Annotated in this window: 33 protein-coding genes and 2 pseudogenes; 12 read left to right on the top strand and 23 right to left on the bottom strand. The window is 70.3% G+C overall.

The genetic code is table 11. The annotated features are described in order from the left end of the window. The first annotated feature begins 85 nt into the window (after positions 1 to 85). Positions 86 to 370, top strand: coding sequence for a chorismate mutase (locus FGD71_RS29450; protein ID WP_119103580.1), 285 nt, complete (start codon positions 86 to 88; stop codon positions 368 to 370). Between the two features lie 598 nt (positions 371 to 968). Here FGD71_RS29450 and FGD71_RS29445 read toward each other — a convergent pair. Then, a complete protein-coding gene (locus tag FGD71_RS29445) occupies positions 969 to 1,784 on the bottom strand; it encodes a hypothetical protein (RefSeq protein WP_240436832.1) in 816 nt (271 codons plus the stop codon). Positions 1,785 to 2,077: 293 nt separating this feature from the next. Here FGD71_RS29445 and FGD71_RS29440 point away from each other — a divergent pair, with 293 nt between their 5' ends. Beyond that, the gene (locus FGD71_RS29440) at positions 2,078 to 3,097 is read left to right on the top strand and encodes an LAETG motif-containing sortase-dependent surface protein (RefSeq protein WP_119103578.1); all 1,020 of its coding nucleotides are present in this window, start codon (positions 2,078 to 2,080) and stop codon (positions 3,095 to 3,097) included. 117 nt (positions 3,098 to 3,214) lie between these two features. On the opposite strand, the gene FGD71_RS29435 is transcribed toward FGD71_RS29440, so the two are convergent. The 8 genes and pseudogenes from FGD71_RS29435 to FGD71_RS29400 all read right to left on the bottom strand — a co-directional run bounded on the left by FGD71_RS29435 (position 3,215) and on the right by FGD71_RS29400 (position 18,673). Further along, a complete protein-coding gene (locus tag FGD71_RS29435) occupies positions 3,215 to 4,993 on the bottom strand; it encodes a GMC family oxidoreductase N-terminal domain-containing protein (protein WP_119103577.1) in 1,779 nt (592 codons plus the stop codon). Between the two features lie 99 nt (positions 4,994 to 5,092). Continuing rightward, entirely contained in the window at positions 5,093 to 6,718 is a 1,626-nt protein-coding gene (locus FGD71_RS29430) for a succinic semialdehyde dehydrogenase (RefSeq protein ID WP_119103576.1), read from the bottom strand. Positions 6,719 to 6,832: 114 nt separating this feature from the next. Next, complete coding sequence (locus FGD71_RS29425) at positions 6,833 to 8,275, bottom strand: diacylglycerol/lipid kinase family protein (RefSeq protein WP_240436831.1); 1,443 nt, start codon at positions 8,273 to 8,275, stop codon at positions 6,833 to 6,835. Beyond that, positions 8,272 to 9,963 (bottom strand): serine/threonine-protein kinase, encoded by a 1,692-nt coding sequence (locus FGD71_RS29420; protein ID WP_119103575.1) that lies wholly within the window; start codon positions 9,961 to 9,963, stop codon positions 8,272 to 8,274. Before FGD71_RS29420 ends, FGD71_RS29425 begins: the two co-directional genes overlap by 4 nt. Positions 9,964 to 10,100: 137 nt before the next feature. After that, positions 10,101 to 11,399, bottom strand: a pseudogene (locus tag FGD71_RS29415) (serine/threonine-protein kinase); the annotation flags it as partial. Between the two features lie 115 nt (positions 11,400 to 11,514). After that, positions 11,515 to 13,257, bottom strand: coding sequence for a serine/threonine-protein kinase (locus FGD71_RS29410; protein ID WP_119103573.1), 1,743 nt, complete (start codon positions 13,255 to 13,257; stop codon positions 11,515 to 11,517). A gap of 282 nt (positions 13,258 to 13,539) precedes the next feature. Beyond that, the gene (locus FGD71_RS29405; RefSeq protein WP_119103572.1) at positions 13,540 to 16,284 is read right to left on the bottom strand and encodes a protein kinase; all 2,745 of its coding nucleotides are present in this window, start codon (positions 16,282 to 16,284) and stop codon (positions 13,540 to 13,542) included. A gap of 184 nt (positions 16,285 to 16,468) precedes the next feature. Next, the gene (locus tag FGD71_RS29400; protein WP_119103571.1) at positions 16,469 to 18,673 is read right to left on the bottom strand and encodes a serine/threonine-protein kinase; all 2,205 of its coding nucleotides are present in this window, start codon (positions 18,671 to 18,673) and stop codon (positions 16,469 to 16,471) included. A 220-nt stretch (positions 18,674 to 18,893) separates the two neighbouring features. On the opposite strand from FGD71_RS29400, the gene FGD71_RS29395 reads away from it, so the two are divergent. After that, entirely contained in the window at positions 18,894 to 20,150 is a 1,257-nt protein-coding gene (locus tag FGD71_RS29395; protein ID WP_240436830.1) for a serine hydrolase domain-containing protein, read from the top strand. A 106-nt stretch (positions 20,151 to 20,256) separates the two neighbouring features. Here FGD71_RS29395 and FGD71_RS29390 read toward each other — a convergent pair whose 3' ends face one another. Further along, the gene (locus tag FGD71_RS29390) at positions 20,257 to 21,963 is read right to left on the bottom strand and encodes a glycerol-3-phosphate dehydrogenase/oxidase (RefSeq protein WP_119103570.1); all 1,707 of its coding nucleotides are present in this window, start codon (positions 21,961 to 21,963) and stop codon (positions 20,257 to 20,259) included. A gap of 270 nt (positions 21,964 to 22,233) precedes the next feature. Here FGD71_RS29390 and FGD71_RS49190 point away from each other — a divergent pair. Both FGD71_RS49190 and FGD71_RS49185 read left to right on the top strand, forming a co-directional pair. Next, positions 22,234 to 22,741: pseudogene (locus FGD71_RS49190) on the top strand (nucleotide sugar dehydrogenase); the annotation flags it as partial. Position 22,742: 1 nt separating this feature from the next. Next, the coding region (locus FGD71_RS49185; protein ID WP_280528336.1) for a nucleotide sugar dehydrogenase at positions 22,743 to 23,486 on the top strand (744 nt) is incomplete at its 5' end. A gap of 693 nt (positions 23,487 to 24,179) precedes the next feature. Here FGD71_RS49185 and FGD71_RS29380 read toward each other — a convergent pair. From FGD71_RS29380 to FGD71_RS29365, 4 genes are all read right to left on the bottom strand, one after another. Continuing rightward, complete coding sequence (locus tag FGD71_RS29380; RefSeq protein WP_119103569.1) at positions 24,180 to 25,304, bottom strand: GuaB3 family IMP dehydrogenase-related protein; 1,125 nt, start codon at positions 25,302 to 25,304, stop codon at positions 24,180 to 24,182. A 135-nt stretch (positions 25,305 to 25,439) separates the two neighbouring features. Then, positions 25,440 to 26,945: an IMP dehydrogenase gene (gene guaB / locus FGD71_RS29375; RefSeq protein WP_119103568.1), complete on the bottom strand. Its 1,506-nt coding sequence runs from the start codon at positions 26,943 to 26,945 to the stop codon at positions 25,440 to 25,442. A gap of 204 nt (positions 26,946 to 27,149) precedes the next feature. After that, positions 27,150 to 27,725 carry a sigma-70 family RNA polymerase sigma factor gene (locus FGD71_RS29370; RefSeq protein ID WP_060901477.1) on the bottom strand — a complete coding sequence of 192 codons (576 nt, stop codon included), beginning with the start codon at positions 27,723 to 27,725 and terminating at the stop codon, positions 27,150 to 27,152. Positions 27,726 to 27,999: 274 nt separating this feature from the next. Further along, positions 28,000 to 28,611, bottom strand: a complete 612-nt coding sequence (locus tag FGD71_RS29365) for a response regulator transcription factor (RefSeq protein WP_003948568.1) — start codon at positions 28,609 to 28,611, stop codon at positions 28,000 to 28,002. Between the two features lie 389 nt (positions 28,612 to 29,000). Here FGD71_RS29365 and FGD71_RS29360 point away from each other — a divergent pair, with 389 nt between their 5' ends. Then, entirely contained in the window at positions 29,001 to 29,330 is a 330-nt protein-coding gene (locus FGD71_RS29360) for a WhiB family transcriptional regulator (protein WP_119103567.1), read from the top strand. Between the two features lie 38 nt (positions 29,331 to 29,368). Here FGD71_RS29360 and FGD71_RS29355 read toward each other — a convergent pair whose 3' ends face one another. Next, a complete protein-coding gene (locus FGD71_RS29355) occupies positions 29,369 to 30,265 on the bottom strand; it encodes a LysR family transcriptional regulator (protein WP_119103566.1) in 897 nt (298 codons plus the stop codon). A gap of 80 nt (positions 30,266 to 30,345) precedes the next feature. Here FGD71_RS29355 and FGD71_RS29350 point away from each other — a divergent pair, with 80 nt between their 5' ends. The 3 genes from FGD71_RS29350 (at position 30,346) to FGD71_RS29340 (ending at position 32,807) form a co-directional block, all read left to right on the top strand. Beyond that, on the top strand, positions 30,346 to 31,011 hold the full coding sequence (locus tag FGD71_RS29350; protein ID WP_119103565.1) for an MOSC domain-containing protein: 666 nt from the start codon (positions 30,346 to 30,348) through the stop codon (positions 31,009 to 31,011). Positions 31,012 to 31,156: 145 nt separating this feature from the next. Beyond that, complete coding sequence (locus FGD71_RS29345; protein WP_119103564.1) at positions 31,157 to 31,930, top strand: SDR family NAD(P)-dependent oxidoreductase; 774 nt, start codon at positions 31,157 to 31,159, stop codon at positions 31,928 to 31,930. 169 nt (positions 31,931 to 32,099) lie between these two features. Beyond that, the gene (locus FGD71_RS29340; protein WP_119103583.1) at positions 32,100 to 32,807 is read left to right on the top strand and encodes an ester cyclase; all 708 of its coding nucleotides are present in this window, start codon (positions 32,100 to 32,102) and stop codon (positions 32,805 to 32,807) included. An 88-nt stretch (positions 32,808 to 32,895) separates the two neighbouring features. On the opposite strand, the gene groL is transcribed toward FGD71_RS29340, so the two are convergent. The 3 genes from groL to FGD71_RS29325 all read right to left on the bottom strand — a co-directional run bounded on the left by groL (position 32,896) and on the right by FGD71_RS29325 (position 36,088). Continuing rightward, positions 32,896 to 34,521, bottom strand: coding sequence for a chaperonin GroEL (groL, locus tag FGD71_RS29335; RefSeq protein ID WP_119103563.1), 1,626 nt, complete (start codon positions 34,519 to 34,521; stop codon positions 32,896 to 32,898). A 151-nt stretch (positions 34,522 to 34,672) separates the two neighbouring features. After that, positions 34,673 to 34,981, bottom strand: a complete 309-nt coding sequence (groES, locus tag FGD71_RS29330; RefSeq protein ID WP_119103562.1) for a co-chaperone GroES — start codon at positions 34,979 to 34,981, stop codon at positions 34,673 to 34,675. A gap of 279 nt (positions 34,982 to 35,260) precedes the next feature. After that, positions 35,261 to 36,088, bottom strand: coding sequence for a polysaccharide deacetylase family protein (locus tag FGD71_RS29325; RefSeq protein ID WP_181359304.1), 828 nt, complete (start codon positions 36,086 to 36,088; stop codon positions 35,261 to 35,263). Positions 36,089 to 36,271: 183 nt separating this feature from the next. Here FGD71_RS29325 and FGD71_RS29320 point away from each other — a divergent pair, with 183 nt between their 5' ends. Then, the gene (locus FGD71_RS29320; protein WP_240436829.1) at positions 36,272 to 37,453 is read left to right on the top strand and encodes a class I SAM-dependent methyltransferase; all 1,182 of its coding nucleotides are present in this window, start codon (positions 36,272 to 36,274) and stop codon (positions 37,451 to 37,453) included. Positions 37,454 to 37,492: 39 nt separating this feature from the next. Here FGD71_RS29320 and FGD71_RS29315 read toward each other — a convergent pair whose 3' ends face one another. From FGD71_RS29315 to FGD71_RS29305, 3 genes are all read right to left on the bottom strand, one after another. Continuing rightward, positions 37,493 to 38,677 carry a dipeptidase gene (locus FGD71_RS29315; protein WP_181359303.1) on the bottom strand — a complete coding sequence of 395 codons (1,185 nt, stop codon included), beginning with the start codon at positions 38,675 to 38,677 and terminating at the stop codon, positions 37,493 to 37,495. A gap of 77 nt (positions 38,678 to 38,754) precedes the next feature. Continuing rightward, complete coding sequence (purE, locus tag FGD71_RS29310) at positions 38,755 to 39,309, bottom strand: 5-(carboxyamino)imidazole ribonucleotide mutase (protein ID WP_119103560.1); 555 nt, start codon at positions 39,307 to 39,309, stop codon at positions 38,755 to 38,757. Continuing rightward, a complete protein-coding gene (locus FGD71_RS29305) occupies positions 39,306 to 40,445 on the bottom strand; it encodes a 5-(carboxyamino)imidazole ribonucleotide synthase (protein WP_119103559.1) in 1,140 nt (379 codons plus the stop codon). Before FGD71_RS29305 ends, purE begins: the two co-directional genes overlap by 4 nt. A 194-nt stretch (positions 40,446 to 40,639) precedes the next feature. On the opposite strand from FGD71_RS29305, the gene FGD71_RS29300 reads away from it, so the two are divergent. Beyond that, the gene (locus FGD71_RS29300; protein ID WP_119103558.1) at positions 40,640 to 41,191 is read left to right on the top strand and encodes a GtrA family protein; all 552 of its coding nucleotides are present in this window, start codon (positions 40,640 to 40,642) and stop codon (positions 41,189 to 41,191) included. Positions 41,192 to 41,275: 84 nt separating this feature from the next. On the opposite strand, the gene FGD71_RS29295 is transcribed toward FGD71_RS29300, so the two are convergent. Both FGD71_RS29295 and FGD71_RS29290 read right to left on the bottom strand, forming a co-directional pair. Further along, positions 41,276 to 42,550 (bottom strand): ATP-binding protein, encoded by a 1,275-nt coding sequence (locus tag FGD71_RS29295; RefSeq protein ID WP_119103557.1) that lies wholly within the window; start codon positions 42,548 to 42,550, stop codon positions 41,276 to 41,278. A 164-nt stretch (positions 42,551 to 42,714) separates the two neighbouring features. Further along, positions 42,715 to 43,392: a response regulator transcription factor gene (locus FGD71_RS29290; protein WP_119103556.1), complete on the bottom strand. Its 678-nt coding sequence runs from the start codon at positions 43,390 to 43,392 to the stop codon at positions 42,715 to 42,717. Between the two features lie 298 nt (positions 43,393 to 43,690). Here FGD71_RS29290 and FGD71_RS29285 point away from each other — a divergent pair, with 298 nt between their 5' ends. Next, a complete protein-coding gene (locus tag FGD71_RS29285) occupies positions 43,691 to 45,187 on the top strand; it encodes an oligopeptide:H+ symporter (RefSeq protein WP_119103555.1) in 1,497 nt (498 codons plus the stop codon). Positions 45,188 to 45,249 lie beyond the last annotated feature (62 nt).

Raw genomic sequence — 45,249 nt, 5'->3', positions numbered from 1 at the left:
GGCCGACAAGGCCCGGGGCGCCTGGCGTATCCGGACCTCGCCGCCCCGGGGCAGCCCTTCCGAAACCCGAAGAGGAGCCCCACCCATGGCTGACGTACTCGACAAGACCGGCGCCCGTACCGACGAGGCCGCCGATGTGATCACCGGCGCCCGTGAGCGCATCGACGCGCTCGACGACCGGATCATCGGTCTCGTACAGGAACGCATGGCCGTCTCGGCCGTGGTCCAGGACGCACGGATCGCCTCCGGCGGCCGACGGGTGAACCTCTCGCGCGAGATGGAGATCCTCGGCCACTACAGGGGGGCGCTGGGCAAGCCGGGCACGTCGCTGGCGATGACGCTGCTGGAGCTGTGCCGGGGCCGCATCTGAGTCCGGCGCACGCACGTACCCATGCCCCTCACTCGTACGGCGCGTGACCGCTCGCGACGGGCTTCGTTGGTCCCGATGTCCGTGCCAGCCAGGGGCGGCCCTGAAGAACCACGCGTGGCTCCGCTGGAGCGAGATGAGGCGTGCGGACGTGCGCCGTGGGACCTCGCTCCGGCAGAAGTGACCGGACGGCAGGGGACAGCAGCCCGGTCACGCAAAAGAAGGTCGGCTCCGGGGACGCCCGGAGCCGACCTGCGGAAACTGTGCAAGGGCGGTCGAAACGGTTGCGGAGGCCGCGGCCCATCAAGCACGATGCGTAGAGCAGCCAAATCGAACAGCACCCGGTCCCGAACACAGACATCCGCATTGCATCGTCTCACTGCCAATGGTCTACACCACGCACGCTCCCCACGTGCGCCGGGGCGGAGACCAGCGGGCGTCTGAACCATCCGCACATGGGAACCACCGCACCACCGGGACCACTGAAGCCAGCGGCGCTACCCCCCGGCGCCGCTCCCCGGCACCGACGCTGCCCTGACGTCGGTGCTGACCACGAAGGGCCCCGCGGATCCGTCCCGCGGGGCCCTTCGCTCACCTGGACTCACCGCTTCTCCAGTTCCTCCAGTTTCTCCATCTGCGCTTCGATGATCGCGGACGGGATCTTGACCTTGTCCGGGTCCGACACGGCCATCGTGCTGAAGGACACCACGGTCGTCCCGCTCCGTACGACGGTGAAGGCCGCCGGCGCCTTCAGCCCCTCGATCGACGTCATCAGCCGGTACGCGACGGCGTCGTCGCCGAGGTCCGGGTCGGCCAGCGACTTGACCCCGGTGTACTGGTAGTCGGTGTGCTTGTACGCGGTGCACTTCTTCGCCGCCGTACGCAGCTCGGAGAGCACCTTGTCGGCATCGCCCTTCGCATACGACAGCAGCGCGAGCGAGGTCGTCGAGGCGTCTTGCGCGTCGTCCGCGGCGAACGTGCTGCCGACGGACGCCTCCGAGGCCGGGTTCGTCGTATAGAGGAACATGTCCGCTATCGACTGGCACGCGGCCGGGCTCGCGGGAACGGAGTCCTTCACGATGTCCGCCGCGGGCATCTCCGCGACCTGGAAGCCCTTGACGTCACCCGTCGCGAGTGCGGCCTTCTTCAACTGAGCCTTGGTCAGGGGCTCATCCTGATCCCGCCCCTGATCCCGCTCCTGCTCCGGATCCCGCTCCGGGTTCTGCGCGGTCTCCTCCGTGGACTCCCCAGTGGGTTCCTCCGCGGGCTCCTTCGCGTCGTCGGCCGCCCGCGTGGCCCCCTTCGACGGCTTCTTCTCGGCGTCGCTGTCATCCTCGCCACCCCCGCCACCAGCCCCGCCGCCTCCCCCGCACGCGACGGTGAATCCCAGGGCGACCACGGCCGATGCGACCGCCATGATCCGCGACATCCTTGCCTTCACGTTCCCACCTTCGTGACCTTCGTTTTCCACGAGCCGTACCCGGCCGTCCGGACCAGATGCGTCAAAGCCTGCCCGGTCGGGCGCGCGCCGCTCGACGCTCTCGATGTGACGCACGGCACATGAGGATTCTGTGAACGCGCCTACAACCATTCACCACCGCCCCGTGTCTCACTTGCGGAACCCACGGCCACACCCGCGGCCCCCACACGCGGCGGTCTCCACTAACTCGTACCGCCACGCCGCGGTACGCCGGACTTTCTGAGGTCTTGATGAAGCTTCGCCGTGCCATGGCCGCAGCGGCCGCGACGGCCGTCATAGCACCACTCGCACTGCTTTCGGCTCCGGCCGCTTTCGCGACGGACCCGACTCCGACCGATTCCGCGACCGCGACGCCCTCCGACGAGGCCACGGCGTCCGCATCCGCGACGGAGAGCACGACGTCCGCCCCGACGACGGCTGCCCCCACCAGCGAGATCCCCTCGTCCACGGCGTCCCCGTCCGCGTCCGCATCCGCGACCGAGAGCGCGACCGGTTCGCCCACGGCCAGCACGACGCCCGAGCCGAGCGAGGACCCGGGCTCCCCGGACGTCCCGTTCTGCGAGGACCTGGACGAGAACTTCGGCGACGCCAAGGTCTCCGCGGACATCAAGGGTCTGCCCGGCAAGATCGTCGCGGGCGACGGCTTCCACTCCTTCAAGCTGGTCGTGACCAACGACTCGAAGGCCGACATCACCGGCGTCGCCTTCTACGCCGAGATCGAGAACTACGAGCTCGACGAGGCGAAGTTCCTGAGCCCGTACGTCAACCTGCAGTTCAAGAACCCCGAGTCGGGCAAGTGGGAGCGCATCGGCGACGAGGCCTGGGCCGGTGACTACTTCTTCTTCGTCGAGAAGCTGAAGGCGAAGGCCAGCGAGAAGGTCGACCTGCGCGTCAGCATCGACGCCAAGGCCCCCGCCGGCGACGCCTACTCCTTCGGCTCGGGCGCCTACCTGGACAACATCAAGGGCCAGGACTGCATCGCCGAGGGCTGGGCCCAGTACGACTTCGAGGTCCTGAAGGCCGGCTCCACGAACCCGAACCCGGGCGAGGCCGAGCCGAGCGACAAGGGCACCAAGGACTCCGTGAAGAAGCCGCAGGGCAGCGTCTCCGACCTGCCGACGGGCAACCTCGCCGAGACCGGCTCCAGCTCCGCCCTGCCGATGGTCGGCCTCGTCGGCGGTGTCGCCCTCGTCGCCGGTGCGGGCGCCGTGTTCGCCGTGCGCCGCCGCAAGGCCGGCAGCGACGCGTAAGGCTCGCTGCTGACGCGTAAGGCGTAACGCTTTTGAAGGACCTGCGCTCGGAGGGGGGCGCAGGTCCTTCGTCTTTCCCGGAGTTCGGGTGGCGCGGCTGCGGGTAACGTGCCGGAGCTACTTCTTCGGCGGCACCGCCGGCATCCCCAGGAACGGCAGCTTCAGCGCGCCGAAGGCGTCCGCGGGGACGGCGGGTGACCGGGGCTCGACCGGCTTCAGTCGCTCGTACGCGGCCCCCGGCGCCGGACGCGGGTCCGCCTCGCCCTTGTTGGGCCAGTACGACATGGCGCGCTCGGCCTGGGCGGTGATGGTCAGGGACGGGTTGACGCCCAGGTTCGCGGAGACCGCGGCGCCGTCGACGACCGAGATGCCCGGATGCCCGAACAGCCGGTGGTACGGGTCGATGACGCCCTCGTCGGAGGACGCGCCGATCGGGCAGCCGCCCAGGAAGTGTGCCGTCAGCGGCGTGCCCATCAGTTCGCCCACGTTGCTGCCCGCGAAGCCGTTGATCTCCGCGGCGATCGCCGAAGCGGTCTCCGAAGCCGCCCTGATCTGCTTGGGGTTGGGCGCGCCGTGCCCCTGCCGGGCTGTCAGCAGGCCTTTGCCGGCGCCCTTCGGCTTCAGATACGTCGTCAGGGAGTTGTCAAGCGACTGCATGACGAGGCCGATGATGGTGCGCTCCGACCAGCGGCGGTTGGAGAGGGAGCGGCCCACCAGCAGCGGGTGCCGTGCCGCATGGGCCAGCCAGCCGAGGACCCTCGACGACCGCTCCGCGTACGGGACCTGGACGATGGACAGGCCGCCCATCGAGTTCGAGCCCCTGCCGTATCGGACCGGCTCGACATGGGTGTTCTCGTCGGGGTGGATCGAGGACGTGATCGCGACCCCGCGGGTGAAGTCGACCTTCGCCTCACCGGTGGCCTTGCGATAGCGCCGGTTGTCGGTCTGCGCGCCGACCAGGGCCTCGGAGTTGGTGCGGGTCAGCTCGCCCAGCCTGCCGGAGACGTACGGCAGTTGGCCGCCCGCCTTCATGCGGTGCAGCAGGGTCTGCGTGCCGTAGGTACCGGCCGCGAGGACGACCCGGCGGGCCTTGAAGATCCGCCCCTCACCCTTGCGCTTCTTGTCGGTCGGGAGGGTGGCGACGGCGTACCCGCCCTGCGAGTCGTCCGTGAGCGAGACGACCGTCGTCATCGGATGGACCACCGCGCCCGCCTTCTCGGCGAGGTACAGGTAGTTCTCGACGAGGGAGTTCTTCGCGCCGTGCCGGCAGCCGGTCATGCACTCGCCGCACTCGGTGCAGGCCTTGCGGGCCGGGCCGGCGCCGCCGAAGTACGGGTCGGCGACCTGCTGTCCGGGACCGGCCTTCGCGGTGCCGTCGGCGTCTTCGCCGTCACCGAAGAAGACTCCGACCGGCGCCAGGTGGAACGTGTCGCCCACGCCCATCCGTTCGGCGGCCGCCTTGAGGTGGACGTCGGACGGCGTCATCGTGGGGTTGAGCCGTACGCCGAGCATCCGCCGCGCCTGGTCGTAGTACGGCTTCAGCTCCTCCTGCCAGTCGGTGATGTCCTTCCACTGCGGGTCCTCGAAGAAGGGCTTCGGCGGCACGTAGAGGGTGTTGGCGTAGATGAGCGAACCGCCCCCGACACCCGCGCCCGCCAGCACCATGACGTTGCCCAGGAGATGGATGCGCTGGATGCCGTACATGCCGAGTCTCGGCGCCCACAAGTAGTTCTTGAGGTCCCAGGAGTTCTTCGGGAGGCTCTCGTGGGTGAAGCGACGGCCCGCTTCCAGGACGCCGACCTTGTAGCCCTTCTCCGTGAGGCGCAGGGCGGTCACCGAGCCGCCGAAGCCCGATCCGACGACGATGACGTCGTAGTCGTAAGCGTCCTGTGGCACCTGCTGTCTCCCCTTTGAGTGTGCGGTGCGGGCCGTCTGTGGCCGGTCGCGTCCACGCGACGGAGCCGCATATGTCACGGCCCCGCGCCCCTGAGTCGGCTAACGGAACCGGAATGCCTTCATGAGCCGGAGACTGCGGCTCATGAACTGCGCGTACTTCTCGTCGTCCATGCCGAGCGACGGCGCCATCGGCAGCAGCCGCTGCTGGGCGACGGTCTGCGCCTCGGTGTACTTGAGGATGCCCTCGGAGCCGTGGCGCCGGCCGAGGCCGGAGTCCTTCATGCCGCCCATCGGCGACTGGACGCTGCCGTACGCGGGCGCGTAGCCCTCGTTGATGTTGACCGTTCCGGTACGCAGCCGGGCGGCGACCTTGGCGCCGCGGCGGCCGTCCTTCGTCCAGACCGACGCGTTGAGGCCGTACGGCGTGGAGTTGGCGAGCTCCACCGCCTCGTCCTCATCCTTGAAGCGGTAGAGGGAGACGACGGGGCCGAAGGTCTCCTCGTTGCAGACGGCCATCGGCGCCTCGACGCCGTCGAGGATGGTGGGCTCGAAGAAGTACGGGCCGATGTCCGGGCGCGCGACGCCGCCCGCGACCAGGGTCGCCCCCTTGGCGACGGCCTCCTCTACGTGCCGGGTCACCGTCTCCAGCTGGCGCTCGCCGACCAGCGAGCCCATCTCCGCGCCGTAGGCGAGGGACTTGCCCAGCCGCATCGCCTTGGTGCGCGTCGCGAAACGCTCCACGAAGGCGTCGGCGACCGACTCGTGGACGTACAACCGCTCGATGGAGATGCACAGTTGACCGGCGGACGAGAAGCAGGCGCGGACCGCGCCGGCCGCCGCCTTGTCGAGGTCGGCGTCCTCCAGCACGAGCATGGCGTTCTTGCCGCCGAGTTCGAGGGAGACGCCGACCAGGCGGGCCGCCGCGCTCTGGGCGACCTCGCGGCCCGTACGGGTGGAGCCGGTGAAGGAGACGTAGTCGGCGTGCTTGACGACCTCCGGGCCGACGACCGGGCCCTCGCCGAGGACGACCTGGAAGACGTCGGCGGGCAGGCCCGCCTCGATGAGCAGGTCACGGGCCCAGAGGGCGGTGAGGCAGGTCTCGGTGTCGGGCTTCATGACGACGGCGTTGCCCGCGACGAAGGCGGGGAGCGCGTCGCCGACGGAGAGTTCCAGCGGGTAGTTCCAGGGGGCTATCTGGCCGACGACACCGCGTGGATGACGCAGTTCGGTGACCTTGGTGAGCGTCGGGACGGCGCCCGTGTGCCGCTTCGGGCGGAGGTACGAGGGGGCCTTGCGGCCGTAGTGCCGGGCCGCCACCGCGACGGCCTGGACCTCCTCGTGCGCGTGCAGGCGGGCCTTGCCCGTCTCCAGCTGGATCAGGTCCAGTACCTCGGCCTGGCGGGCGAGCACCAGGTCATGGAAGCGCAGGAGGACGGCGGCGCGCTGCCGTACGGGGGTCTGTGCCCAGACGTACTGGGCGGCGCGGGCCCGCTCGTAGGCCTGCTCGACGTCTTCCGGAGTGGACTCGGGCAGGTCGGCCAGCTTCTCGCCGGTGAAGGGCGTGTGGTTGGCGGTGCGACCCGAACCGGCCACGCCACGCGTGAGCTGGGCGATCAGCTCCGGTGTGACCACGTCGGCGGCCGTGCGGGCGCCTTCGGGGGCGGGGGCGAGGGGGTTCGTGCCGGTCTTTTCCGGGGTCTGCTCCGGGGCCTGCGAGTCCGTCATGAGGCGCAGGGTATGCCGGGACGAGGCGTTTGGGTACCCGCCGGTAACAGCTTTCACGGACTGCACACACCGCGCCAGCGATCGCTGGCAACGAACGTCCTGATCAGGGCGTTGTCAGAGACGGGTCCCGCCCCTGGGGAAGGTCCGGTTCTTGGGAAGGGCCGTACGTCCCACCGCCGCCGCGAGCTTGCGCAGTCGGCGCCAGTCCAGGGGCGGCTTGGTCTCCGGAACGCCGGGGCGGTTGTGCGGGACGCGCACACGCAGGGCCCCTGGCTCGATACGGCAGCGTACCGGCGTGGGGAGGACGAGGGCCTCGCCGTCGACACCGACCTCGACCTCGGGGCGGTCGGCGTCGACGACCACCTCGCGGGCCGTGAGCACCGTGAGTCCGGTGGCATGCCGCCCCAGCAGCAGCCCGGCGGCCTCGGCGGCGCTCCCGACCTTGACGCCGAGAACCCCCAGCACTCCGGACCCCAGCCGCTCGCGGTAGCCGAGCCCCGCCGGATCGTCCATGCGATAGGGGTTGTTGCTCACGAGCAGGGCTTGGGGCGCGTCGATGACGGCGTCCCCGGCATCCGGGGCCTTGCCGGCATCCGCGACCTTGCCGGCATCCATGGGCTCACCGGTCTCTGCGATCCGGGCGGTCAGCCGCGGCCCGCGCTGATGCGTGAGCAGTTCGGGCAGCAGCTCCAGCGTCGTACGCACCTTGTCGTTGCGGTACGCGGGGCTCTGCACGACCGCCGCGTACGCCCCGAACGAGGCGTTGTTGACGAAGGGATACGTGTCGGCGAAGCCGAGGTCTACGCGGAGTTCGACCCCGTCGTCGGTGAGCGCGTCGAGGCAGGCGGCCGGGTCGTCCCGGTCGAGCCCGAGGTCCATGGCGAAGTGGTTCCGGGTCCCGGCGGAGACGACGAGGAACGGAATCCCGTGCTCCGCGGCGACGGCGGCGACGAGGGCCTGCGTACCGTCCCCGCCGGCGACGCCCAGCAGATCGGCCCCGTCCGCGACGGCCCGCCGGGCGAGCGCGGCCACGTCCTCGTGCCGCTCGGGGTCGAGGAGCCGGACGTGCGCCCCGAGCTTCTCGGCCTTCTCCTTCAAGGCGAACCGCTCGACCTTCCCGCCCCCGGACCGCGGATTCATGATGAGAAAGGCTCTGGCAGGGGCGGGAGTCCGATACTCGGTCACGCTCACGACATGCGACTTGGTACTGCTGAGCGCGTACTTCCCGGCCCAGACGGCGAAGCCCCACAACGCCAGGGACACGACGGGGACCCACAGCAACTGCGCGGCGGCGAAGAACCCCACGACGGTGGCAGGCGTCACCAGTGCCAGCGCCCCGGCCGCGACCCGGGCCGGCCCCCGATGGGTCAGCACCCACCAGAGGGCGGCCACGGTCAGCCCGGTACCGAGCACCCCGAGCGCGATGAGCAGCAGGCTCCCGGCCCCGGCGTACCCGAGTGGCAGCATCACGGCCAGCGCGGCGGCCACCAGGGCGCTCCGCGCCGCCCACCGCTGCCGGGCATGCGCCCGACCGTCAAAATCCAGTTCGGGGTTCACGGCTTGTCGATGTCCAGGTTGGCGATCGCCGTCTTCGCCACCTCGCGGCCACGTTCGGTGAAGTCGCCCTTGCCCGGGTAGTCGATCCAGAGCTTGTAGAGGTCGCCCGACTTGGTCTTGTAGTAGAAGATCCGGGCCTCGCGCGGCCGGGGCGTGTCCGCGTCGGTCTGGTCGTCGACGTAGGTGATGACGTTCTCCGCCGCCTCGCCACCCTCGTACGAGGTCTCGGTGGTGTCGGCCTTGGGCGCGGGTGACTCCGCCATGTTGGAGAAGGAGCTGTCGTCCGTCTTCTCCATGGCGTCGGCGTCCTGGTAGGCCTCGGAACTGGCCGTGCCCGCGATCTCGTTGAGGGTGTCCTCGGACTTCTTGTACAGGGTCAGGGCGATCGAGACGGAGTAGCTCGGGTCGGTGTACGTGACCCAGTGCCCCTTGTCCGTGGAGCGATCCGGCTCGCCCCTCACGTACTCCGGCGGCGCCACGAGCGTCGCGGCGACGTCCTTCTCCTTGTGCCGTTTCCAGCCCTCCGGCAACGGCCCCGCGAACGGGTCCAAGATCACCAGGTACGCGGCCACGGCCGCCGCCACCATCGCCGCGCCGATCCCGATCCAGCCCCTGCGTCCGACGCGGACCGACCTGCCGCCGGGGCCCGCGATCCGGACGCGGTCTGCCACCTGGGTCGGCTCCGGGGCGGGCGGCTGCGCGGCCTCTTCCAGGAGCCGGCGCACCTGGGCGGCATTCGGGCGGCGTGCCGGGTCCTTGTCGAGGAGCGCGGTGATGGCGTCGGCGAGCGGGCCCTTGGCCGCGTTGGGGGCGGCCGGCGTGGCGTTGAGGACGGACTGGAGCGTCGCGGGCGTGTTGTTGCGGCGGAAGGGCGAGACGCCCTCCGTGGCCGTGTACAGCACGACACCGAGCGACCACAGGTCGGAGGCGGGACCGGGCCGCTGCCCCAACACCCGCTCCGGCGCGATGAATTCGGGCGACCCTACGAACCCGCCGGTGTCGGTCAAGTTCGTCTCGCCCTCGATCTGGGCGATGCCGAAGTCGGTGAGGACGACGCGACCGTGCGGACCGAGCAGGACGTTGTCGGGCTTGACGTCGCGGTGCAGGATGCCCGCCGCGTGCGCGGCCTCCAGCGCGCCGAGCACCTCGAGGCCGATTCTCGCCGCTTCGCGCGCCCCGATCGTGCCCTCTTGCAGCGCGGCGCCCAGTGAACGCCCCTGCACCAGTTCCATCACGATCCAGGGCTGGCCTTCGACCACCGCGACATCGTGGACATTCACCACCGCCGGGTGGGCGAGCCGGGCCGCGGCGCGCGCCTCGCGACGCATCCGCTCGAAGACGTTGGCGCGTTCGCGTTCGGGAAGGTGGTCCGGTACGCGGGGCTCCTTGACGGCGACCTCACGGTCCACGGTCTCGTCCTTCGCCCGCCATACCGTGCCCATGCCGCCGTGGCCGAGTTTGGACAGCAGTCGATAGCGGGCGGCGATCAGGCGCCCGGCGCCGGGGTCCTGCGGCACCTGCTGCTCGGGGACCACCTGGGTGGGCGCCGCGTACGGGTTACCGGGATACGGGACGCCGCCGGGTCCGGGCGCCCCGGGCTGCTGTCCGGGCACACCCGGCCGCGGCGGTTGCAGACCGTAACTCGTTGGCTCATCGGCCCCGTAGGAGGCTCCCCCGTTGCTGCTCATGGGTCCATGCCTATCGCGGCTACCACTGCGGGTTCCACCCCAGATGCTTTCCGGTCACCGATCCGTGACGCACGGGATCACTTATGCGCCTTTTGCATAGGCGTGCGTCAAGAAGTCGGACGACCCGTCGCCGTGGGGCCCGTGGGCGCGGCGGGGCCGGTCGGCGCGGAGGGCGCGGTGGAGGCGCTCCGCGTGGGCGAGGCGGAGGGCGGTGAACGCGTGACGGTCACGGTGGGCGCGGGGCGTCCGGTGGGGCTGGTGGGGGGACTTGTACGGCCCGGACTCGTGCGGGGCCCCTTGCCGGGATCCGTATCCGGCGCCGAACTCGTCGGCCGCCCAGGGGCCTTGCCGTCGCCGCCGTTCATCAGCAGCGCGGCCGCCGACACCCCGGCAGTCGCCATCGCGGCGACCAGCGCGGCCGCGATCAGCACGCGCCGGCTCGGCGGCTTCACCGGCTGCACGCCCGAGGGCACGGTCGAAGGCGCGGCCGACGGTGCGTCGAGCGGCGCGATCACCTGCTGCCGCCTGGGCACTTCCCCCTCTGTCGGCATATGGACCGGCGGCACCGTGGGCGTGTGACCCGTGTCGAGGTACGCCCGCAGCATCCGTTCCGCCTCCGCCGCGTCGAGGCGTCGGTCGGGATCGCGCTCCAGCAGTCCGAGGATGACGGGAAGGAGCGGCGCTGCCTGGGCCGGCGGACGGATCTCGTCGGAGACGACGGCGTGCAGAATGCCGCCCAGGGAGTCGCGGCGGAACGGCGATTCGCCGCTCAGGGCCGCGCACAGCAGCGCGCCGAGCGACCACAGGTCGGACTCGGGCCCGGTCCGGGCCCCGGACATCCGCTCGGGCGCGGTGTACTCGGGCGAGCCGACGAACGCCCCGGTCTCGGTGAGCGTCGTCGCACCGGAGACCTGAGCGATCCCGAAGTCGGTGAGGACGACCCGCCCCGCCTCGGAGACGAGGACGTTCGCGGGCTTCAGGTCGCGGTGCAAGACACCCGCGGAGTGCGCCCGATGCAGGGCGCTCAGCAGGGCTATGCCCATCCGGGCGGCTTCGGCGGCGTCCACGGGGCCGTCCGAGGAGATCCGGTCGGCGAGCGAGCCGCCCTCGACCAACTCCATGACCATGTACGGACGTTCGTCGTGCTCGACCACGTCGTGCACGATGATGATGTGCGGATGCCGGAGCTGCGCGATCGCCCGCGCCTCACGCAGAGTGCGCTCGCGCCGTAATCGGGACTCCTCCGCCGAGAGCCCGGCGTCGAGGAGGAGTTCCTTCACCGCGACCTGCCGGCCCAGCAGTTGGTCCATGGCACGCCATACGACGCCCATACCGCCCCGGCCGAGTCTGTCCTCCAGCCGGTAACGACCCGCGATGACGCGGACGTTCTCCCCCTCGGTGCCCTCCGTGCCCTCGGTCCCCATGCGCCCCATCATGCCGCACGCTTGAGCGGGGCTCCGGGGGCGGCGCAGGACAGTGGCCGAGGAGCGACGGTACGCAGGACACGCGGCGTGGGCCGTTGCGGGGGACGGCGCTCGGGCGGCCGCCCCGTCAGCCGGCCGTGTCCCCCTTGGGGCGCCAGCCCCGCAGGATGGCGTCGAACTGTTCGCGGGTGGTCTCCCAGTCCTCCGCGGGCCCGGAGACGTAGATCGCGTATTCGACGCCGTCGCGGCTGAGATACGTCTCCTCGATGGCCCGGCGCGGGCCGGGGAACGGCGTGTCCTTCGCCTGCGCGATCCAGGAGAAGTCCCACAGCGAGCCGGGGCGGTCGCGGTACACGTTGGCCTCCAGACTCACCCGTTTGTAGTCGCGCAGCCGCTGCAACTGCTGCTCCAGGTCGAGCTGGTGCTCGTAGGGGCTGTCGAAGTCCGGGGAGTCGTCCACGGCGATGCGGACGAAGTGCTCGCCGCCGTCGGGCGTGTAGTCGGTCTGGAATTCGTCCACCGCCTGCCGCTTCCAGCCTTCGGGCAGGACGAGGCTGAACCCCTTGGGGTCCTGGACACGGACCCAGTTCTCGGGCACGGCGCCCGTCTGGACCTCCCCGTTCTCCCCGTTCTCCTCCGACGAAGACGAGGACGAGGAAGAGGAGGAGGATCCGTCCGTCTGCCTCCAGTCGTCCGCGTACCGCATCGCCGCGGCACCGCCTCCGCCGACGAGCGCGGCCACGGCCACGACGAGGGCGATGGTGCGGCCGCGGCGGCGCTTGCCCGGGCCGGCGGGGCCGGCCGGCATCTGATGCCCGGATGCCGGCTGGGTGCCGGATATGTGCTGGTGACCCGACGTCGGCTGCTGTCCGGGCACAGACTGGTGACCCGGCATCGGCTGATGACCGGGCCAAGGCTGGTGGCCGGGCGCGGATTGGTAGCCGGGCATCGGCTGGTGCGGCGTGACGGCCGTCGGTTCGGACGCCGACGGCCAGCCATGGGTGTCCGAGTGCGACACGTGTTCCGTCGGCACATAGGCCTGAGCCGCGCTGGGTGTCCGTCCCTCCGCGGCCTCGGCGAGCATGTGCTCGGCCTCCTCCGCTCCGGGGCGGTCGGCGGGGTCCTTGCGCAGCAGGGCCGTGATCACGGGCGCGAGCGGGCCCGCGTGTTCCGCCTCGCCGGGCTCCTCGGTGACCACCGCCTGCATGGTGGTCAGCGGCGTGGTCCGCCGGAAGGGCGACTTCCCCTCGACCGCCGTGTAGAGCGTGGCACCGAGCGCCCACAGGTCGGACGAGGGGCCGGGGTCGTGGCCGCGTACGCGCTCGGGCGCCAGATAGTCGACCGAGCCGACGATCTCGCCGGTCCGGGTGATCGTCGTATCGCCCTCGACCTGGGCGATCCCGAAATCCGTGAGCAGGACGCGCCGGTCGTCGGAGAGAAGTACGTTGCCGGGCTTGATGTCGCGGTGCAGTACGCCGGCCGAGTGCGCGGCCCGCAGCGCACGCAGCACCCACAGGCCGATGCGCGCGGCTTCCTGGGGCTCGATGCGCCCCGACTCCTTGACCGCGTCGGCGAGCGAACGGCCCTCGACCAGCTCCATCACGATCCACGGCCGGCCGTCGTGCTCCAGCACGTCGTGCACCGTGACGACGGCCGAGTGGTTGATCCGGGCGGCCGCGCGCGCCTCCGCCCTGGTGCGGGCAAGCAGCACACCCTGGTCGCTCTCGGAGACGTACAGCGCGGCCGTCAGCTCCTTGATCGCGACGGCACGGTGCAGCACCTCGTCGTGTGCGCGCCACACCCTCCCCATGCCGCCGCTGCCGATGGCGTCGACGAGCCGGTAGCGCTCGGAGAGGAGCAGGCCCTGCATCTGATTCACGTTTCCCCGCAATGGTCTTGGCAGGGCTCAGATTAGGGACCGGCCTGCGCACAGGGAACCGGCGGGGCCCCCAGGAGACCGCACTGTGATGGTTGTCCCTTCCGCGCTCGGGAGGGAACCAAAGCGGGACCTGGGGGAGGCAGCCGTGTGAACTCCGGGGAACTGGGGTGAACCGCAGGAGAGTTGGCGGGAGCTGGGGAGGAGTGGGCGCGTACGGGGAGGAATGGGCCGGTACTGAGGAGGAGTGGGCGGGTTCTGCGGGGCGCTCCGCCGTCAGTCGGTGACCTGATAGGTGGCCGACGCCTGCTCGTACAGCCGTGTCACCTCGTCCCGCTCGGCTTCCGGCCCGCGCAACTGCACCACGTGGTAACGCCCGTCGACGATGATCGCGAGATTCCGTACGTAGATCTCGCGCCCCTCGGCGTCCTGCCAGGTGAACTGGCCCTCGGCCATGGTCCGTCCGCCCACGTCGATCCGCCGCATCCCGCTGGACGTGGCCCAGGTCGAGTCGCGGAACGGCTGGAGTTCGCGCTCATCCTCCCGCTGGTACGTCATCGGATCGCTGCCGTACTTGCGGGTGGTGTCGCGTCCGGGCACGACGAACAGCTCGAAGTTGCCGTGGGAGTAGACGACCTGGCCACGCCCGTTCTTCGGAGCCCGGTCCCAGCCGTTGGCGACGGCGACCCGGAAACCCTCGGCGTCCTTGCGCAGAGTGAAGCCCTGGGGCAGGTCGGGGCCGGTGGTCTGCGTGGTGGAACTGGACGACTGGGTCGGGCTGTTGCCCTTGCTCGGCGTCCCGCCCGGCTGCGGATCCTTGTCGGCGTTCCCGTCCGTGCCCTTGCCGGTGTCCGTGTCCGCGTCAGCGTCGGACGAGTGCCCGGGAGCCGGGACGGCGTCCCCGGCCGTACCGGTCCGCGCGCTGCTCGCGTCCGGATCGGACTTCGGCATGAAGACCATGGCGTACGCGACGGCCGCGGCCAGCGCCAGCAGGATCAGTAACAGCAGCGTGCGGCCGAGGCGACGGGGCTTGGGCTGCTTCCCCTGTTTGGCCCGCTTGTGGCGGCCGTGCGTGTCGGGCAGTCCGGCGCGGCGCTTGCGGACGAGCTCGCCCCGGCGGCGTACGACGGGCAGGCGCGTCGGGTCCATGGGCGGCGCCGCCACGACATGCGTTCCCGCCTCCGGCTCGGGCGCCGAGCGCACGAGGGAGCGCAGCCAGCCGCGCAGCTCCTCGAAGTCCAGCCGATCGGTGGGGTCCTGTCGCAGCAGCGACTCCACGACCGGCCGGAGCGGCCCGCACTCCTCCGCGAACGCGGGCGGCTCCGCGCACACGAGCTGCACGAGCTCGGCGGTGCTCTCCTCGGGGTAGGGCGCGTGGCCCTGAACCGCCCGGAAGAGGAGCGCGCCGAGCGCCCACAGGTCGGTCGCGGGCCCGATCGGCGCGGCCAACTGCCAGTTCTCGTGAACGGGCCCCGCCTGCTCGGGCGCCCACCTCTCGGTGACCGGGCCCACGACCGCCATACGGGCCTGGCGAGCACGCTCGGCGGCGAGCGCGGTGGTGGGGCCCCGGTGCGGGGCGCGGCTGGGGACGAGGTGGTCCCATTGGGTGGGGGGTGCCGTGGTGTGGCCGGGAGACGGGTTGGGGGCACCGCTCGTGACGGAGCCCGGCGCGAGGTCGGTTCCGTACGACGCCGAGCCGGTTCCGTACGGCGTGGAGCCGGTCCCGTAGGGCGCCGAGCCGGTCCCGTAGGGCGCCGAGCCGGTTCGGGCGGGCGCTGAGCCGGCGCCGTTGCTGTTGTTGCCTGCCGTGCCCGTTCCGTGTCCGGCGGCCGGGAGCGCGTGGTGTCCCTGGCCGTTGCCGTCGGCGACCGCCGGGGCGCCGCTGCGGGGTGCCGCGCCGTGCCAGGAGTTCGCCCGGCCCACTCCGTACGGGTCGGCGATCTGGCCCGGCGCCTGCGTGCCCTCCATGCCGTACCCGGAGGCCGGCCCGGCGCCGGTGTCGCTGCCCTCGGCCGGCCGTGGCCGCGGCGCGGGCAACGCCGCGTTCGGCCCTCCCTGTTGCTCCTCGTGCACGCGCGCCGCGGCCCGCGCACCGGCGCGATAGGCCGCGATGGCCCCGGCCCGCGCGGCCCTGACGTCGTTGCCGGAAGCCTCCAACGCCCGCCGCCCCGCGGCCGGGGGCTGCGTCACGGGCACCACGGGCGCCCCGGCCGCACCGCCTCCCGGCACCGCCTCGACGGCGCCCGATCCGGAACGCGCGCTTGAACTTGAGCTGGAACTGGAACCCGATCCGGAGCCGGAAGGTGAGGGCGAAGGGAAGGCGGAAGGGGAAGGGGAAGGGGAACGGGAAGGTGAGTTGGGGTCGGGGCTGGACACCGCCGGCTCCGCCTCACCGCCCGCACCCTCGGCAGCCGGCACCGGGTCGTACCCGCAGAGCGCCTCCTCGGCCGCCCCGGCCGCGAGCCCCGTCAGCATCACCCGTCCGTCGTCGCAGACGAGAACCGTACGGGCGGTGATGTTCCGGTGCACCCACCCATGGGCGTGCAGTACCCGCAACGCCGTCAGGACGTCGGCGGCGACCTCGGCGGCCCGGTACGGACTCAGCGGGCGCTCCGCGAGCAGCGCCGCCAGCGGCCGCGCGGCCACCAGCTCACTGACTATCCACAGCGACCCGCCCTCGGCGAACACGTCGAAGACCTGGTCGAGCCGTGGATGGTCGGGTATCTGGGCGGCTGCCTGCGCCGCCTCGATCGCCCGGCGCACGGCAGGCTCGGTGGGGCGCCGCGTGGTCCCCGCGGAGGCCCGCCGCACCCCGGCGTCCCGCGCCACGAACCCGTCGGGCAACCCGTCCGCGTCGAGCACCTCCGCCTCGACGATTTCGGGCAACGGCACCTGCCTGACCAGGACTTCCTGCCCGCTGTAGGTGTCGAAGGCCCGGGTCTCGGCGAGTTCGTACTCGTCCGTGGGCGGCAGCGGCAGGCGGTAGCGGTCGGCGAGTACCCGTCCCGCATATTCGTCCACGATGCCTCCCCCGGCCGGCCAGGTCGGTCAATTCCGCTCGTCACACGTCCCGTTGTGGCTGCCGATATGGCTGCGTACGGTCCGCAACCACTCACGATACGTGCCGGAGGCAACCCGGAGTGAGGGGATGCGAGATCTCAAGACTTCCGTTTCCCTCATATCCCTCAGGGCTTGGGTTTGAACGTCAGGACTTGGGTTGGAACGTCTTGGTCAGCGTCCGCCATGTGTCCCTGCGAAGGTCGCTGCGCCACTCCGAAGCCTTCGCGGTGTACATGAGCGCATGCCCGAGGTGGTCGTTGACGCGGAACCCACGGTCGATCGACCGGAACTTCGTCCCGCCCTCGACGTAAGTGAACTCCCAGTCGGCCGTGTTCCAGCCGCGGTAGCCCACCTTCTCGATGCGGATCCGCTCGTACTGCGCCCGCCGCATGAACCCCTCTTGCTTCGTCCAGTCCGCCACCGGGTCGCTCGGGGGCCTAGTCGTCCACGCGACCAGCAACTTCTGCCCGTCAGGACCGGTGAACCTGGCCCCGGCCACGTCCGTGGACTGGTACTTCCACCCCTTCGGCAGCCCGATCGAGAATCCTTGGCCCCCCTTGTACGTCGACACGGCGCCGTTGTCCGCACCGTCGCCGCTGTCGTCGTCCGACCCGCTCGACGCACTCGCGCTCGGCGTGCTCCCCGTGGACGCTCCCCCGGAGGCGGGGTCCGTCTTCTCGCTGCCGTCGGCGCCGGTGTCGCCGCTCTCGTCCTGCTTGGGGCCGCTGCCCGCGTCCGCCCCGCCGGACGCGGAACTCGTGGCACCGCTCTTGTTCCCCGACGCTCCGGGGTCTTCGTCGTCACCCCACGTGACCGCGAGGACCGTACCGAGCACGGCGAGCACCACGACCACCGCGGCGATCACCAACGCGCGCCTTGACACCACGTCGGTGAGCCGCGCGCCCGGGGGCGTGCGCGGCGGTGTACCGCCGCCCGTTCCTGAAGTACTTCTCGCCGCATCGGAGTTCAACCCGGCCGTGGTGCTGTCAGAAACTCCTGCGGATGCTCCGGCCTTCTTCCCTGCGGCCGTCTCCGCACCCGAAGCGGCCGTATCCGCGACCGCTGCCCCGGAGGCAGCCGTCCCGGAGGCAGCCGTCCCCGTGGAAACGGCACTCTCGGAAGCTCCCTCGCTCCGGGAAGCCGTGGCCGCACCCTCAGCAGAAGAGTCGGAGGAGCTGGAAGAGCCGGTGTCGGCAGGGGCGGAGGAACCGGAAGAGGCGGTCGGGCCGGACGAGCCGGTCTCGCCGGCTGAACCGGAACCACCGGATGTCTTTCCGCGGGCCCCGGCGACCGCTGTGGCCGCTCCCGCCGCCGCCTCGGCAGCGCCCTTCCGCACGGACCGGAACGCCCCGCGCAGCCGCTCCGCCGCCTCCTCACCCTTCTTGCTCGTTCTGCCGGCCTTGGCCTTCTTCGAAGGGGCATACGGAGCGTCCGGCGCCTCCGGCAACGGCACGACCTTCGTCGCTTCGGCCGGTTCCGGCTCGGTCTCCTTGGGCTCGGGGGCGTGGATCACCTCGCTGAGCATCGACCGCGCCGCCGCTTCGTCGAGCCGCTGGTCGGGGTCCTTGACGAGCAGCCCGTAGATGACCGGCTCCAACGGCCCGGCGTTCTTGGGCTGTTCCAGTGGCTCCGTCATCACCGCGGTGAGCGTCGTGATGGCGGACCCCTTGTCGTACGGGGGCACGCCCTCCACCGACGCGTACAGCAGTCCACCGAGCGACCACAGGTCGGCCGCGGGCCCCGGCTTGTGGCCTCGCGCCCGCTCGGGGGAGATGTAGGAGGGCGCGCCGACGAGCATGCCCGTCGACGTGATCGACGGGTCGCCCTCGACCTGCGCGATACCGAAGTCGGTGAGCACGACCCGGCCGTCTTCGGAGATGAGCACGTTCGACGGCTTCACATCACGGTGCAGAATGCCCTCGCGGTGCGCCGCACGCAGTACGTCGAGGACGGCGAGCCCGACCTCGGCCGCGCGCTTCGGTGTGAGCAGCCCGTCCTCACGGATCGCCTCGGCGAGCGACTTGCCCTCGATGAGCTCCATCACGATCCATGGCCGGTTGTCCTCGTCGACCACGTCGTAGACCGTCACCGCGCCGTGGTTACGGATCCGCGCGATCGCCTTGGCCTCACGCAGGGTGCGCGTGATCAGCCGCCGCTTCTCCTCCTCGTCGATGCTCGAGGGGAACCGCAGTTCCTTGACGGCGACCGTCCGGCCCAGCGTCTCGTCCTTGGCCCGCCACACGGTGCCCATGCCGCCGCGGCCGAGGACTTCTCCCAGCCGGTACCGCCCGGCGAGGAGACGTTCGCTCTTTCCCTGACGGGATGCCCCGCTCCGCTCCGCCTCCGACATGCGTCCCCTCATGCAACCCGCCCCGACAGAGCCTCCATTGTCCCTCACCCCGGGACCGGTCCTTGCCCCAGGGTGCTCCTCTCTCCGGAAGCGCCCCGCCCCGAACCGTCCCGCCCCTCGGGACCGCCCGTCAACCGGAACGAGCCGTACCGCATGATGGGCCGTAACAGGAAGGACCGTGATGCCGCCAACCAGGACACTACTGGTCATTCCTGTATCCGTGACCCTCCTCGGCCTGGTGCCGACCGCCTCATCGGCCCCCACTCCCCCGGCCTCGGACACCGCCCTCGCACAACTCGTCACCCGGGGCAGAGCTCCGGCCGCCGCTCTGATGGCCCGCGAGGAAACCGGCACCCACTTCGCCCATATGGAAGCCCCCCTTTCAGCGGACAGCACTTCCAGCGGCAGCAGCACCGGCACCGGCACCAACGGCCGCACCACTGACGGCACCTCGAACCGCACTCCGAACGGCACCGCGGCCGACACGCCGGCCCCCACCACGGACGGCCCCCAGGGCCGCACCACGAGCCGCACACCCACTAGCACTACGAGCCGCACCCCGAACCGAGCCGCAGCCGGCCCCGAGACCGGCCGCCCCGCGGACCACCCCGAGCCCCGGACCGGCGCCGCCATCCACGCCGCCGACCATTTCCGCGCCGGCAGCATCACCAAGACCTTCATCGCGACGCTCGTCCTGCAACTGGCCGCCGAACACCGCCTGTCCCTGTCGGACTCGGTGGACGCTCACCTGCCGGGCCTGGTGCGCGGCGCGGGCAACGACGGTCGCGCCGTGACCCTGCGCGCCCTGCTCACGCACACCAGCGGCATAGCCGACTTCACCACCATCACCAAGGGCACCGTCTCCCTGACGCCCCTTCAGGCCGTACGCATCGCGCTCACCCACCCTCCGGCCGACCGCGGCCGCTTCGCCTACTCCAACACCAACTACGTTTTGCTCGGCATGGTCGTCGAGCAGGTCACCGGTCGCTCGTACGCCGCCGAGGCCGAGCGGCGCATAGTCACCCCTCTGCATCTGATAGGCACCTCCTTCCCGGGCAGCCGTCGCTCGCTGCCCGACCCGCACGGCCGCGCGTACGCCACCGACGGTTCCGACGTGACCGAACTGGACCCCCGCGTGGCCGGCGCGGCGGGCGAGCTGGTCACCACGCTCGCCGACCTGAACCGCTTCTACGCGGCCCTGCTCCGCGGCGACCTGCTGCCGCCACGTCAACTGCGCGAGATGCTCGACACCCGCACCGCACATGGCTCGTACGGCATGGGCCTCTACCCCGTGAAGCTCCCGTGCGGCACGACGGTGTGGGGCCACGACGGCCGCATATCCGGCAGCTACGTCCGGACCGCAGCCACCCGCGACGGCCGTCGCGTCGTCACCTTCCGCGTGAACACGGACGAGATAGCAGACCCCCGCCTCGAACCCGCCCTGCTCGCCGCCGAGTTCTGCCCTCTCACCTCTTAGAACGAGCCGGTTCCGAGCAGAGATCCCAGCTCACGACACCCGTTCGAGTGACGATTCGAGGGACGCTTCGAGGGACGCCCGTCCCCCCGCGGCGCCCCGGAGCCGCCTACAACGGCGCTATGTCCGGCGCCCCCAGCCGCGCCGCGTCCGCCGTCAGGTCGTCCGGCTGCCGCTGCGACTCGCGCTCCGCCTCCACACGCTTCTCGTAGTGCTGCACCTCGCGCTCGATCTGGTCCTTGTCCCAGCCGAGCACCGGCGCCATCAACTCCGCCGCCTCCCGCGCACTGCGCGTCCCACGGTCGAACGTCTCGATGGAGATGCGCGTCCGCCGTGTCAGCACGTCGTCCAGATGCCGCGCCCCCTCGTGCGAGGCGGCGTACACGATCTCGGCGCGCAGATAGTCCTCGGCAGCCGGCAACGGTTCGCCCAGCCTGGCGTCCGCGGCGATGAGATCGAGCAACTCCTCGGCCATCGACCCGTACCGGTTCAGCAGGTGCTCCACGCGCACCACATGGAGCCCGGTCCGCGCGGCGATCCGCGCTCGCGCGTTCCACAGCGCCCGGTAGCCCTCGGCTCCGATGAGCGGGATGTCCTCGGTGACGCAGTCGGCGACGCGCTGGTCGAGGCCGTGCACCGCCTCGTCCACGGCGTCCTTCGCCATCACGCGGTACGTCGTGTACTTGCCGCCCGCCACGACCACGAGTCCCGGCACCGGATGCGCCACGGTGTGCTCGCGCGACAGCTTGCTGGTGGCTTCCGACTCCCCGCGCAGCAGCGGCCGCAGCCCCGCGTACACGCCCTGCACGTCGTCCCGGGAAAGAGGGACCGCCAGCACGGAGTTGACGTGCTCCAGGAGATAGTCGATGTCCGCGCTGGACGCCGCCGGGTGCGCCTTGTCGAGGTCCCAGTCGGTGTCCGTGGTGCCCACGATCCAGTGGCGCCCCCAGGGGATCACGAACAGCACGGACTTCTCGGTCCGCAGGATCAGCCCCGTCGTCGAGTGGATCCGGTCCTTCGGTACGACCAGGTGGATGCCCTTGGACGCCCGGACGTGGAACTGCCCCCGCTCCCCCACCATCGCCTGGGTGTCGTCCGTCCACACCCCCGTCGCGTTGACGACCTGCTTGGCGTGGATCTCGTACTCCCCGCCCGCTTCCACGTCCTGCACCCTGGCGCCGACGACCCGCTCGCCCTCGCGCAGGAAGCCGGTCACGCGCGCGCGGTTGGCGGCCTTCGCGCCGTACGCAGCCGCCGTGCGCACCAGCGTGGCCACATAGCGGGCGTCGTCCATCTGCGCGTCGTAGTACTGCAACGCCCCGACCAGCGCCTCCTTCTTCAAACAAGGGGCGACGCGCAGGGCGTGGCGACGCGTCAGGTGGCGGTGCATGGGCAGCCCGCGTCCATGGCCGCGCGCCATCGACATACCGTCGTAGAGCGCGACGCCCGATCCCGCGTACAGCCGCTCCCAGCCCTTGTGCTGCAGTGGATACAGGAACGGGACAGGCTTCACGAGGTGCGGCGCCAGCCGCTCCAGCAACAGCCCGCGCTCCTTCAACGCCTCGCGTACCAGCGCGAAGTCGAGCATCTCCAGATACCGCAGACCGCCGTGGATCAGCTTGCTCGACCGGCTCGACGTGCCGGACGCCCAGTCACGCGCCTCCACCAGCCCGGTGGACAGGCCGCGCGTCGCGGCGTCCAGCGCGGTGCCCGCGCCGACCACCCCCGCACCCACGACCAGCACATCCAGCTCGCGCTCGGCCATTCCCGCGAGGGACTCGGCGCGCTCGGCCGGTCCCAGTGTCGCTGTCCTCACCGCTGCCTCCCGCTGTCTGTCGCGCTGGTCTCGCCGTGCGGCAATGCCGGCTCACATCCCCCATGCCCGAATTCTCGCCGGGTTGCCCACCATCGGCCACCACCCACGGCCAGCCTGTGGACAACGCTCGGCGACGCGCAAGGAATCACGGCCGAGCAATCCCATAAATCGGTCATATTTACTCCTAGTCTGACATTGCGCTCGCCCGTTCTGTCCACAGGGCTTGCGCCCTCGCCCCACTTCGGCTACTGGGAAGGACGGCCCACCGCCATGCCCGCAGATCTCGCCGTCATCGGCCTCGGCCAGCTCGGACTGCCCCTGGCACAGGCCGCCGTCACCGCCGGCCTCCCCACGCTCGGCTACCAGAGCGGCGACCCCGCGCCCCTGTCCGCCGCCGACCTGCGCCGGATGCTGTCGGGAGGCTTCCGGCTCACCACCAACCCCGTCGAGCTCGGCCGCGTACGAACCGCCGTCATCTGCGCGCCCACCCCCCTCGGTGCGGACGGCACGCTCGACCTCGGCCACCTGGCCACCGCCGCCCGCGCTCTGGCCGCACAGCTGCGCCCGCATACCACCGTGATCCTGGAGTCACCCGTATACCCGGGGACCACGGAGGAATTCCTCCGCCCCCTCCTGGAAGAGGGTTCCGGGCTGAGCGCCGGCCGCGACTTCCACCTCGTGTACTCGCCCAGCCGTGTCGACCCGGGCAACCGCGACCACACCCCCGCCAACACTCCGAAGGTCATCGGCGGCCTCACACCCGCCTGCACCGAGTCCGNACTCCGAAGGTCATCGGCGGCCTCACACCCGCCTGCACCGAGTCCGCCGCCGCCTTCTACGGCCGCCTCACCGACAAGGTCGTACGCGCGCGTGGACCGCGCGAAGCGGAAACCGTGCAGCTCCTGGAGACCAACTACCGGCACGTCAACATCGCCCTGGTCAACGAAATGGCCGTCCTCTGTCATGACTTGGGCGTCGACCTGTGGGACGTCATCCGCTGCGCCGAGACCAAACCGTTCGGCTTCCAGGGCTTCCGCCCCGGCCCCGGGGTGGGCGGTCACGCCGTCCCACGCGACCTCGCGGGCCCCAGAGCCCGCTCCCTGCGCATGGTCGAACTGGCCCAGCAGGTCAATCACCACATGCCCCAGTACGTCATCCAGCGCGCGGCCGCGCTCCTCAACGAGCACGGCAAGTCCGCCCGCGGCGCACGCGTGCTGCTCCTCGGCGTGACGTACAAGCCGGACCACGCGGACCAACAGGGCTCCCCCGCCCACGAGATCGCGCTCCGGCTGCTGGAACTGGGCGCCGCCATCAGCTACCACGACCCGTACGTACCGTCCTGGAGCGTCCTGGACCGCCCGGTCCCGCGCGCGGACTCCCTGTACGAGGCCGCCGCCGACGCGGACCTGACGATCCTGCTTCAGCACCACCGGACGTATGACCTGCAGGGGCTGTCGGTGAAGGCGCAGTTGCTGTTGGACACGCGGGGGGCTACGCCCACGGGGGCGGCGCATAGGTTGTGAAGGGGGCGCGTGCGGGTGGTTGTGCCTCTGGGGCTGGTGGCGTGCGGGGCTGTGCCGCCGCTAGCGTACGGACAGGCGGAGCCCACCGCAGGGGGTACTGCGGCAGGCTCCTGACGGGTTACGGGTGTCCGCCCCTACTGTGTATAGGGGCGGCCGCTCACCATCCGAAATCCGCAAGATCCACCTCCCCCGGTGCCAAGCCGCCCGACGGCGGATCCGGTACCGTACAAAGAGGTGGAGCCCACCGCAGCAGGCACTGCGGCAGGCTCCTGACGGGTTACGGGTGTCCGCCCCTAGTGTGTATAGGGGCGGCCGCTCACCATCCGTGAATCCGCAAGATCCACCTCCTCCGGCACTTCACCATCCACAGACGGATCCGATCCCAGCGGGTGGGCTTGCGGTGGCGGCCCATAGGCGCCCCCTTCCACGACGCCGCCCAGTGGCCCGGTAGGCGGTCCGTTGGAGCTCGAGCCGGGCCCCGAGGGCCGGGGTCCGGAACCTTGTCCTTGGAAGGGGGCGCCCCACACAACCGGGGCGCCGCACGGACACTATCGCCCCGATGCGGCCATTAGATGCACATTCGCCCAGAACGCAACCATGCGCCCCCTACGGCAAAACACGCCCCACCAGGCCCTTTTGGACACACGAAGGGGCCCGGACCGTGCAGGTCCGGGCCCCTTGTCGCCGTAAGGCCTACCTCTTGTGCTGCGAGTCCGCCACCGTCACCTCGACCCGCTGGAACTCCTTGAGCTCGCTGTAGCCGGTCGTGGCCATCGCCCGCCGCAGCGCACCGAAGAAGTTCATCGAGCCGTCCGGCGTGTGCGACGGACCCGTCAGGACCTCCTCGATGGTGCCGACCGTGCCGAGGTCGACCTTCTTGCCGCGCGGCAGTTCGTCGTTGACGGCCTCCATGCCCCAGTGGTTGCCCTTGCCCGGCGCGTCCGTGGCGCGCGCGAGCGGGGAGCCCATCATCACGGAGTCGGCGCCGCAGGCGATGGCCTTCGGGATGTCGCCGGACCAGCCGACACCGCCGTCCGCGATCACGTGCACGTACCGGCCGCCGGACTCGTCCATGTAGTCACGGCGCGCGCCCGCGACATCGGCGACCGCCGTCGCCATGGGCACCTGGATGCCGAGCACGTTGCGCGTGGTGTGGGCGGCGCCGCCGCCGAAGCCCACCAGGACACCGGCCGCGCCCGTACGCATCAGGTGCAGCGCCGCCGTGTACGTGGCGCAGCCGCCGACGATGACCGGGACGTCCAGTTCGTAGATGAACTGCTTCAGGTTCAGCGGCTCGGAGGCGCCCGACACGTGCTCGGCCGACACCGTCGTACCGCGGATCACGAAGATGTCGACGCCCGCGTCCACGACGGCCTTGGAGAACTGGGCCGTGCGCTGGGGCGAGAGCGCGGCCGCGGTGACCACGCCCGAGTCGCGCACCTCCTTGATGCGCTGCCCGATCAGCTCCTCCTTGATGGGAGCCGTGTAGATCTCCTGGAGGCGGCGGGTGGCGGTGTCGGCGTCCAGCGCGGCGATCTCGTCGAGGAGCGGCTGGGGGTCCTCGTACCGCGTCCACAGCCCCTCGAGGTTCAGTACGCCGAGGCCGCCGAGCTCGCCGATGCGGATCGCGGTGGCCGGCGAGACGACCGAGTCCATGGGAGCCGCCAGGAAGGGCAGCTCGAAGCGGTAGGCGTCGATCTGCCAGGCGATCGAGACCTCCTTCGGGTCTCGCGTACGGCGGCTGGGGACGACGGCGATGTCGTCGAAGGCGTACGCCCGGCGGCCGCGCTTGCCGCGCCCGATCTCGATCTCAGTCACGTGTGTGGCCTTTCCCTCTGCGTTTCAGCACCGTCCAGTATCCCCGACACCCACGACAAGGGCGGTCCCGGAGCCTCCGGGACCGCCCTCGGACGTGCCTCACGCGCGCGTGCGGGCCGTTTACGAGTCGCGCGACTACTGGCCGCGGCTGTAGTTCGGTGCCTCGACCGTCATCTGGATGTCGTGCGGGTGGCTCTCCTTCAGGCCCGCCGAGGTGATCCGGACGAACCGGCCCTTCGACTCCATCTCGTCGACCGTGGCGGCGCCCACGTAGCCCATGGTCTGGCGCAGACCGCCGACGAGCTGGTGCAGCACGTTCGCCAGCGGGCCGCGGTAGGGCACCTGCCCCTCGATGCCTTCCGGTACCAGCTTGTCGTCGGAGGCGACGTCGGCCTGGAAGTAGCGGTCCTTCGAGTACGACCTGCCCTGGCCCCGGGACTGCATGGCGCCGAGGGAACCCATGCCGCGGTACGACTTGAACTGCTTGCCGTTGATGAAGAGCAGCTCGCCGGGCGACTCCTCGCAACCCGCGAGGAGGCTGCCGAGCATGACCGTGTCGGCACCGGCGGCCAGGGCCTTGCCGATGTCGCCGGAGTACTGCAGACCGCCGTCGCCGATCACCGGGACGCCCGCGGCGCGGGCCGCGAGAGCTGCCTCGTAGATGGCGGTGACCTGCGGAACACCGATACCGGCGACCACTCGGGTGGTGCAGATCGAGCCCGGTCCCACGCCCACCTTGACGCCGTCGACACCGGCGTCGATCAGGGCCTGGGCGCCGTCCCGGGTGGCGACGTTGCCGCCGATCACGTCGACGCTCACGCTCGACTTGATCTTGGCCATCCAGTTGAGGGCGTTGCTGTTGTGCCCGTGGGAGGTGTCGACGATCAGGAAGTCCGCGCCGGCCTCGGCGAGCGCCTGGGCCCGCTCGAGGGCCTCGGGGCTGGCGCCCACGGCGGCGCCGACGAGCAGCCGGCCCTCGGCGTCCTTCGCGGCGCTCGGGTACTTCTCGGCCTTCACGAAGTCCTTGACCGTGATGAGGCCCCTGAGGATGCCCGCGTCGTCGACCAGGGGAAGCTTCTCGATCTTGTGGCGACGCAGCAGCTCCATCGCGTCGACCCCGGAGATGCCGACCTTGCCCGTCACCAGCGGCATGGGCGTCATGACCTCGCGCACCTGACGGTTGCGATCGGTCTCGAACGCCATGTCGCGGTTGGTGACGATCCCGAGCAGCTTGCCGTTGCCGTCGGTGACCGGGACACCGCTGATGCGGAACTTCGCGCACAGGGCGTCGGCCTCGGCCAGCGTCGCGTCCGGGTGCACCGTGATCGGGTCGGTGACCATCCCGGACTCGGAGCGCTTCACCAGGTCGACCTGGTTGGCCTGGTCCTCGATGGACAGATTGCGGTGGAGTACGCCGACGCCGCCCTGCCGAGCCATGGCGATCGCCATGCGGGACTCGGTCACCTTGTCCATCGCCGCCGAGAGCAGCGGAATGTTCACGCGCACGTTGCGGGAGATGCGGGACGAGGTGTCGACCGCGTTCGGAAGAACCTCCGACGCGCCCGGCAGGAGCAGCACATCGTCGTAGGTCAGCCCGAGTGTCGCGAATTTCTCGGGCACTCCGTCGACGTTGGCAGTCATGACACCTTCCCCAATGGCCTTGATCGGTGCGGATGTCCATGCTAACGGGAAGCGGGGGTCTCTGATTCCACGCTCCGGGCCACCCTGCGGCTTCGTAGGTACCTACGGGTGGGGTGACCTCCCCGTTCACCCCGGGCGCAGCCGGCCGAGAGGCACGATCTCGCGGCTCCCGCCCGCAGCATGTGCGCGCGTACGGAAGCCGGTCTACTGCTCGGCCAGCGCCCTCAACCGGCTCAGTGCCCGGTGCTGGGCCACGCGCACCGCGCCCGGTGACATCCCCAGCATCTGGCCCGTCTCCTCGGCCGTGAGGCCCACCGCGATCCTCAGGAGGAGCAGCTCGCGCTGGTTCTCCGGGAGGTTGGCGAGGAGCTTCTTGGCCCACTCTGCGTCGCTACTGAGGAGAGCGCGCTCCTCGGGGCCGAGGGAGTCGTCGGGCCGCTCGGGCATCTCGTCCGACGGCACGGCCGTCGAGCCCGGGTGGCGCATCGCGGCGCGCTGCAGGTCTGCGACCTTGTGCGCGGCGATGGCGAAGACGAAGGCCTCGAAAGGCCGCCCCGTGTCCTTGTAGCGCGGCAGTGCGAGGAGCACCGCCACGCAGACCTCCTGCGCCAGGTCCTCCACGAAGTGCCGCGCGTCACCCGGAAGTCTGGACAGCCGGGTGCGGCAGTAGCGCAGCGCGAGGGGGTGAACATGGGCGAGCAGGTCGTGCGTCGCCTGCTCGTCGCCGTCGACAGCACGATGGACGAGCGCACCGATCACCGTCGTCTCGTCGTCGCGCATCGATCCATGGTGCCCTGGTGTCTTCCGATCCGTGGCACCGCGTCCATAGTTGTGCACCGAAGCGTTATGAGCAGGTGCGCCGGAACTCATCTCCTGCGCCCTCCCCTCCCGCTCGACCGACTCGTCCCCGAGGAACTCCACACCTCAAGGATGCGGCATCAGCCGGGAAACGGGCATCGGGCACCCGAGCAGCCGACTTCGATCCCCCTCCGGCCCGGCCCCACCCGCCGTGCGGCGGGCGGGGATGGCCGTATCCCCGCGACGGCTCGCTCACCTAGCGGACCAGGCCCCACCGGAAGCCGAGCGCCACCGCGTGTGCGCGGTCCGAGGCGCCGAGTTTCTTGAACAGACGCCGCGCGTGGGTCTTCACGGTGTCCTCGGAGAGGAACAGCTCACGGCCGATCTCCGCGTTCGACCTGCCGTGGCTCATGCCCTCCAGGACCTGAATCTCACGCGCGGTGAGCGTGGGGGCTGCGCCCATCTCGGCCGACCTCAGTCTGCGCGGGGCGAGCCGCCACGTCGGGTCGGCGAGCGCCTGGGTCACGGTCGCCCGCAGCTCCGCGCGCGAGGCGTCCTTGTGCAGATAGCCGCGGGCCCCTGCGGCCACGGCGAGCGCCACACCGTCCAGGTCCTCGGCGACGGTGAGCATGATGATGCGCGCACCGGGGTCGGCGGACAGCAGCCGCCGGACCGTCTCCACGCCACCCAGACCGGGCATGCGTACGTCCATCAGAATCAGGTCCGAGCGGTCGGCGCCCCAGCGGCGGAGGACTTCCTCGCCGTTGGCCGCCGTCGTCACGCGCTCGACACCGGGCACGGTCGCGACCGCGCGGCGGAGCGCCTCTCGGGCAAGCGGGGAGTCGTCGCAGACGAGGACGGATGTCATGGCCGCCCTCCCCAGCTGATGCGCGTCACCTTGAGCCTCCAGGCTGGTACGAAATCGTCACCTGTGCGGTCGACACTCGCCGACGGACACTGCCGTCTCCCGAGCGCTTGTTCCTTCAACCGCCTCGCACTCTCAACGACGGTCACTCGAAAGAGTTACGGGGCCGCGAGCCATCTTCGGCACTCTACGTGAGGGCGCGGACACGGTGCAGATGCCCGCAACGGACCCACAAGGTTTCATCACATGCCGTGCCCCATTTAGCCGGTTTTCTTCCCATTCGCTGGTGTCTGTAGATAGATTCGCAATGAGTCATATTTTCATCTCCTTAGATCGTCGTTGTACGGTCATGAGCAGGTATCCGCACAGAACGGCAACAAGGGGACAACGCAATGGCAGATTTCTCCCGCCTTCCCGGACCGAACGCGGATCTGTGGGACTGGCAGCTCCTTGCGGCCTGCCGCGGAGTCGACAGCTCGCTCTTCTTCCACCCGGAGGGCGAGCGCGGTGCGGCGCGGAGTGCTCGCGAGAACTCGGCCAAAGAGGTCTGCATGAGATGCCCGGTACGCGCGGAGTGCGCCGCCCACGCACTGTCGGTACGCGAGCCGTACGGGGTGTGGGGCGGGCTGACCGAGGACGAACGAGAAGAGCTCATGGGGCGCGCACGCCACCGCCTCGTCTCGGCGTCGGCACCCAACGGAAACACTTCGCCGAATAACTGAAGGAACGTTTCTTCAAAGAGGCCCGGCCGACGCCGTTCTCAGCGCGTCGCGGCCCGGGTCAGCTGATTCAGCGTGGCCGCCACCGCCGGCACCTGGGCCAGGTCCGGCAGCGTGAGCGCGACGATCTCCCGCCGGACCGCCGGATCCACCGTCACCGTGCGGGCTCCCTTGGGACGTACGGACTCGATGGCGAGCTCCGGCAGGACGGCGACACCTAGGCCTGCCCCGACCAGCCCGACCACCGCCGGATAGTCGTCGGTCGCGAAATCGATGCGGGGCGTGAAACCCGCGGCCTCACAGACCTCCACCAGCTGGCCGCGACAACGGGGGCAGCCCGCGATCCACGGTTCTCCGGCGAGTTCGCCGATGGCGACCGATTCCGCACGAGCCAGCCGGTGCCCCTCGGGCACCAGTCCGACGAGCCGGTCCATGAGCAGCGGCCGTACCACCAGATCCGCCCACTCCCCCTCGTCCGCAGCACCCTCGTACCGGAAGGCGAGAGCCACGTCGCAGTCGCCCTCGCGGAGCATTTCGACGGACTTCGGCGGTTCGGCCTCCTCCAGGGAGACCCGGGTTCCGGGGTGCGCGGCGCGCAGGGCCGCGAGCGCGGTCGGTACGAGCGTGGAGCTGCCGCTGGGGAACGAGACCAGGCGGACACGGCCCGCGCGCAGCCCCGCGATCGCGGCGACCTCCTCCTCGGCGGCGGTGAGGCCGGCGATGATGCCCGCGGCATGCCGTACGAGCGCCTCACCTGCCTGTGTCAGCCGCATCTCCCGGCCCGCGCGGACGACCAGCGGTGTGCCGACGGAGGCTTCGAGGGCCTTCATCTGCTGGCTGACAGCGGGCTGTGTGCAGCCCAGTTCACGGCCGGCCGCGGAGAAGGAGCCGGTGGCGGCTACGGCGCGCAGCACACGGAGATGACGGGCCTCGATCACCGCTTGATCATAAGCGAGGCTTGGGTGCGGCGATGAATATTGCGTCGTGCCTTTGACCCCGAGTCCTCTAGCGTGCCGACATGAAGCTTCTGTCACTGAATCTGGGGCGGCCCACGTTCGCCGAGTACACGGATCACCCGGACGGCGTAACGGGGATGGACAAGCGACCGGTGGACGGGCCGGTGCGCGTGGCGGCGCCCGGCCCCAAGGGGGTCGGTGCCAGCGGTGTGGCCGGGGACGCGGTGTGCGAGACGCGGCATCACGGCGGGAACGACCAGGCCGTGTACGCCTTCGCGCGCGAGGATCTCGACGACTGGGAACGCGAGTTGGGGCGGCCACTGGCCGGTGGCGCGTTCGGCGAGAACCTCACGACGGAGGGGCTCGACGTGTCCGGAGCGAAGATCGGGGAGCGCTGGCGGATCGGTTCCGAGGTCGTGCTCGAGGTCACCAGTGGGCGGATTCCCTGCCGCACCTTCCAGGGCCACCTCGGGGAGAAGGGGTGGGTCAAGCGGTTCACGCACAAGGGGGCGCCCGGCGCGTATCTGCGGGTGATCACGCCCGGGGAGATACGGGCCGGGGACCCGATCCGGATCGTGCACCGGCCGGACCACGAGGTGACCGTCGCTCTGCAGTTCCGTGCGGTCACGACGGAGCGGGAGCTGCTGCCACGACTGTTCGCGGCGGGTGACGCGCTGCATCCGGAGGCGATGGAGAAGGCGCGGGCGTACGTGGCGCGGCAGAGCTGACGGGCTGCGGGCCCACCTGCGATGGAACCGTCGGTTCGGCCTGACGGAGCCGTCGGTTCAACCCGACGGAACGGTCGGTTCCGTCAGGGGTGGAGGCAGGGAATCCGGTGCTCTCGCCTGGAGGGCCAGTCAATAACCTTGGCCCATGACAACGGCTCTGATTACTGGATCGACGGCGGGCATCGGCGCCGCCTTCGCACGGCGCCTGGCCTCCGACGGCCACAACCTCGTCCTGGTGGCGCGTGACACCAAGCGGCTCGTCGAACAGGCGACCGAACTGCACGACCGGCACGGCATCGAGGCGAAGGTGCTGACGGCGGACCTGGCGGAGGACGACGGCATCGAGGCGGTGACCACCCGCCTCTCGGACCGCAAGAACCCGGTCGACCTGCTGATCAACAACGCCGGCTTCGGCAACAAGGGCCGCTATCTGGACGTACCGATGGCGGACGAGCTGAAGATGCTCAAGGTGCACTGCGAGGCGGTGCTCCGGCTGACCTCGGCGGCGACGGAGTCCATGCGGGCCCGCGGCCGCGGGGGTGTCGTCAATGTCGCGTCGGTCGCCGCATTCGTGCCGCGTGGTACGTACGGCGCGTCGAAGGCGTGGGTCGTGCAGTTCACGCAGGGCGCGGCGAAGGACCTGGCCGGGTCCGGGGTCCGCCTGATGGCCCTGTGCCCCGGCTTCGTGCGTACCGAGTTCCACCAGCGGGCCGGGATGGGCACGGACAACATCCCCAAGTGGATGTGGCTCGACGCCGACAAACTGGTCACGGCGGCCCTCGCGGATCTGGCCCGCGGTAAGTCGCTCTCCATTCCGGACCCGCGGTACAAGGCCCTCATGGGCATCGTGAAGGTGACCCCGCGGGCCCTGCTCGGGGGAATCAGCTCGAAGACCGGCCGGAAATACGGGCCGCAGTAGAGCAGGGTCGCCGTAGAGCCGGGTCGCCGTTCAGGGCGCAGTACAGGCCGCTGGAGCGTGTCTCCGTAGGAGTCGCTCATTCAACTACTTGTTCAACTCGGGCAGATCAGAGCGATTTTCACTAAAATGGGGGCATTCGACCGAATCCCGGATGACCGGAGGCGTCGTCATGACATTCGTGCAACTGATCGACTGCAAGACCAGTCGGTTCGACGAGATGAATCGGCTCATGGACACGTGGGTCGAACGGACCAAGGGTAAGCGGACGGCGACGCACAGCCTGATCGGCAAGGACCGGTCCGACTCGGCGCACATCATCGAGATCGTCGAGTTCCCGTCGTACGAGGACGCGATGCGGAACTCGAATCTCCCCGAGACGGACGAGGTCTTCCGGGAGATGGTGGCACTCTGCGACGAGATGCCGACCTTCACGGACCTGGACGTGGTGCGGGACGAGCAGCTCTACGCGGCCAACGTCCGCAGGCTCTTCGAGGTGATAGCCACCAAGGGGCAACTGCCTCCGCTCAACGACCTGATGGCGGAGAACTACCACGACCACGATCCCGCCAACGAGCAGGACGTCCTCGGCCTGGACGCGATCCGGCGCGAGATGGAGATGTGGCGCGGGGCGTTCGACTTCGCGTTCACCGTCGAGGACCAGATAGCCCAGGGCGACCAGGTCTGTACGCGCTGGACCTGGAACGGCACCCACAAGGGCGACTTCCTCGGGATTCCGGCGACCGGCAAGCAGGTCACCATGACCGGAGTGACCATCTTCCGGTGCCAGGAGGACGGCAAGATCACCGAGGGCTGGTGGCAGTACGACCGGCTGGGGCTGATGACCCAGCTCGGTGTGCTCGACCAGTACGAGGTCTAGTCACCGATCCGCGGCTGAGCCGCGTACAACGCGAAGGTCCGGTGCCCCAGCAGGGCACCGGACCTTCGGCTCAGTTCAGCTCAGCGGCTCAGTGGGCGTGCCCGTGGCTGTGGCCCCCGGCCTCCGGCTCCTCCTCCGCCGGCTTCTCGACGACCAGGGTCTCGGTCGTGAGGAGCAGGGAGGCGATGGAGGCGGCGTTCTCCAGGGCGGAGCGGGTGACCTTGACCGGGTCGATGACGCCCTGCTTCACCAGGTCGCCGTACTCGCCGGTCGCGGCGTTGAATCCCTGGCCCTTGTCGAGCTCGGCGACCTTCGAGGTGATGACGTAGCCCTCGAGGCCCGCGTTCTCGGCGATCCAGCGCAGCGGCTCGACGACGGCGCGGCGGACGACGGCGACACCGGTGGCCTCGTCGCCCTCCTTGCCGAGGGAGCCCTCCAGGACCTTCGCCGCGTGGACGAGAGCCGAGCCACCACCGGAGACGATGCCCTCCTCGACCGCGGCGCGGGTCGCGGAGATGGCGTCCTCCAGACGGTGCTTCTTCTCCTTCAGCTCCACCTCGGTGGCGGCGCCGACACGGATCACGCACACGCCGCCGGCCAGCTTCGCGAGGCGCTCCTGGAGCTTCTCGCGGTCCCAGTCGGAGTCGGTGGTCTCGATCTCGGCCTTGATCTGGGCGACGCGGCCGGCGACGTCGGTGCTGTTGCCACCGCCGTCGACGATCGTCGTGTCGTCCTTGGTGACGGTCACACGGCGGGCGGTGCCCAGCACGTCCAGGCCGGCCTGGTCGAGCTTGAGGCCGACCTCCTCGGCGATGACGGTGGCACCGGTGAGGGTGGCGATGTCGCCGAGCATGGCCTTGCGGCGGTCACCGAAACCGGGGGCCTTGACGGCCACCGCGTTGAAGGTGCCGCGGATCTTGTTGACGACGAGGGTGGACAGGGCCTCGCCCTCGACGTCCTCGGCGATGATCAGCAGCGGCTTGGAGGCACCCGCCTGGATGACCTTCTCCAGCAGCGGCAGCATGTCCTGGATGGAGGAGATCTTGCCCTGGTGGATGAGGATGTACGGGTCCTCGAGGACGGCCTCCATGCGCTCCTGGTCCGTCACGAAGTACGGCGACAGGTAGCCCTTGTCGAAGGCCATGCCCTCGGTGAAGTCCAGCTCCAGACCGAAGGTGTTGGACTCCTCGACGGTGATGACACCGTCCTTGCCGACCTTGTCCATCGCCTCGGCGATGAGCTCGCCGACCTGCGGGTCCTGGGCGGACAGACCGGCGACGGCGGCGATGTCGGACTTCTCGTCGATCGGGCGCGCGGTGGCGAGAAGGTCCTCGGAGATCGCGGCGACGGCCGCGTCGATGCCCTTCTTCAGCAGCGCCGGGGAGGCACCCGCGGCCACGTTCCTCAGACCCTCGCGCACGAGCGCCTGGGCGAGCACGGTGGCGGTGGTCGTACCGTCACCCGCGATGTCGTTGGTCTTGGTCGCCACCTCCTTCACCAGCTGGACACCGAGGTTCTCGTACGGGTCGTCGACCTCGACCTCGCGGGCGATGGTGACACCGTCGTTGGTGATGGTGGGAGCGCCGAACTTCTTGTCGATGACGACGTTGCGGCCCTTGGGGCCGATCGTCACCTTGACCGTGTCGGCAAGCTTGTTGACGCCGCGCTCGAGGGCGCGACGGGCGTCCTCGTCGAACTTCAGGATCTTCGCCATAGGAGCGTTTCAGTCCTCTCGTTGCGATCCTCGGCCGCTTCCTGAAACGACCGCCATCGCGGGAACACGAACAGCGCCCCGGGCGCCCGGCTTCATAAGGTCGCGGGGGCCAGGGGCGCAGCTCAAAGCAAAAGCAATCTGCTTCGGTGAATTACTTCTCGACAATCGCGAGCACGTCGCGAGCCGAGAGGACGAGGTACTCCTCGCCGCTGTACTTCACCTCGGTGCCGCCGTACTTGCTGTACAGCACGACATCGCCGGTCTTCACGTCGAGCGGCAGGCGCTCGCCGTTCTCGAACCGGCCCGGGCCCACGGCAAGGACGACGCCCTCCTGGGGCTTCTCCTTCGCGGTGTCCGGGATGACCAGGCCAGAGGCCGTGGTCTGCTCGGCGTCCAGCGGCTGGACCACAATGCGGTCCTCGAGCGGCTTGATGGCAACCTTGGAGCTGGCGGTCGTCACGATCCGACCTCCCCCTTCGGAGATCTCACGGGGTTAACTGTCTGAGGTGGCGACCAGGTCGATCCGTCGTCGCGGGTGCCGGACCTGCCCGTCGCTTGTTGGCACTCTCCAGTGGGGAGTGCCAGACCAGAGACTATGACCGCGATTAGCACTCGGTCAAGCGGAGTGCCAATTGCCTCCGGCGCGGCGCCTGTTTTCGGGCACCCGGAGTCGCTGTCGCCGTCTCCCGGGGACTCCGCCCCAAGACCGATGTCGACTGGCCGCGTGGGTGGGTGAGCCCTAGAGGTAGTCCTCCAGCCGCGCCACCGTGAACCCCTGCTCCTGGATGCGTCGCAGAAGCCGGGTCGTCATCTCCGTGAGGGAAGCCCCGTTCAGTTCCGACGGCCGCCGGAAGTGGGCGAGGACGATGTCGCCGGGGCGCAGGTGGTTCCCCTCGAAATATCGCAGGTCGCTGATGTCCATGGACGCACGCCACAGGACGACGGCCGCGACTCCGCAGTCGGCGGCGGCGCGCAGGGTGTCGTCGTCGTAGGCGCCGTACGGCGGCCGGAAGAGCCGGGGACGGATACCGAAGCGCTGCTTCAGCTTCTCCTGCTGGCCGCAGATCTCGGCGCGCTGGCCCGCGTACGGGAGGCCGGGCAGGTGGGGGTGGTCGAGGGTGTGGTTCTGGACGGTCGCCCCGACCGCCCGCAGCCGTCCGAAGTGCGCGTACCCCGGTCCGACGATGCTGTCCGTCAGGAACATGCTGACCGGCAGCCGCAGTTCACGGACCATGTCGACGAACCGCGGATCCTTCTCGGCCCCGTCGTCGAAGGTCAGGAAGACGACCTTGTCGCGGGTGGGGATGCGGTCGACGACGGGTGGCAGGCCCGGCCTCGCGCCGGTGCGTACGGCGGGCCGCTCGGGCGGCTTCGGTGCCGGGGCGAGCGGGGACGGCAGACCCCAGCGGCGGTACGTCGCGGCGCTCGGGGCGTGCCCGTGTCCCTTGTGCGCCTCCGTCGTGCCCGGCCGCTCGACCGGGTCGACGGGCCCGGCGCAGCCCGCGCCCGAGGCGAGCAGCGCGGACGCGAGCAGGCCGACGGCCGGCGCACACCACCGTGACCTCACAGGTGGGCCTCCAGTCGCGCCACCGCGTCCCCCTTGTCCGTGGACGGCTGTATGAAGCGGCGGATCATGCCGTGCCCCGTGCCCTTCCCGTACTCACGGCCGCGAAACGGCGGAACGGGCGGAAACGGCAGCCGGCGCCGCCGCCGGGCGCGCATCGTCCACCGGCTGGCCCACAATGGGGCGGTGAACGATCACGACCCGCTGGCCTCCTTCGCCGCTCTGCTCACCGACCGTGGACGGTTTCTGCTCGACGAGGTGCGGGAGGTCGAAGCGGCTCAGGAGCTGGCCGTGGCCACCCGGCTGCGGCGTGAGCACCCCGCTGAGCTCGTGTCCGCGGCGATGGGGCAGGCGCGGTTGCGGCAGCGCGCGGCTGGGAAGTTCGGGAGCGCGGATGCGGGCCGGATGTTCTTCACGGCGAACGGGGTCGAGCAGGCGACCCGGGCGACGGTCGCGGCGTACCGGGCGGAGCGTTTCGCCGGGCTCGGCGTGCGCTCCGTCGCCGATCTCTGCTGTGGCATCGGCGGGGACGCCATCGCGCTCGCCCGCGCGGGGGTGCGTGTCCTCGCCGTCGACCGCGACCCGCTGACGTGTGCGGTGGCGCGTGCGAACGCCGAGGTGCTCGGGCTCGCCGACCTGATCGAGGTGCGCGAGGCGGATGTCACGGAAATCGACACGGCCTCGTACGAGGCCGTCTTCGTGGACCCGGGCAGGCGCGGCGGGCGGGGCCGGATCTTCGACCCGGAGGCCTACTCGCCGCCCCTGTCCTGGGCCGTCGCCGCCGCTCTCGAGGCGCCCCACGCCGCTCTGAAGATCGCGCCCGGCATCCCCCATGAGGCGATCCCGGGCGAGGCCGAGGCCGAATGGGTGTCGGATTCCGGCGATGTGAAGGAGGCCGTGCTGTGGTTCGGTACCGAGCCCGGCCTGGTGCGCGCCACGCTGCTGCCCGGCCCGCGCAGCCTCACCGGCCGCGGACTGCCCGACCCTCAAGTGCGGCCGCCGGGGCGCTACCTGTACGAGCCGGACGGCGCCGTGATCCGCGCCCATCTGGTCGCGGAGGTCGCCGAGGAGGTCGGCGGAGGGCTGCTCGACGCGACGATCGCGTACGTCACCGCAGACGACCTGCGTCCCACCCCGTACGCCACCGCATACGAGATCACCGACCAACTGCACTTCAGCGTCAAGAAGTTGAAGGCGCTGCTTCGAGAGCGTGAGGTCGGCATCCTGACCGTCAAGAAACGCGGCTCGGCGGTCGAGCCGGAGGAACTGCGCCGCAAGGTGAAGCCGCAGGGACCGAACGCGGCGACGGTGTTCCTGACCCGGGTGCAGGGCACCCCGACCATGCTGCTGGGGCACCCCGCCACGTGACGGCCGTCGCCGGCCGTGACCAGTCGCCGCCGGCCGCCGCTAACCGTCCAGTTGCTCCAGGGTCGCGTTCGACGGGCCCCTGCGCGACCGCTCGTCGCGTGCCACGTCCTCCGCGGCCCCGAGGACCCGTACCGCGTTCCGCCAGGTCAGCTTGGCGAGGTCGGACGTCGACCAGCCGCGGTCCAGGAGCTCGGCGATGAGGTTCGGGTAGCCCGAGACGTCGTTCAGGCCGTCCGGGGTGAAGGCCGTACCGTCGTAGTCGCCGCCGATGCCGATGTGGTCGATTCCGGCCACCTCGCGCATGTGGTCCAGGTGGTCGGCGACCGTCGCCACCGTGGCGACGGGGCGCGGGTGCGACTCCTCGAAGGCGCGGTGGACCTTCATAGCCTCCGACGTGGTGTCCAGGGGGTGGAAGCCGTGCTCGCGCATGTTCTCGTCCGCCGCGGCCGTCCAGTCGACGGCCGCCTGCAGCACGAACTTCGGCACGAACGTCACCATCGCCACGCCCCCGTTGCCCGGCAGGCGCTCCAGGACGTCGTCCGGGATGTTGCGCGGGTGGTCGCACACCGCGCGCGCGGAGGAGTGGGAGAAGATCACGGGCGCGACGGACGTGTCCAGCGCGTCCCGCATCGTCGTCGCCGCGACGTGCGAGAGGTCCACGAGCATGCCCTCGCGGTTCATCTCCCGCACCACCTCGCGGCCGAAGGCCGACAGGCCGCCCACGCCCGGCTCGTCCGTCGCGGAGTCCGCCCAGGCGATGTTGTCGTTGTGCGTCAGGGTCATGTAGCGCACGCCCAGCGCGTACAGCGCCCTCAGCGTCGCCAGGGAGTCGGCGATCGAGTGGCCGCCCTCCGCACCCATCAGCGACGCGATACGGCCTTCGCCCCGTGCCGCCTCCATGTCGCCGGCCGTCAGCGCGGCCCGCAGGTCGGATGGATAGCGCGCGAGCAACTGCCGTACGCAGTCGATCTGTTCGAGCGTCGCGCTGACCGCGGCGTCGCCCGCCAGGTCCGAGCGGACGTACACCGACCAGAACTGCGCACCGACCCCGCCCTCGCGCAGCCGCGGCAGGTCCGTGTGCAGGTGTGCGTTCTGGTGGCCGGCGATGTCGCGCGCGTCGAGGTCGTAGCGGACCTGCTGGCGCAGCGCCCAGGGGAGGTCGTTGTGCCCGTCGACGACCGGGAACTCCCGCAGCAGTTCCCGGGCCTCGTCCAACGATGTCATCGGTGCCATTTCCCCTGGTTCCCCCTGGTTCTCGTCGTTTCCCGACCGCTCCTGGTCCGCCTACCGCTCCGGGTTCTCTACTTCCCCGAGCCGAAGCCGAAGCCACCCGCCGCGCCCTCGACCTTCGCGCGCAGCCGCTTGCCCTTCTCCGTCGCCTGCTCGTTCAGCTCCTGCTGGAACTCCCGCATCCGGCCGAGGAGTTCCTCGTCGTGGGAGGCGAGGATGCGGGCCGCGAGCAGTCCCGCGTTCCGCGCGCCGGCCACGGAGACCGTGGCGACCGGCACCCCCGCGGGCATCTGGACGATCGACAGCAGCGAGTCCATGCCGTCCAGGTACTTCAGCGGCACCGGCACGCCGATCACGGGGAGCGGGGTGACGGAGGCGAGCATGCCCGGCAGATGGGCGGCACCGCCCGCACCCGCGATGATCACCTTGAGGCCGCGCTCGGCCGCCTCCTCGCCGTACGCGATCATCTCGCGCGGCATCCGGTGCGCGGAGACGACATCGACCTCGTAGGAGATCTCGAACTCGTCGAGGACCTCGGCCGCGGCCTCCATGACGGGCCAGTCGGAGTCCGACCCCATGACGATGCCGACAGCGGGAGACTGTGACGGCTCTGCCGAGGTGCTCATTCGGTGATCGTCCCTCTCAGGTATGCGGCTGCGTGACGGGCGCGGTCGAGCACGTCGGCCAGGTCGTCGCCGTAGGTGTTGACGTGGCCGACCTTACGGCCGGGCTTCACGTCCTTGCCGTACATGTGGATCTTGAGCTGCGGGTCGCGGGCCATGCAGTGCAGGTACGCGGAGTACATGTCGGGGAAGTCGCCGCCGAGGACGTTCACCATGACCGTCCACCCGGCGCGCGGGCGCGGGTCGCCGAGGGGGAGGTCCAGGACCGCGCGCACATGGTTGGCGAACTGCGAGGTGATCGCGCCGTCCTGGGACCAGTGGCCGGAGTTGTGCGGGCGCATGGCCAGTTCGTTCACGAGGATGCGGCCGTCGCGGGTCTCGAAGAGCTCGACGGCGAGGTGGCCGACGACACCGAGTTCCTTGGCTATGCGCAGGGCGAGTTGCTCGGCCTGCAGCGCCCGCTCCTCGGGGAGGTCCGGGGCCGGTGCGATCACCGTGTCGCAGACACCGTCGACCTGCTGCGACTCGACGACGGGGTAGGCGACGGCCTGGTCGTGGGGCGAGCGGACGACGTTCGCGGCGAGTTCGCGCACGAAGTCGACCTTCTCCTCGGCCAGCACGGGCACACCGGCGCGGAAGGGCTCCGCGGCCTCCTCGACGGAGCTCACGAACCACACCCCCTTGCCGTCATAGCCGCCGCGGACCGTCTTGAGGATCACAGGGAAGCCGTCGCCCTCGGCGGCGAACGCGGCCACGTCCTGCGGATCGCTCACGATCCTGTGGCGGGGACACGGCACACCGATCGCATCGAGCTTCGCGCGCATCACGCCCTTGTCCTGGGCGTGCACGAGCGCGTCGGGACCCGGGCGTACGGGGATGCCGTCCGCCTCCAGGGCCCGAAGGTGCTCGGTGGGGACGTGTTCGTGGTCGAAAGTGATCACGTCACAGTCCCGCGCGAAGTCACGCAGCGTGTCGAGGTCGCGATAGTCGCCGACGACGACATCGCTGACGACCTGCGCCGCGGAATCCTGGGGAGTGTCACTGAGGAGCTTGAATCTGATGCCGAGCGGGATGCCTGCCTCGTGTGTCATACGAGCGAGCTGGCCCCCGCCGACCATGCCGACTACCGGGAACGTCACGCACCCAGGGTAACGGCCGTGCCGGGGCGCCTCTGCAGCACGCATGGTCATTCACATCTCCGCATAGTCGTCACGGCGTGGCCACATCTCATGGGCGTGCCCGGACATGCCGACGACCGGCTGGTTAGCATGGCTGAGTCGGCGAAGTTCGACGACGTTGGCGTTATCCGACGAGACGGGGGCTGAGCGACACGATGGGCAACGGTGGTTCACGTGGGGCACCTGGGGCGTCTGGGGCGCTTCCCGGCTCCGTGCGCGAGCGGATCGACCGGCTGACGCGGGAGATCGCCAAGTTCGGGGCGGTCGGCGGGGCAGGTCTGCTCGTCAACCTCCTGGTGTTCAACCTTGTACGGAGCGTCACGGATCTACAGGTCGTGCGGGCCAGTGTGATCGCCACACTCGTCGCGATCTTCTCCAACTACCTCGGGTTCCGCTACTTCACGTACCGTGACCGCGACAAGAGCCGCCGCACCAAGGAACTCTCGCTCTTCCTGCTGTTCAGCGCGGTGGGCCTGGTGATCGAGAACGGCGTTCTGTACGTCGCCACGTACGGCCTCGGCTTCGACAGCCATCTGCAGACCAACATCTTCAAGTTCGTCGGCATCGGCATCGCGACCCTGTTCCGCTTCTGGTCCTACCGCACCTGGGTCTTCCGCACGCTCCCGGGCCGCGAGGCCGTGGCCGACGCGGAATCGTTCCTGGAGAAGGAGCGACGGCGGCCGCGGCCCGCCCAGCGAGTCCCCTGAGCCGTCACCGCATGGCCCAAGAGCGGGTCCGAGACCTTTCCGACCCTGACCACCGGACAATCCGCCGGACAGGGCCTACAGGCCCTAGCGGATCGTGTGCTCCGGCTCCTCCCCCACCGACCGCTTGACCGGCGAGCGCGACAGGAACAGGCCGAAGATCGGGGGCTGGGCCTGGAGCATTTCGAGGCGGCCGCCGTCGGCCTCCGCGAGATCGCGGGCCACGGCGAGGCCGATGCCCGTCGAATTGTGGCCGCTGATGGCGCGCTCGAAGATGCGGGCCCCGAGGTCGGCCGGGACCCCCTGGCCCTCGTCGGTCACCTCGATCACCGCCTGGTTGCCGATGACGCGGGTGCGCAGGGCGACCGTGCCGCCACCATGCATGAGCGAGTTCTCGATCAGGGCGGCCAGGACCTGGGCCACCGCGCCAGGGGTGGCCACAGCCCGCAGATGGCGTTTGCCGGAGCTGACGATGGCCCGGCCCACGCTGCGGTAGGCCGGACGCCATTCCGCCAGCTGCTGCTGGATGACCTCGTCCAGGTCGAAGGTGACGGCGGAGCCGGTGCGAGGGTCCCGGGAGTTGGTGAGGAGCCGCTCGACCACGTCCGTGAGGCGCTCCACCTGGGCGAGCGCGATGGTCGCCTCCTCCTTCACCGTGTCCGGGTCGTCGGTGAGGGTGATCTCCTCCAGGCGCATGGACAGGGCCGTGAGGGGCGTACGGAGCTGGTGGGAGGCGTCGGCGGCCAGCCTGCGCTCGGCCGTGAGCATCCGGGCGATGCGCTCGGCGGAGCCGTCCAGCACATCCGCGACCCGGTCCAGCTCCGGCACCCCGTACCGCTTGTGGCGGGGCCGCGGATCCCCGGAGCCGAGCCGCTCGGCGGTCTCCGCGAGGTCGGTGAGCGGGGACGCGAGCCGGTTGGCCTGGCGTACCGCGAGCAGTACGGCGGCGATCACGGCGAGCAGCGCGACCGCCGCGATGATCAGGAGCGTACGGGCGACCTCGCGGGTGACGGCGGAACGCGACTCCTCGACGGTGACCTGCTCCCCCTCGCCGCCGTTGGCGGTGTACCGGATGACGTCACCGGTGGGTTGGGTGCCGATCTCGATCGGGGCCTGGTCCGGGAGGTCGATGCGCGCGTAGCGATCGTCCCCGACCTGGTCCGCGAGGATCTCGGCGCTGATGCGCTCATGGCCGATGATCCGGCCGTCGACGATGCTGGCCAGCCGCACCGCCTCCGAGTTCACACGCTCCTGGGCGCCGGTGCTGACCGTGCGGGTCTCGACGATGACGAGCGAGACGCCGAACACGGCGATCACGACCAGCACGACGGCCAGGGTGGAGTTGATGAGACGGCGACGCACGGGGCCCTCCGGGCGGGGGCGGGTTGCTTGATGTGGACCAGTGTGCCTCGGCGCCCCGCTTCCCCGGCCGGCGCGCCCACCGCCGTCCTGAGATCAGCTTCGGCTCCGCGGAGCGCCCAGCTCTTCTCGAAGCGGAGCACTCAGCTCCTCGCGAAGCGGAGCGCTCAGCTCTTCTCGAAACGGAAGCCGACCCCGCGGACCGTGGCGATGTAACGCGGGTTCGCCGCGTCGTCGCCGAGCTTCTTCCTGAGCCAGGAGATGTGCATGTCCAGGGTCTTGGTGGACGACCACCACGTGGTGTCCCAGACCTCGCGCATCAGCTGGTCTCGGGTGACGACCCGGCCCGCGTCCCGCACCAGCACCCGCAGGAGGTCGAACTCCTTGGCCGTGAGCTGGAGCTCGTCGTCGCCCATCCAGGCGCGGTGCGACTCGACGTCGATGCGCACACCGTGCGTGGCGGGCGGCTGCTGGGGCTCGGCGGCGCCGCGCCGGAGCAGAGCCCGCACGCGGGCGAGCAGCTCGGCGAGGCGGAACGGCTTGGTGACGTAGTCGTCGGCACCCGCGTCGAGGCCGACGACGGTGTCCACCTCGTCGGCGCGTGCGGTCAGAATGAGGATCGGCACCGAGTGGCCTTCGGCGCGGAGCCGCCGGGCCACTTCCAGTCCGTCCATACCGGGCAGCCCGAGGTCGAGCACGACCAGATCGACGCCGCCCTGAATGCCGGCGTCGAGCGCGGTGGGTCCGTCCTCGCGTACCTCAACCTCGTACCCTTCCCGGCGCAGGGCGCGGGCCAGCGGCTCCGAGATGGACGCATCGTCCTCGGCGAGCAGTACACGGGTCATGGAGTGATGGTAGACCGCCTCGGACGCCCGTCGGAGGGATGATCAGCAAGTGTGATGCACTCCTGCGACTTGGGGGTGTGATCCTGTGTATGACCTTGGAGTACGGGGTCGCGATTGCGCTTTCGCTTGTGATTCAGGTCTCATGTCATTTTATATGCGGCATTCCTGTGCCGTATGGTGACTGGACGCCTGTAGCAACACACGGTGGCCTTCGGCGAGCACCTGACGCCGAAGGTCTCTTTCGTGTGCGGGCTGGTGATCGCCGGCCTTGAAAGGAACGACCCAGCAAGGAACGACCATGGCGTCCAGCCTGACGAAGGACTCGGCCGCACCGGGCACCCCCGGTTCCGAGAAGACCTTCTTCGGCCACCCTCGCGGACTGGCCACTCTCTTCATGACCGAGATGTGGGAGCGATTCTCCTACTACGGCATGAAGGCTCTGCTCCCGCTGTACCTCGTCGCCCCGGGCGGCCTGCATCTGAACGCGGCCACCGCGACCGCCGTCTACTCGGTGTACGTGTCGCTCGTGTACCTGCTCGCCCTGCCCGGAGGCTGGTTCGGCGACCGCGTATGGGGCCCCCGCAAGACCGTCGCCGTCGCGGGCACGGTCATCATGCTCGGTCATCTGACGCTGGCGCTGCCCTCGTCGGGCACGTTCTTCGCGGGCCTCGGCCTGGTCGCGATCGGCTCCGGTCTGCTGAAGGCCAACATCTCGACGATGGTCGGCCACCTCTACGACGGCCCCGACGATCCGCGCCGCGACGGTGGCTTCACGGTCTTCTACATGGGCATCAACCTCGGCGCCTTCGCCGCGCCGCTGGTCATCGGCACCATCGGCGAGACCGTCGACTGGCACCTGGGCTTCGCGCTCGCCGCGCTCGGCATGGCGCTCGGACTCGGCCAGTTCCTGATCGGCAGCCGCAACCTCGCGCCCCGCTCCACGGTCGTCCCGACGCCGCTGAGCGCCGCGGAGCGCGCCACGACCCTGCGCAAGGCCCTGATCTGGGCCGGCGTCGCCGCCGTCTTCTACACGGTCGTCGGTGTCTCGGGCTCGTACACGCTCAACTGGCTCCTGGTTCCGCTGACCCTCGCCGGCGTGGTCATCCCGGTCATGGTGCTGGCGCGCATGAAGCGCGACAAGGAGCTCGACGGCACCGAGCAGTCGAAGCTGTCCGCGTACATCTGGTTCTTCGTGGCAGCGGCCGTCTTCTGGATGATCTACGACCAGGGCGGCTCGACGCTCTCGATCTTCGCCGAGGCGTCCGCCGAGAACAGCGTCCTCGGCTGGGAGTTCCCGGTCTCCTGGTACCAGTCGGTGAACCCCGTGCTGATCATGGCGCTGGCCCCGGTCTTCGCCTGGTTCTGGCTGGCGCTGAACAAGCGTGGCAACGAACCCAGCACGATCGTGAAGTTCTCGTCCGGCCTCGTGCTGGTCGGTGCCTCGTTCTTCGTCTTCCTGGCTCCCCTGTCGATCGCCGAGGGCGGTCACAAGGCCGCCGCGATGTGGCTGGTCGCCATCTACTTCGTCCAGACCGTCGGTGAACTGACGCTCTCTCCGGTCGGCCTCTCCGTCACCACGAAGATGGCTCCCGCGAAGTACGCCTCCCAGATGATGGGCGTCTGGTTCCTGGCCGTCACCGCGGGCGACGCCACGACCGGTCTGCTCTCCATCGCGGGCGTCGACCTCAACAAGATGGGCATCGTCGCGCTGGAGGCCGCGCTCGCGGCGGTCGCCGGCGTCGCGATCTACATGTACCGCAACAAGGTCAAGTCCCTGATGGGCGACGTCCACTGACGCGACCGACACGGCTGACGCGACCGACGAAGGGCCGCCGCACCCTGTGGTGCGGCGGCCCT

Origin of the sequence: Streptomyces sporangiiformans (assembly GCF_005768555.2) — a bacterium.
In the GTDB taxonomy this organism is placed as follows: Bacteria; Actinomycetota; Actinomycetes; order Streptomycetales; family Streptomycetaceae; genus Streptomyces; species Streptomyces sporangiiformans.
The sequence above is the reverse complement of the archived record's forward strand: the minus strand, read 5'-3'. Positions and strand labels throughout refer to the sequence as shown.

Bases quoted from the DNA above. Each gene is read 5' to 3' on its own strand.
- FGD71_RS29420 (WP_119103575.1), bottom strand. From the start codon at position 9,963: ATGAGCAGCAACGGGGGAGCCTCCTACGGGGCCGATGAGCCAACGAGT.
- groL (WP_119103563.1), bottom strand. From the start codon at position 34,521: ATGGCGAAGATCCTGAAGTTCGACGAGGACGCCCGTCGCGCCCTCGAG.
- FGD71_RS29450 (WP_119103580.1), top strand. From the start codon at position 86: ATGGCTGACGTACTCGACAAGACCGGCGCCCGTACCGACGAGGCCGCC.
- FGD71_RS29445 (WP_240436832.1), bottom strand. From the start codon at position 1,784: ATGGCGGTCGCATCGGCCGTGGTCGCCCTGGGATTCACCGTCGCGTGC.
- FGD71_RS29430 (WP_119103576.1), bottom strand. From the start codon at position 6,718: ATGACGGACTCGCAGGCCCCGGAGCAGACCCCGGAAAAGACCGGCACG.
- FGD71_RS29350 (WP_119103565.1), top strand. From the start codon at position 30,346: ATGAAGCTTCTGTCACTGAATCTGGGGCGGCCCACGTTCGCCGAGTAC.
- FGD71_RS29360 (WP_119103567.1), top strand. From the start codon at position 29,001: ATGGCAGATTTCTCCCGCCTTCCCGGACCGAACGCGGATCTGTGGGAC.
- FGD71_RS29285 (WP_119103555.1), top strand. From the start codon at position 43,691: ATGGCGTCCAGCCTGACGAAGGACTCGGCCGCACCGGGCACCCCCGGT.
- guaB (WP_119103568.1), bottom strand. From the start codon at position 26,945: ATGACTGCCAACGTCGACGGAGTGCCCGAGAAATTCGCGACACTCGGG.
- FGD71_RS29400 (WP_119103571.1), bottom strand. From the start codon at position 18,673: ATGTCGGAGGCGGAGCGGAGCGGGGCATCCCGTCAGGGAAAGAGCGAA.
- FGD71_RS29345 (WP_119103564.1), top strand. From the start codon at position 31,157: ATGACAACGGCTCTGATTACTGGATCGACGGCGGGCATCGGCGCCGCC.
- FGD71_RS29440 (WP_119103578.1), top strand. From the start codon at position 2,078: ATGAAGCTTCGCCGTGCCATGGCCGCAGCGGCCGCGACGGCCGTCATA.
- FGD71_RS29365 (WP_003948568.1), bottom strand. From the start codon at position 28,611: ATGACATCCGTCCTCGTCTGCGACGACTCCCCGCTTGCCCGAGAGGCG.
- FGD71_RS29340 (WP_119103583.1), top strand. From the start codon at position 32,100: ATGACATTCGTGCAACTGATCGACTGCAAGACCAGTCGGTTCGACGAG.
- FGD71_RS29410 (WP_119103573.1), bottom strand. From the start codon at position 13,257: ATGCAGGGCCTGCTCCTCTCCGAGCGCTACCGGCTCGTCGACGCCATC.
- FGD71_RS29370 (WP_060901477.1), bottom strand. From the start codon at position 27,725: ATGCGCGACGACGAGACGACGGTGATCGGTGCGCTCGTCCATCGTGCT.
- FGD71_RS29315 (WP_181359303.1), bottom strand. From the start codon at position 38,677: ATGACATCGTTGGACGAGGCCCGGGAACTGCTGCGGGAGTTCCCGGTC.
- FGD71_RS29300 (WP_119103558.1), top strand. From the start codon at position 40,640: ATGGGCAACGGTGGTTCACGTGGGGCACCTGGGGCGTCTGGGGCGCTT.
- FGD71_RS29290 (WP_119103556.1), bottom strand. From the start codon at position 43,392: ATGACCCGTGTACTGCTCGCCGAGGACGATGCGTCCATCTCGGAGCCG.
- purE (WP_119103560.1), bottom strand. From the start codon at position 39,309: ATGAGCACCTCGGCAGAGCCGTCACAGTCTCCCGCTGTCGGCATCGTC.